Genomic DNA, 56,449 nt, shown 5'->3' with positions numbered 1-56,449 from the left:
CGCCGACGCGGCCAGGAAGACCTCCTCGGCGTTGTCGCGGCCCTGCCGCGCGCGCAGCTCGTCGGGGTCGCTGGCCGAGGCCACCAGAACCGTGTGGCGCTCGCACAGGCGGGCCAAGGAATCGGTGAAGTCCGTGTCCATGCCCGCGGGTGGAATCTTCGTGATGACCACGACGAAGGCCGAGTGGTGAACCGTTTGCTCGATGGCGCCAACCGCCTGCGACCAGTCGGTAACGTCCAGGCGTGGGGAGATGTCCATGAAAGCGCGGGCGAGCGTCTCGATGACCTTCGCGCCGCGCACGCCCGAGACGCGCGCCCGCACCTGCGAGTCGAGCGCGAGCACGTGCACCTTGTCGCCCGCACGGTCGGCCAGAGCGGCCAGGAGGAGGGCGGTTTCGATGGAGGAATCCAAACGAGGGGCACGTCCCAGGGCGATGGAGTCAACCTCCTCGTGCTCGGGGGCGCCCAGGAGCGCTGAGGAGGCGCGTCCGCAATCGACGACGATGAGGACGTGACGGTCGCGTTCGGGGCGCCACTGGCGCACCATGAGCTCGGTTGAGCGAGCGGAGGCCCGCCAGTCGATGTCGCGGGGGTCGTCACCGATGACGTAGGCGCGCAGCGAGTCGAACTCGGTTCCCGCGCCTCGCAACGTGGTGGGAGTGGTCCCCTCGAGCTCGTGTAGGCGCGCGAGGCGCGAGGGCAGGAGGACCCTGGCCTTGAACTCCGGGAGCGCTGAGAGGCTCACCGGGGCCTCGAAGGATACCTGACGGGCTCCCAGGTGCAGTGGCCCCCATGAGCGGATGGTGATCATGTCGGCGTGGCGGGTTCCTCGCCTCGTGGGGGACAACGTCGTCGAGACCCGCTCGGAGTGCCCGGGGCGCAGCCGGATCCTGTGGCGGGAAGGGGCCGGGCGCAGCGACGGCGGCCAAGCGTCACGCACATCAAGGAGCATGTGGCGCTTGGTCGTGTTGGTCAGGCGCACGGTGGCCTCGGTGCTCTGGTCGGCGCGGATCGGCCCCGACACTTCGCGGCTGAGGCGCAGGGACCGCGGGGAGGGCGCTCCGAGTACGTCGAGGAGGCACACGGCGACGACGACGCCAAACCACGCCCACGCGAAGGCGCGCGAGGGGGCGAAGGCCAGGGGGACAAGCCCGAGCAAGACGAGGAGCGCGCTGCGCGCCGAGATAGCCACGGGTGCCTCAGCGAGGAACGGGGGTTGCGGCGAGCACCCCTGTGATGACGTCGACCGCCGTGACCCCTTCGAGGTTGGCCTCCGCGCGCAGGCCCAGGCGGTGCGCGAGCGTGACGGGAGCCATCGTCTTGACGTCGTCGGGGGTGACGAAGCCTCGTCCCTGGAGGAATGCCCATACGCGCGACGTGCGCAGCAGCGCGGTCGCGCCTCGGGGAGAAACGCCCAGGCGGACCGCGGGCGACATGCGAGTTGCTCGGCACAGGTCAACGAGGTACCCCACGACCGCGGGGGACACCTCGACGCGGGAGGCGGCCCGGTGGGCGGCGTGAATGTCGGCGGCCCCCGCCACGGCCTCGATTCCGGCCTCGGACAGCGACATGGGATTGAAACCGGCCTGGTGCCGGGCAATGATGTTGATCTCGGCGTCGCGATCGGGAAGGGGCAGCTCAAGCTTGACCAGGAAGCGGTCGAGCTGTGCCTCGGGCAGGGGATAGGTGCCTTCGTACTCAATGGGGTTCTGCGTGGCGATGACCATGAACGGATCGGGCAGCGGGCGCGTCAGGCCGCCGATGGATACCGTGTGTTCCTCCATGGACTCAAGCAGGGCGGACTGGGTTTTGGGGGGCGTGCGGTTGATTTCGTCGGCGAGCAGCAGGTTGGTGAACACGGGGCCCTCGCGGAAGACGAACTCCGAGCGTCCCGCGTCCCACACCATGGAGCCGGTGATGTCGGCGGGCATGAGGTCCGGAGTGAACTGGATGCGCGCCATGTCGACGTTGAGGGCGCGGGCCAGGGTGCGCACCAGCAGGGTCTTGGCGACGCCGGGAACACCCTCGAGGAGGGCGTGCCCCTGGGCGACGAGCGCGACGATCAATCCCGAGATCGCCGCCTCCTGGCCGACCACAGCCTTGCCGATCTCAGCCTTCAGTGCGAGGAGCGCCTCCTGCGTGCGCATCTCGTCCTGGTCCAGTGAACGCCCTGTCCATCCTTCGCCCGTGGGGGCCGCGAACGAGGCAGGAGAGGCCTGGGGAGCGCCCCCGGCTTGGAGGGGAGCGGCCTGGGGCGCGTAGGAGTTGGGAGGCGCCATCGGCGCCGGGCCGGGTTGGGGGAGGCCTTCGGGCGCCGGGCCGGGCTGGGGGAGGCCTTCGGGCGCCGGGCCGGGAATCGGGTTAGTCATGACGGATCTCCTTCTCGAGAGAGTCGAGGTCGTTGGCGAGGCGGACGAGTTCAGCTTCGGAGGTGGGGGGCGGCCCCCATAGGAGCGCGGTCGAGCGGGAGGCGGGCAAGCCTTGCCGCTCGATTGCGCCGATGAGAGTCTCACGATCGCTCGTGTGCGCAACCCCCAGCGAGGTGGCGATTCGCGAGGCCGCGGCGCTGCGCAACGCTCTGGCGGCATGATCGTAGGCGCGCCGGGAACGCATCAGGCGAGCCTTGCCGATGAGGGTCTCGGATGCGGGAACCTCTACGGGAAGGCGCTCCGGAGTCAACGGTCCCAAGCGCCTGCCCCGTGCCGCGGCTGCCAGGAGGCCCGCGCCAATAACGATGAGGAAAGCGGGCGCGATGTAGGGGGACTGGGCGATGTTCTGATCCACGTCGGTCAGCTTGTCGGACTCCGTGGGCGAATACCACGCAACCTTTGGGGTCCGTCCGATCGCGTTGATGGCCAGGGCCGCGTTTCCCTCGTTCGTGATGCCACGGTTGCGCAGGCGTACGGAGTCGGGAATGAGTGCGCGGAAGCGTCCCGGCTCAAAGCGTTCGGCGTAGGCGTAGGAGCTGTCGTCGACGGGGAAACAGAGCTCCCACTGCGAGGACGTTCCGGAGACGACATAGTCCGAGGTTGTCAGGGAGTGCGCCTTCTGGGCAGCCTGTGAGGAACAATTGGCGCCGGTGGTGCGGGAGCTCTTCCACGTCCTGGTCGCTCGCAGACCGTCCATGTACGGGGCGAAGGAACCGTACGCCTCCTCCAAGCCGACATAGACGACGTTGGCGCGTGTTTCGAGCGCGGTGGCCACCTCGTTGCTCATGCGGGACGGAAAGATGACGACCAGCGTCGTGTTGTCGTCCACCGATGCGGCCTGGGAAACCGACACCTCGCGAACGGACACCCCGTGGTCGCGCAGGACCTGGGCCAGTGCTCGGGCACCGTCCGCGCCCTTGTTGCGGATCCCCACGGGCGCATCGTCGTATCCCCCTCGGGGAAACAGGGCGATGGCGACGAGGATGATCATCGTAAACGCGACGAGGAGAAGGCCGGGGCGTGCTGCCGACAAGCGCTCCCTGCTCGTCGGAGTGACGACGGCAACCTGTGTGGCTTTCATGACCGCTCCTTCGCCCGGGCGCAGGCTGGCAGTAGCTGGCGCGTGAAGGAACGCAATGCCTCGACCTGGTCCCGCGTCATCGAGGAGTGGCCGTAACGCACGGCGTCGAACTCTCGCGCGTGCTGTGCGAGCTCGGCCCCCATATCGGGGACGACTCGGGTCGCCGCGCGGGCAGCCTCATGGGCGGTCAGGCCGGGCGTGGATGAGACCACTTCGTGTTCGTCCAGGCCCAGGACCATGAGGCGATACGCCCACACGTACGCAAGGCTCCAATCCTGTGAGGCAACGGCTTGGTCGAATGCCTCCGTGGCCTCCGGAAGGCTTGCCTCCTCCTCAAACACCGTGCGCGAGGCCTTCCTCGCGAGGCGAATCGGGTTGAGAATGAGAGCGATGATGACTCCCGCGATTGCGATGATTGCGATGATCATCAGAATCAGCGAGATAGGCGGGGCGCCCTGCCCCTTCCAGCTCAGAGCCTCCGTGAACCAGCGAATGATCGCTTCGACGAAGCGCACGACGGGGCTGGGAGCCTCCGAGTACTCGACGCGGGAGAGCTCTTTGAGCAGCCAGTCGCGCGCCTCTTCCTCGTCAGGGGTGAGCGGGGCTTCGCAGGTAAGCACGGCGATCACTGTCGGTTACTTGCCTGGGCCAATACGCTCGCGAAGTTCTCCTTACGGATCCGCAGGTCGGAGTAGATGAGCGTCTCGTAGGTGGAGGTGATGGGGGTGGCCATGCCGGCGGCGAGGATCGTCAGCGCCGAGGAGATCGCGAGGACGAGCGGCGAGGATCCCACGCCTCCGCCCGTGGTGGTAAAGGCCAGGACCACGGTGATAGCACCGATGACCAAGCCGATGAGGCCGCCTATCGCGCCCGTCACCATCGAGATGAGGAGCATTCGTCCGAGCGTGGACCAGAAGGCTCCGTCGGTCAGAGCCCACGAACGCTTCAGAGACGTCACGGGACCCGCCTCCTCGAGAACGGCGCAGATCGGCGCGAACTGGAGTTTGATGTTCAGGAACACGATGAGGGCGAACACCGGCAGGAACAGGAGGGCCATTCCGCCCAACGCGGGAGCGAGGGAATCGGAGGCCGACAGCGAGTAGATGATCCCGATTGTCGCAATCAACCACAGCAGGATCGGCGCGGTCACGATCAAGCCGGTCAGGAAGAGCGTCCCGAGCAGGGAGCCGAGCCGAGGCATCGTCATCGACCACGCCTGTCCGACCGTGAGCTTGTTTCCGATCATCAGCTGCGAGACGGCCGCGGCCAGGACCCCCACGAGGATCGTCGTGCCCACGAATGTGGCCAGCATGCGCACGCCGCTGCCCCCGAGCATCGTCAGGAGCTGCAGGGCTTCGGCTCCGCTCCTGCTGGTTGCTGCCTGGGGATCGGAGAAGCCGGTCGTTGACTGAAGACCGAGGAAGGGCAGGTACGTCGTGACGGCACTAATCAGCGAGACGATGCTCATCACCGCGAAGGTAAAGCCGAAGAGCACGGTCGGGTTTGTGCGCAGCGCCTGGAAGGAGCCGCTCAAGAGGTCGGCGAGGCCGAGAGGACGCAGCGGGATAATGCCGGGTTTGGCAGCCCAACCCCACTGGTTGGTGGCGCTATAGCCCGAGGCGCCGGGCTGGGTGCCGTAACCGGGCTGACCGCCGTAACCGGGCTGGGCACCGTAACCGGGCTGACCGCCGTAACCGGGCTGGGCGCCATATCCTGGCTGAGCGCCCCCGGGAGCCCCCTGTGCTCCGGGTCCGCTCGCTCCGCCCGCCTGAGGAGTCCACCCCTGGTAGGGGTTGGATGGGTCGGGAGAAGTCCACGGGGAACTCATTGATGCCTCCGATAGGTGATATTGCTACTGCGTTAATCCTGCCATACGAGGCCAGCGCGCGAAACTTCGTTCCGGTGAGGAAAATCGCCGCGACCGCGCGAGTCGCCTGCGTCCGTGACGAATTCGTGACACTATCGTGACATGAGTTCGCGCATTCTCGTCGTCGACGATGACCTCGCCCTGGCTGAGATGATCGGCATCGTTCTCCAGAACGAGGGGTTCCGAGTCGTCTTCTGCGGCGACGGATCCCAGGCGTTGGCTCAGTTTCAGGAGCACCATCCCGACCTGGTCCTGTTGGACGTCATGCTTCCCGGAATGGACGGCTTCGACGTGTGCCGGGCCATCCGGCACGTCTCGGATGTGCCGATCGTTATGTTGACCGCTCGTTCCGATACCTCCGACGTCGTCACCGGTCTTGAGGCGGGAGCCGATGACTACGTCCCCAAGCCCTTCAAACCCAAGGAACTGGTTGCCCGCGTCCGTGCGCGGCTGCGCGGCAGAGACGACAACCAGGCCGACGAGGGCATCACCCTGCAGGACCTGTCGATCGACGTCGCAGGGCACGTCGTCCAGCGTGACGGCCACGTCATCGCGCTCACCCCCCTGGAGTTCGATCTCCTCGCCACCCTCGCGCGCGCGCCGTGGAAGGTCTTTTCCCGCGAGGAGCTTCTCGAGCAGGTGTGGGGCTACCGGCACGCCGCCGACACGAGGCTCGTCAACGTTCACGTCCAGCGCCTGCGCTCGAAGATCGAACGTGACCCCGAAAAGCCCGAGCTGGTCGTGACCGTTCGCGGGGTTGGGTACCGTGCCGGCGCCGGAGCGTAGCCGCTCTGTGTGGCGCCTCGCGCGCACGGTGACCGAGTCGCGGGTGTGGAGGCTGCTCTCCTCCTCGCACCTCGCCCATCGCGTGCGCCATTCCCTCTCCGCCAGGCTCGCCCTGGCGATCACCCTCGCCGCGCTCGCCATTCTCCTCATCTTCGGTGTCATCGTCGCCTCCCAGCTGCGCTCCTCGATGTTCGACACGCGCAAGGACGCGATCCTCGCGGACGCCTCCCTGCGTTTCTCCTCCGCGCAGTCTGCCTTCTCCTCCTCGACCGCCACCTCCCCGGACCAGGTCCAGGAGTCCGCGCGCAGCGCGCTGGCGTCGATCAAATCCTCGGCTGCGGGAGCCGGAGCGACCAACGTCGCCCTCCTGCGCTCGGATGGATCCGCGGCCTCGCTGCGCATCAACCAGATCGAGGACGAGCAGATGCGCGCCCTCGTGTCCCCGCAGATGCGGGCCGCCGTGGCGGGGGGAGACGCCCAGTGGCAGTCGGTTGCCATCCGCTCCGCCTCCGGCAAGCAAGACCCGGGGATCCTGGTGGGAACGCAGGTGCAGCTGCCCCGCGCGGGAACACATGAGCTCTACATCCTCTACTCGCTCTCCGCCGACCAGGCCCAGGTCGATGTCGTCCTGCGGGTCCTGGCCTTCTCTGCGCTTCCGATTGTCGTCGCCCTGCCCATCGGCGTGTTCGCGCTCCTCCACAGGCTTCTCCTCCCCGTGCGTCTGACCGCGCAGGCGGCGACGAAAGCCTCGGAAGGAGACCTCGATGTGCGCGTGGAGGTTCGCGGCGACGACGAGATGGCGGGCCTGGGCAGAGCCTTCAACGCCATGACCTCATCCCTTCAGGACACGATCGCCAGGTACGACGAACTCGCCAAGCTGCAGCAGCGATTCGTCTCCGATGTCTCCCACGAGCTGCGCACGCCCCTGACGACGATCCGCATGGCCGAGGATGTCGTGTGGGACAACCGCGATGACCTGCCGGCTCACGCGCGTCGTTCAGCCGAACTCCTCCACGACCAAACCGAGCGCATGGAGCAGATGCTCGCTGACCTGCTGGAGATCTCTCGCTACGATGCCGCCAGCGCCCTGCTGGACGCGGAAGAACGAGATCTTCGGCCCATCGTCGCGCGCGTCGTCGCGGGCTGCGCCGACCTCGCCCGCCGTCAGGGCGTGAGAGTGGAGACCTTGGCACCCACCCGCGCCTCTGCCGAGATTGACGAGCGCCGCATCGAGCGAGTCATTCGAAACCTCGTCGTCAACGCCATCGAGCACGCCGACGGCTCAACGGTGACGATCACCGTGGCGGCAAGCGCCACCGACGTCGCCTGTCGCGTGCGCGACCGCGGCGTGGGGATGACCCCGCAGGTTGTCGCACACGTCTTCGACCGCTTCTACCGGGCTGACACTGCCAGGGCGCGAACCACCGGCGGAACGGGCCTCGGTCTCGCGATCGCCACCGAGGACGTCGAGATACACGGCGGACGCCTCCAGGCGTGGGGAGAACCGGGACGCGGGGCCTCCTTCCTGATGACTCTTCCCAGGCACGCCGGAGACGAGATCGCCAGCCGACCCCTTGCCCTGTGGGAGGAAGAATGAGAAGAAGACCCGCCCTCCTTCTTGCCGTGTGCCTGGTGCTCGCGGGCTGTGCGTCGCTTCCCACCTCCTCAGCCCCCGCGCCCTTCGATGTGCCCGCCCGCGATGGTGCTGGCGTCCAATTCTCCGCAGAAGGACCGGCTGACGGCTCCGATGCCGAGACCCTCGTCGGTGATTTTCTCCTGGCGTGCGCGGCCGGCCCCCAGGACGATTACGCCACGGCCAGGCTCTTTCTCACCTCCGCCTCGGCGCGTGCGTGGCAGCCCGACACAGAGATCCTCGTCTACGACACGGATACCGCCCCTGCTATCAGCGTGGGAGCGGAGGCCAACTCCTCGGTTGACGTGACCGTGTCCGTCCTGGGGGTGGCGAGCATCGACGCCTCGGGGGTTCTCACGCGGGTCGAAGTAGGAGCCGTGTCCCGTTCCTTCTCCCTCGTTCGAGAAAACGGCCAGTGGCGCATCAACGCCCCCGACAACCTCGTCCTCATGAGCAGGGCGGCCTTCACGGCCCTCTATTCGCTCGTCAACCTCTACTTCCCGACCACCGAGGGCACCGACCTGGTGGCGGACCCGCGCTGGTTTCCCTCGCGGCGCCTGGCATCGCACCTGTTGGCGGGCCTGGTGGCCGGACCCCGGCAGTCCCTCACCGCGGTTGCCTCCAATGCGATCCCCGCCGGGACGACCCTGCCATCCCACGGGGTTGAGGTCGCCGACGGCGTGGCTCGCGTTGAGCTGAACGCCGTCATGCCCGCGAGCGAGGGCGCGAAGGCTCGCCTGTCGTGGGAGCTGACGCGCACGCTGACTCAGGCGGGGGATGTCTCTCAGGTCGGTGTGACGCTCTCGGGGGAAACCCTCGAGGCGCACGGGGTCCCGCCCGCACCCCCCTACTCCCTCGACACGCTCGTTGGCGCGGGTCCGCAGGGCGTGGGAATCGTCTCGGATTCGGGGGTCAGGAGCCTGAGCGGTGCAACGGATGCAACGAATCCGACGGCCTCGCCCGTGGACTCCGCGCTCGTCGCGTGGAGCGGTACGGACGGCGTCTACGCCCAGCGCGGTGACAACACCGTCGCCTTCCTGCCCGGGCAGGCCCCACTCGGCCCCTCCGTCGACCGCTACGGGTGGGTGTGGGGCCCGGCCTCGGCATCCTCGGTGAGCGTCGGCGGAGACTCCGAGGGCGCTTTCGGCGTCGGCGTCGAAGCGGAGAGCGCGGGAGACATACACGCGGTGCGGATCTCGCCGGACGGCGTACGCGCCCTGATCATCCGTGGAAGTGACGCCAGCGCGTGGGTGGGGGTCGTTGAACGAGGAGCAGGCGGGCGCCCCCAGGCGGTGCATTCCCTCGAGAGGATCACCGTTGAGCGCGCAGCGGTCATCGACGCCTCATGGACGACGTCGACGGGGGTGGCGCTGGTGCTGCGCGAGTCCGGGAGCGAGGAGGATCACCTGGTGACGATGCCGCTGGGAGGGCTTCCCTCCTCCGTGTCCCTGCCGATTCGCGTCTCCTCCATGAGCGCGGGATCGTCCTCCGCCTCCGTCGTCATCACGGGAGTGGATTCGGGGGGTGAGCGCCAGGTCCTGGTTCGGTCGGGCGCCCTGTGGCAGAGCGCCCCGCAGGGCCTGACATCCGCCCGGTTCGCGGGGTGAGGCATGCGTGCCCCGCGTGCTGCCCGCGACCTCGTTCGGGAACTCGTGGGCGCGCTCCTGCCCGTGCAATGCGCCGGGTGTCTCGCGTGGGATCAGGTGCTGTGCCCGTCGTGCCGCGCGCTTGCGCGTCGCCCCCCGATGAACGCCGACGTCGAGGGGCACCGTGGCCCCCTCCCCGGGGTGTTCCTCGGCGACTACGGTGGGGCGCTGCGGCGGATCGTTCTGAGCGCGAAGCACTCAGCGAGAACGGACCTGGGGGAGTTCCTGGACGATGCGGGAGAAAACCTGGGGGTGCGCGCGTGCGAGGTGCTGGGCATCGGCAAGGCACGCGAGTGGGATGCCGCGCGTGAGTCGCGGCCCTTGAGCCGCGTTCCCCGCACCGAGGTGTGGGTCGTGCCCGCACCCTCGTCGTGGAAGCGCCGCATGCGCGGTCGACAGGTTGCCCTGCCGATCGCCATCGCCGTTGCTCGCGGTATCGCGTCGAGTGCGCGTCCGGGCACACGCGTCGCGGTCGTCAATGCCGTTCGTCTGCGCCTCGGGGCAGGCTCTCAATCTGGAAAGGCCGGGGCGCAGCGCGTCGTGGGGCGCATGGGCGCGATGAGGGCACTCGCCGTTCCGCGCGCATCCATTCGCGTGGTCGCCGTCGACGACGTGGTGACCACGGGCGCCACGATCCGTGAGATGGAGCGAGTCTTGGGCGCGCTCGACGTCGTCGCCGCCCTGTGTCGCGCGGGCGCTTCCTCATGACGCAGGTCACGGCATGAGGTATAGTGTGGATACAGACTTTCGATAGCGTGGGCTGCGCGGACGCCGTTCACGCCATGTGCGGGAGGTGATAGCTCAGAGCACGGTTCGGGCAGTGAGCACCGAGCAATCCCCACCTGCGGGCAAGGGAGCCCGCCGCACACCATGGAGGAAACACATGGATATCACCGTCGTTGCACGTAACGCCGAGATTCACCCGAATTTCCGGGCATACGTGGAGGAGAAGGTTTCGAAGATCACTCAGTTCTACCCCCGCGCCCAGCGCGTGGATGTCGAGCTGACTCACGAACGCAACCCTCGCCAGGCCGACACCGCCGAGCGCATCGAGCTGACCGTTTTCGGCAAAGGTCCGATCATTCGCGCCGAAGCGAAGTCCGCGGACCGCTACGCCGCGGTCGACATCGCCGCCGGCAAGCTCTACGAGCGCCTGCGTCGCCTACGTGACCGCGTGAAGGACCACCGGCGCCGCTACCCGCGTGACCTGGCCGAAACCGAGATCCTCGATGCAGCGCCGACCGCCGTCCCGGAGGCCGCACCCGAACCCGAGGCTCCCAAGCCGCTGCGCAGCGCGGAGGACCTCAAAGTCGGCGAGGCGCGTGAGGAGCAGTGGGGCGACACCCCGATCATCGTCCGCCAGAAGGTACACGAGGCCCCGCCGATGAGCGTGGACGAGGCCCTCGACCAGATGATGATGGTCGGCCACCCCTTCTTCCTCTTCGTCGATAGGGACACGAATCAGCCCTGCGTCGTCTACCACCGCCACGGGTGGACGTATGGCGTGCTTCGTTTGAACACGACGATCTGACGGTTCATGAGTGCGCGCGGCGCCCCGGGCGGCAGGCCCGGGGCGCCGCGCGTGCGCTCTGAGCGTTAAATGCGTCCATGTTTGCGCGGGCGTTTTCACTTTGGGCGGTTAGTTCGTAAACTGATGGGTGGATTTGACTGTCCGCTCACAAGGGGGCGGGCGCACGACGTCAGGAGCTTTTCGTGTCGATTATTGACAAGATCCTTCGCGCGGGCGAAGGCCGGATGCTGCGCAAGCTGGATCGGCTGGCCTCGCAGGTGGACGCCATGCAGGAGGACTTCGAGGCACTGACGGACGAGGAGCTGCAGGCCAAAACACAGGAGTTCAAGGATCGCCTGGAGGAGGGGGAAACCCTGGACGACCTCCTGGTCGAGGCCTTCGCGACCGTGCGCGAGGCGTCGTGGCGCATTCTGCGCATGCGCCCCTTCCACGTCCAGGTGATGGGCGGCATCGCCCTGCATCAGGGCAAGATCGCGGAGATGAAGACCGGCGAGGGGAAGACGCTGGTGGCCACGATGCCCTCCTACCTGCGTGCGCTCACCGGCAAGGGCGTCCACGTGGTGACGGTGAACGACTACCTGGCCAAGTACCAGTCCGACCTGATGAGTCGTGTCTACAACTTCCTTGGCCTGACCTGCGGGTGTGTCCTCGTGGGGCAGACCCCGGCGCAGCGCCGCGAGATGTACGCGTGCGACATCACCTACGGCACCAACAACGAGTTTGGCTTCGACTACCTGCGCGACAACATGGCTCAGGTCCCCGAGGACATGGTGCAGCGCGGCCACGCCTTCGTGATCGTCGATGAGGTCGACTCCATCCTCATCGACGAGGCCCGTACCCCCCTCATTATTTCCGGCCCCGCGGACGGGGACCTGAACCGCTGGTACGTCGAGTTTGCCCGCATCGCGCGCCTTCTCACGCGCGACGAGGACTACGAGGTCGACGAGAAGAAGAAGACCGTCGGCATCTTGGAGCCGGGCATCGACAAGGTCGAGGACCAGCTGGGCGTGGAAAACCTGTACGAGGCGGCGAACACCCCGCTGATCGGCTTCCTCAACAACGCGATCCGCGCCAAGGAGCTCTTCTTCAAGGACCGCGACTACATCGTGGACGGCGGCGAGGTCCTCATCGTCGATGAGCACACGGGGCGTGTCCTGCCGGGCCGACGCTACAACGACGGCATGCACCAGGCGATCGAAGCGAAGGAAGGCGTCGAGATCAAGGCGGAGAACCAGACCCTGGCCACGATTACGCTGCAGAACTACTTCCGTCTGTACCCGGAGGGGTCCCGTGCGGGCATGACGGGTACCGCCGAGACCGAGGCGGCCGAATTCGCCTCGACCTACAAGATCGACGTCATCCCGATCCCCACGAACAAGCCGATGATCCGCAAGGACCAGCCCGACCTTGTCTACCCGACGGAGGCCGGCAAACTGAACGCGATCATCGAGGACGTCGCCAAGCGCCACGAGGCCGGCCAGCCGGTCCTGATCGGTACCGCGTCGGTGGAGAAGTCCGAACTTCTGTCCCAGATGCTGAAGAAGAAGCATATTCCCCACCAGGTCCTCAACGCCAAGCAGCATGCCCGAGAGGCGGCCGTGGTCGCCATGGCCGGGCGCAAGGGAGCGGTCACGGTCGCCACCAACATGGCGGGCCGAGGAACCGACATCATGCTGGGAGGAAACTCCGAGTTCCTCGCTCAGGCAAACCTCGAGGCGGAGGGACTCGACCCGAAGGAGAACGCCGAGGAGTACCGGGAGGCGTGGCCCAAGGCGCTCCAGGCCGCGGAGGAAGCGGTTGAGGCGGAGCGCGAGGAGGTCCGCGAGCTCGGCGGACTGTACGTGCTGGGATCCGAGAGGCACGAGTCGAGGCGCATCGACAACCAGCTGCGCGGTCGTAGCGGACGTCAGGGTGACCCCGGCGAGTCCCGCTTCTACCTGTCCATGGAGGACGACCTGATGCGCCTGTTCAACTCGGGCATGGCTCAGCGCATCATGGCCTCGGGCGCCTACCCGGAGGACATGCCCCTGGAGAACCGCATGGTGTCGCGGTCGATCGCGTCGGCGCAGCACCAGGTCGAAGCACGCAACTTCGAGATCCGCAAGAACGTCCTGAAGTACGACGATGTGATGACGGGTCAGCGCGAGACGATCTACGGGGAGCGCCGCAAGGTCCTGGAGGGCGAGGACATGGCCCCCCAGCTGCGCTCGTTCATGGAGTCGCTTGTCACCGGTCTGGTCGACGAGGCCATTGCGGACAAGCCGGTTGACGAGTGGGATCTGCCGGCCCTGTGGGAGAATCTGCGCGGCTATTACCCGCCGTCGGTGTCGATCGAGGAAGTCCAGGAAGAGCACGGCGGAGCGTCCTCGCTGGTTCGCGATGACCTGGTCAACGAGCTGATCGGAGACATTCACGCGGTGTACGCCGACACCGAGGATCGCCTGAATGCCAATCCCTTGGCGCAGGCCCAGCTGGGGGATGAACCCATGCGCGCCCTCGAGCGCCGCGTCGTCATCTCCGTGGTGGACCGTCTCTGGCGTGAGCACCTGTACGAGATGGACTACCTGAAGGAAGGCATCGGCCTGCGTGCGATGGGCCAGCGCGACCCGCTCGTCGAGTACAAGGACGAGGGTGCGCAGATGTTCCAGGCGATGGTGGAGCGCATCCGTGAGGAATCGGTCCAGCAGGTCTTCAGCTTCGCCAAGCAATTCGAACGCGCGCTGGCCTCCGCCGAGGAGCAGGCTGGCGGGTCGATCGCCCATGCGACACTCGCCCCCTCTGAGGCCGCGGCCAGCGAGCCCAGCGGCGAAGAGGTCGCCGCACTCGATTCTGCCGCCGCCGAGGCGGCGCGCGAGGCCGTCGCTCACGCCCGCTCCGTCATGGGCAACGTGGGCCGGGAGAAGGCGCCGACTCGCGTGACCTACTCGTCCGCCGAGGGGAGCGACTCCTCCGCTGGCGCGCCGAAGGGTAATCGCGCCGAGCGTCGGGCCGCCAAGAAGCGTCGCCGCCGCTAAACGTTGTCACGGGAGTGAGGGGATCTGACGCGATCCCCTCACTCCCGTCAGTGCACCCATTCCTGTCCGGTGAGGTGGTCGGATGGGGTCCTATGCGAGCTCGAGAGCGGTCGTCATCCAGCGGCCCCGGTATTCTTCGAGTCGCAGAGCCAGCGCGTAGGTGCGGGAGGCGGTGGCCACGATCACGGCCACCTCCGTTCGCCTGTCGTCAATGGGACAGGTGCGAACGTGGACGGGGTTGGTGCCGCGCGCGCACGGGCTCAGGCGAACGGCGACGAGGGCGGCGTAGATCTCGGGCAGGAGCCAGCGGCGAAGCTGCTGCGCCTGCCTCGCGCCCGTGACGACCTCGACGATGGCGCGCGCGAGGGTGGCCGCCCAGGCGCCCGGATCCGGCAGCTCGGCGCGGAGGCCAAGGGGATCGCGGACCTGCTCCGATACGTCTCGCACGGTGGCGGGCAGGCACGAGTCGCGCCCAAAACGGAAGGGCGAGACGGGAGTGGGACGGGAGGGGGATGGGCCGGTGACGGGGCGACGCGACGGTTGCCGGGTCGTCCGTGGCCGGGGAGCGATCTGCGTGCTCATGGCAAGTCCTGGGGGATGGTGAGGCGTTGGCCGGGGTAAATGAGTGAGGGGTCTGCTATGCTCGCCGCGTTCTCGGCGTGGATCGCGTGCCATGCCTCGGTGATGCGAGCATCGTCTGCGCCCGGGCTCAACGCGGAGGCAATCGACCAGAGGGAGTCTCCCGGCGCGACCGTGACCTGAGTCGCAGCGTTGGGGGAGGGGGCGGCGGGTGCCCCGTGGTCGCCGCCCGTGGACTCCGCTGGCGAGGGCGTGGCGCCGTCGGCGGCGCCCGGCGCGTCGGCCCACGTCAGCGAGACGCCGGTCGCTGTCTCAAGCGGCGTCGCGAGGGCGGCGAAGGGAGCGACGGCCACGAGGGAGGATCCGATGAGTGCGCTGGCCCCCGCCCTGGCCAGCAGCGAACGCGACAGTCCCGTGCCGAAGCGTCGAACGAGCGAATGCGCCGCCCGGCGCAGGGCGGGCGGGGCGATACGCAGGAGTGCGAGGTGGGCGCACGCCGAACACGCCAGGCTCCACGCCAGGAGGGCGAGCGCTCCGAGCCCGAGGACCCAGATCGCGAGCGCCTCGGGTTGCGCCCGGGAGAGTGGGGGAGCGAGGTGAATCAGGTAGAGGGCGTCGAGAATGGCAAGCGGCGCACCGACGAGCCACAGGAACGCGTCGCTGAGCTGCGGCTGGCTGAATCGATGGGGTGAATCGTGTGTCATGGTGAACTCTTCATCGAGTGGACGGATTCGATAGGACAACTATGACCGATGCAACTGTCAATGTCAATCCATTACAGTTTGTATCTCTTAATGTGATATGGCCCGGTCGCGGTGGTGAGTGTGGCATCGTAGGAACATGGACATGTCAGGATTCCTTGCCGAACTCGAAGCGCGATTCGACGAGGCTCGCGAGCGCGAACTCGAGGACCTTATCGACGAGCTCACCGATGCTGAACGAGCCTCGGTCACCCTGTCGGCGAGGCTTGCCGGATCCGATGGTTCCGTCACCCTCATGCTGCGCGGAGGCGGCGTCGTTACCGGAACGATCCTCGACTCGACGCGGACGTGGATTCTGGTCCGCGGTGGCGAGGGGGACAGCCTCGTGATGCATGCGGCCATCGTCGGTGCGTGGCCGCTCGGGCGCAGCGCGGTCCGCGAAGGGGGCGTGCGCGCGGGCGTGGGCGTCGGGCACGTCCTGCGCGAACTTGGGGCGTGCGGAGTCGGCGTCGTCATCGAGTCCGACGCCGGGGACCATCGGGGGGTGATTGACGCGGTCTTTGCCGACCACGTTGATCTGATCCTCGATGGGGGGTCGCTCAGCGATGACGGGCGCGACGACCATCGCGAGGTGGTCATCTCGCTGGCGCTCGCGGGGCTTCGTCGACTCCGTGTTCTTGGCCAGCGCTGGTCGTGCGACTAGTGGGCGCGTTCGGCCTTCTGGCGCTCGCGCGTGGCCACGTACTGGTCCTGGATGAACTGCTCCAGGACGGACTCTTCGATCCTCCATACGTGCTTGCCGCCCACCTGGATTGCGGGCAGTTCGCCGGAGGAAACGAGGGCGCGGGTGGCTGACATGGTGAGATTCAGGGTCTCGGCGACGTCAGCGAGAGTGAGGAATCGTGTTGCCATGACAACATGATATCAGTTGGCCTCGTTCTGTTTGTTTGGTTTGAGTCGACAATTTTTGGCGTGTGATTCAATCGATACGGGCGGTTGATTACAATGGATATTCAACAACCTTCCGTTTTTTCGATCGAGCGTGCATCATAGAAGAGTGAAACGCGTCTCCGCATCAGTGTCGATTCCGACGCGCATCCCCGGGAAGATCGACCGCCGATTCGTCGTCGGAGTGGTCCTCGTCGTCGCGTCCGTCATCGCCTTTAGTGCCCTCAGCGGCCTCCTTCGGGGAGGGAGCCGCGTCTACTCGGTGACGACCACCATCGCTCCCGGCGAGGCCATCACCGCAGACAACGTCAAAGAGGTCGTCCTGCGCGTCAACCCCTCCGTCTACGCTCCCAGCTCCGAGGTCCCCGCGGGAAGCCGAGCGGCGCGCGTGCTGACTCCCGGTCAGCTCATCATGCGTGAGGACCTCGCCGACGCGGACGGGAATGGGACCGAGGCCTCCGTGCTCCGAGTCGCCGTCACGGTCAGCGCGGGCCTCCCCGACGGCGTCGCCGATGGGACGCGGCTGCGGCTGTGGGCGACCCCCACCCGTAGCCCGAACCAAGCCGACAACCAAGCGCGGGAGATCGAGGGAACCTTCACCTTCGTGCGCGTCATGGATGCCTCGTCCTCCCAGGCGCGCCGGGGACAACGCATCGAGATCCTGGCCGACGCTGGCTCGGTTCCGGCCCTCCTCGCTGCTCAGACCTCCGCCGACTCCCTGGCGGCCGTCCCGGTTGGGTCGCCGTGAGCACCATCCACGGGGTCGCGCTCCTGGTCGACCAGCGATACGAAGCCCCCATCATCCAGGCGATCCAAGCCCGCTCGGACACGCTCGCCATCGTCCGGCGCTGCGCCGACCTCGCGGAGGTGATCGCGGCGGCGCGCGCCGGAGTCGCCGACCTCGCCGTCGTCGACGGCGCCGATCCGGACCTGACCGCCGAGGCCATTCAGTCCCTACGCGAATCCGGCATGTCGGTGATAGCCCTGGCCCCACACGGCGACCGAGCCAGGCTGAGCGCGCTGGGGGTCGCCTCGGTTGCGGCTCCCGGAAGCCCCGAGCAGGTCGTCAACTCCCTCATCGCGGCGACGAAGACCCCGCGCGTGTCCGCTGCGCCGACCTGCCCGCCGGCTCCGGCGCGCCCTCCCTCGCCCCCGGGATCGGTGCTGGCCGTGTGGGGCACGTCGGGAGCACCCGGACGCACGACGCTCGCGGCCGGAATCGCCACGATTCTCGCCCGCACTGCTCCCACCCTCCTCGTGGATGCCGACACGGGCAATCCCACCGTCGCGCACCTGCTCGGACTTCCCGTCCACGCCTCTGGCCTCTCCGTGCTCGCTCGCGCGGCGTCGCGCGGGACGATCACCCCGCAGGACGTGGCCGCCGCGAGCCTGGAGCGTGCCCGCAACCTCTCCATCATCACAGGCCTCGCAACCCCGCACCGCTGGCGAGAGGTCAGCCGCAGCGGTATCGCGGCGATCGTCGCGGCGGCGCGCCGTGGCGCGCGATACAGCGTCATCGACGTCGCCGCCACCTCCCTGGACAAGCCCGGGCGCGGAGCCAACCGGGACGACGCGAGCACGGGCGTCCTCGCGGCAGCAGACCGGATCATCGTCGTCGCCCGCGGGGACATCGTCGGCATCAACCGCCTGTCCCACGTGGCGCGCTGGTGGGAGCAGCAGGACAGTGACACGCCCGTCGAGATCATCGTCAATCGAGTCAGCACCGACGCGATTGGTCCGCGCCCGCTGGCCTCCCTCCAGACGGCGATCGGCGCCTTCATGCCCGAGTGCATCTTCCACGTCGTCCCGGAAGACCCCGGGGTTGCGCGAGCCTGCCTGCGGGGCAAGGCACTGGGAGAAAACGGAACCCGTTGCGCCGCCACCGATGCGTTGGAGACGATTGTGGGGCAGTGGTTGCCTACACTGTGACCATGCGCGTCTACGTTCCTGCCCTCCTGTCCGAGCTGTCCGTCCCGCTGCCCCCCGTTCGCGGCTGCGTGCTGTGCCTGCCCGATGGTGCGATGAGCGCCGACGACGTTGAGGTGCTCGAAGACGACGCTGTCACTGAGGCCGCCCTCATGTCCCTTGAGCTCGCCCGGGAGGCCAACGCGCGGGCGGCCAGGGTCGTGCTCGCGGTCGATACGCCCGCCGGTGAGGTCCTCGAACCCGGGCGGGAACTGAGCAGCCGGATCCATGCCGCCCCGGCCTTTGAGTACACCTGGTCGGACGTGGCGGCTATCCTCGCGGACCTGCCCGACGCGGCCCCGGCCGCACGCGCGGTGCTGGCCGCGAGCACCCAGGAAGAGGCCGACCGCGCCGTGGCCGACCTGTGGGACTCGTCGCTGGCGTGGTTCGACACTTCCGAGCGGCCATCCCTCCTGGACCTGCACCGCGGATAACCCCGCCCGGGGCGCTCGCGCCTGCGAGCTAGGCGCGCACGCGAAGCGTCGAACCGTGTTCGCCCAGCGGACGCACCTGGATCTGATCCGCGATCTGGGTGGCCATTTCCTCCACGTGAGAGATCACCCCGACCGTCCGGCCCGCGCAGCGCAATGCTTGCAGCTGCGCCATCACCAGCGAGAGCGTGTGCGAGTCGAGGGACCCGAAGCCCTCGTCGATGAACATTGTGCGCAGTTCAACGCCTCCGGCCTCGGCCGACACGACGTCCGCGAGGCCGAGGGCCAGGGCGAGGGAGGTGTAGAAGGTCTCCCCACCCGACAGGGTCCGGGGGCTGCGTACCGAGTCCGTGTCGTGGTCGATGACCGCCAGCCCCAGGCCGGATTTGCGTGAGGTCGTGCCGTCATCGGGCACGGCGACCAACTCGTAGCGTCCCGAGGAGATGGCCGCCAGGCGCGGATTGGCGGACGCGAGAACCTCCTCCAGACGCGCGATGAGAACCCACGCGGACAGGGGCGTGGACACCAGGTTTTCTGGCCCCGACGCCGACGCGATATCCGCGAGGCGCCGAATCGGACCGGCCTGCTCGCGTGCGTCGGCGAGCGCGGCGAGCGAGGCGCCAAGGCTCTCGCGGGCGGCGTCAAGCTGCGCGCAATGCTGCTCGAGTCTGCCGGCCCGCCGGGTGGCCTCGGCGCTGGCGTCTCCGGCGCGCTGCGAGGCATCGGCGAGGGCCGCGATGTCGGGTTCGGGGCAGGCCGCCGCCCGGACGAGCCTGTCGGAGGTGAGCGCGTCGCGGGTCGCGTACAGCTCCTTCTCATGCTCGTTGATGCGTGTCTCGAGCGCGTCAACCTCGTCGCGCGTCAGGAGGAGGCGCTCCCACGTGTCGGAGGCGAGCTCCTGGGACTCCAGGGCGCGTGCGAGGGAACGGAGAGCCTCGTCGTGTGCTCTCCGGGCGCCATCCCAGTCGGAGCACGCGCCGATCGTGGATGCGGCCCGCTGGGCGCGCTGATCGAGGTGCGCGGCGCGCGCCTCCAGGGAGGGGAAGCCCTGCCGTTCGCCCTCCACGTGGCGCTGGGTGTGGGCGAGGGCGGATCGGCGCTCTGCCAGCTGGGAAGCCAGGGAGGCCGCCCTTTCGCGTGCACGCGTCAGCTCGTCCGTGATTCCGTCGAGCTGTTCGCGCACCTGCGCCAGGTCCTCTTCGAGGCTCGCGATTCGGGGCTTGAGCGCGTCGAGCGCGGCAACCTCAAGGGCCGCCTGGTCGCGCTGGGTCTCCAGCAGAGCTGTCGGCCCCGCGGCCGCCTCGTTGAGCTGCGCGATGCGGCGCACCATGTCCTGATGGGTGGAACGAGCGTCACGCAGAGCGTCCTCGGCCCGATCACGCGCACGGTCCAGGTCGGCGACCTGCTCGCGCGTGATCTCCCCGTCAAGCGGAGGAGCAGGGCAGGGGTGGTCGGGAGAGCCGCACACGGGGCAGGGAACCTCGTCCTCCAGTTCGCGCGCGATCGCCGAGGCGCTCTGCGCAATCCACAGGTCGTGAGCGTCGGCTGCGGCGGCGTTGGCGAGCTTGGCCCCCGCCGTGGCCTCGCGCAGCTCCTCGGAAGCCCCCGGCAGGGCGGCGCGCAGCAGATCGGCCTGCCGCGAAGCCTCGAGGCGCCGGTCCAGCGCATGCAGCGCGGCTCGCTTGTCGGGCAGGGCGTCGGCGTCCGAACGCATGAGCGTGAGCGAGGCCTGCGCCCGCTCAATCACCGCGGGCAGGGTATCGCGCTGCGACTCGAGGGTAGCGACTGCTGCGAGCGCTCCTCGGTGACTCTCCTCCAGCGCGGAAATCTCCTCGGCGAGGCCCGGCAGGGAACGCTCCTGGACGAGGGTGGCCTCAAGGGCGCCGAGAGTGCGCGTTGCCTCGTCTCTCAACGCGTGAGCGCGTGCGAGAAGATCGGCCACGACCTCCAGCGTGAGATCCTGCGAGCTGAGGGGGATGTCCTCCTCGGCGGCGAGGCCTCGGGCGCAGGACGCAACCCGGTCGGCGGCCTCCTCCAGGCGGCGTGCGGCGGAGGCCGCGGAGGAGGCGTAGGGCGCGACGGCGAGCGCCCGGCGGGCGTTGGCGGTTCGCGAGCGCAGGGCGTCGATCTCCGGCTCGGCTCCGCGCAGCTCTTCCAGCCTCGCCGTCGTGCGCGCGTGCTCGGCCTGGTCGGCGGCCAATGCCCGGCCCCGATCCAGTGCTTGGGCGGCCTCGCGGGCCAGGTTCGCGGCGTCCAGGGCGTCGGCCTGCGCCCGTTCGTGCGCTGCGCGGGCGTCGCGGCACGCGCGGTCCGCCCAGCGCCGCACGGGGGTGGGGTCCTGCGCGCTCGCGTCGAGCGTGTCGGCTTGCCCGTGCAACGAGGGCGTCTCGGAGGCGGCGCCCGCGGCTTCCTCGCCGCTTCGCTCGCCGTCGTGCTCCGCGAGCGAAGCGGCGAGCGAGCGCATCTGCTCAAGGGCGCCGACCGCCGCGACGCGACGTTCCTCGATGCCGCGCTTGGACGCCGCCGCCGCCTCGGTGAGGGCCTTGGAGAAGTCGACGTAGATCTGCGTGTCGAAGATGTCGCGCAGGATCTGCTCGCGAGCATCCGACGTGGAGGTCAGGAACTGGGAGAACTTCCCCTGCGGGAGCACAATCGTCTGTAGGAACTGGTCCTTGTCCAGCCCGACGACTCGGGGAATCTCGTAGCCGACGTCGCGCGGTCCCGACGCGATCGCCTCGACGGTGCGCCACCCGTCGGGCGCACTCGGATCCTCCACGACGCGCGTGAGGGAGGCGCGGGAATTGCGCTGTGACTTCTTGCCGATCGGCGTGTAGGCGGGGGTGCGGCTCACCCGGTAAATTCCGGAGCCGACCTCGAACACGAGGTCCGCCTCCGAGGGGTCCTCATCTCCGATGTGGTTCGAGCGCAGGCGATCCTTCGACGCGTCCTTCGTGCGCGCCACGTCCCCGTACAGGGCGAAGGTGATCGCGTCGATCAGCGTGGACTTGCCCGACCCCGTGGGACCATCCAGCAGGAAGAGCCCCGAGTCCTCGAAGGCCGAGAAATCGACCCTGTGAGTGCCCGCGAAGGGGCCGATTCCCGTGATACGCAGCCAGCGGATCTTCACGACGCATCCTTTCGGCGAAGAGCAGCCCACACGTCCTGGGCGAGCGCGCGCTCCTGGGCATCCAGCGGGCGACCCCCCACGGCCTCGTAGAACTCCTCCGTGACCTCGCGAGGGTCACGGGAGGCCGCTAAGGCCCGCGCCGGATCGAGGGAAGGAGCCTGCGAGGGACGGTGAACGACGACGAGCGCGAAGGGGTAGACCTCGCGGATGCGCGCCACCATGCGCTCGGGGCGCGCGTCGTCCGTGACCGTGACCGACACGTACGAGGCCGTGGTCTCCTTGTCGGGGGCCGCGAGCAGCTCGTCCATGGTCCCCTCAAGCACGGTGATGCCGCGCAGCGTCGGGATCGGCACCACGTCGATGCCCGCGACGTCCGTGTCGTCGGTCCTCACGAGGGTCACGGACTTGGGAGAGCCTGCCTCGGAGAAGGAATACGCGATGGGGGAACCCGAGTAGCGGATCGGGACGTGGGCGCCGGCGACGTCCTGCGGGCGGTGCAGGTGCCCGGCCGCAACGTAGTCCAAGCCGTGGGCAAGGGGGGCCTCGCCCCCGAGCGTGTCGAAAAGGTCGGCGGACACCGAGGGAACACCACCAACCTGTATGTCGCGCTCCGAATCTGAGGGATGCGCGCCCGTCACAAACGCGTGCGGCATGGCAATCGCGGGGCGTTGATCGCCCGCCTCGCGCCGGGCCGATAGGTCCCGGCGGATGCGACGCAGAGCCGCAGCCAGCACCGCCTGGTGCGAGCGTGGAAGAGGGCGTGCGGCGCCCGACTCTCCGTCGGGCTCCAGGTCGGAGAGCACCTGGCGGACCAGGTCCGGCTCCAGGTAGGGCATCGGATACACGAGCGCGCCCCCGGCCTCGACGGCGCTGCCGATGGCCTCGGGGTCGGTGACCACGTGCAGCGACGGGGAGAGCATGTCCGCGAAGAGTCCCAGGCGCGCCGCCCCGTCGTGGTTGCCCGACGTCAGGATCACAGTGGTGATGGCCGTCAGCTCGCGCAGCGCCCGACGCATCCGCGCCAGCGCGTCGACGGGCGGCACCGCCCGATCGAAGACGTCGCCCGAGATCAAGACGGCGTCGACGCCGCGCTCTCGGACGAGGGCCACCAGCCAGTCGATGAACGCGTCCGCGCTGTCCCCCAGGGGCGCGCCGTGCAGGGTGCGCCCCAGGTGCCAGTCGGAGGTGTGCAGAATCAACATGACCCCAGTGTGGCAGAGAGCGCCCACATCTGCGTCCCGCGCGTGGGAGCGGGGGAACTCCGGCGGCCTCGCGCGTCCGGAGGCCCGGTGGTGTCACGCAGGCTTGGAACGTGGACACCCGGTGCGAGCCCGGTGCCAGCCGATAGCATGGGGAGCATGACGAAGCCCTTCCTGATGCTGACCTCGCGCGATGACGGCCCCGTCCTGAGTTCGGAGAGCGCCGACCTTCCGCGATTCTGTGGCCTGTCGGAGGAAGGCGTGCGCCGGGTGCGCATCGAGCGGGACCTGCCGGAGCTGGACCTATCGGACTACTCCGGTGCCTTCGTGTGCGGATCCCCGTGGGACGCGGGCGCCGATGATCGCCTCAAGGAAGCGCGGCAGGTGCGCGCCGAGGCATGGCTGCGTTCCTTCTACGACCGAGCCCTGGCCGAATCCTTCCCGATCCTGGGCCTGTGCTACGGCCTGGGGACCCTCACCCTGCACCTGGGCGGTGTCCTCGACACCCACCACGGCGAGGAGATCAGCGGCATCGCGCTGACGAAGACCGACGCGGGGCGCGAGGACCCCCTCCTGGAGGGCACCCCCGACCGCTTCCACGCCTACGTGGGTCACCACGAGGCCGTACGCGAGCTCGCGCCCGGCATGCAGGTGCTCCTGGCGGGGGAGGCCACCCCCATCCAGATGGTGCGCGTCGGCGAGGCCGCCTGGGCGACCCAGTTCCACCCCGAGATGGACCTGGAGGGCGTGACCATCCGCATCGATCAGTACGCCGACCGCTACTATCCGGCCGAGAAGGCCGAGGCGATCCGCGCCCAGGTCGCCACCGTGGACACGGACCCCTCGCGCCTGATCCTGCGAAACTTCGTGCGCCGCTTCCAGCGCTGAGCGCGGCCCGGCGGACGGGGCTGCGCTCCGCGGTGCGGTTACGGTGCGTGGGGGAGTCTTCGGGATTCGACATGGGCCCCGACTCTAGCGGGGCGCGCCGCGACGCGGCCACGTCTCAAACAGGGGTGAGACGTGGCCGCTGTCGGCGACGATGTGAAGGTGTGAGGCTATCCGGCTGGGTGGATCGGTCCGCGCCTGCGAGCGCGGTCTTTTGCGATGAAGAGCACCACGAAGAAACAGAGGGCAACGAACATGGCGCCCACCGCGACGTTCCACGGCATGTTGTAGGGTTCGGGGTCGATGCCCCTGTCCGTGATATCACCGACGATGACAGCGGCGGTGCATACGAGGGAACAGCCCATCACCGCCCACTCGCAGGCCCGAAGCGCCCGGCGTGCACCCGGAATCTGACGCGAATAGCCAGGGGCGGAGACAGCGAGGAGGGCCGCGGCGCAGGCGACCCCGTAGTCACTCAGGCGGTTGTCCCTCCCGAAGAAGGTTCCGCCGATCGAGTAGACGGCTGTGCCGATCAACAGTGCGAAGAAGAAGTAGCGGAGGACCTTGTCGACCCGCGAAAGCCCTGCAGCGTTGCCGATAAGGCTCTGCTCAATGGTGGACACAGCGATCACGACCTTGTGAACCAGAGATAGCGACCGTCGCTACATTTCTATTATTGACTGGCCTGGTGACCTGTCAAGCATTCCTATTGGTGAAATATGTTACATTACATTCTTATCGTTTGTAACAGTCTTGCGAAGCTGATAATGGGTTATCGCGCTGCCCTGCTCGCCGCCTCGGCGGTCGCCACCGCCTCCAGGAGCCTGCGCACCGACGCCACCCGGGAGGCGCGCCCTTGCCGCACCTGATCCGCGTCCCCGCCCCCGGCCTCGTCGAGTGCGAAAGGCCCGGTGGCGCGCGCGTAGGTGTCAAGCGCGCACGAGGGCTCGGAGGTGGCGTGCGAGCACAGGGGCAGACACCAGGCGGCGGCGCCGGCGACGTCCGGGAAGACCCCCAGCACGTCGGCGACGCTCACGTGCCCCAGGCCGAAGGAACGCACGCCGGGCGTATCCACGATCCAGCCGCCCCCGTCCAACTCGAAGGCCTCGGACGAGGTCGACGTGTGGCGTCCGCGCCCCGTCACCTCGTTCACGTGCCCCGTCGCGCGGTCGGCTCCCGGAACCAGCAGGTTGATGAGCGTCGACTTGCCGACCCCGGAGTGTCCCACCAGCACCGACCAGTGGCCGGCCAGGAGGATCCGCAGCTCGGCGACGCCCGGGTCGGCCTCCCCGGCCTCGGCGCTCGTGAGCACCACGCGCACGTCGAAGTCCTCGTAGGCGGCGATCAGCTCGTCGGCGCTGGCCAGGTCCGCCTTCGTCAGCACGAGGACGGGGGAGAGGCCCGCCTCGTAGGCGGCGACCAGGCAGCGGTCGATCATGCCGGTGCGCGGCGGCGGATCCGCCAGCGCCACGACGATGCACATCATGTCCGCGTTCGCCACGATCGCCTTCTCCCCGCGCTGATCGGGTGCGTCCTCGAGGGAACGGCGCAGCACCGAGGAACGTTCCTCGACCGCGACGATGCGCGCGAGCGTGTCCGCGCGCCCGCTCAGGTCTCCCGTGAGGCGAACCCGGTCACCCATGATGACCGCGCCTCGCCCCAGTTCCCGGGCGCGCACCGCGACCACCCGGGTGCCGTCCGCTTCCAGGCTCACCTGGTAGCGCCCCCGGTCGATCCCGACGACGCGGCCCAGAGGCTTGGAGGACCAGTCGGGCCGGTCCTTGGAGCGCGGGCGCGACCCCTTGCCCGCGCGCACCCGCACGCGCGGGTCGTCGGTACCCGTGTCTCGGCGCGCCATCACTTCTCCTCCAGGGGCGACGAGGCCCGCGTGTCCCGGGCGGTCCCGGTTCCGTCGGCGCTCAGGAGGGAGTCCCACATGGCCGCGAAGCCGGGCAGCGTCTTGGAGGTACACGTGATGTCGTCAACCGTGATGCCGGGGGTGATGAGGCCCAGGATTGCGCCGAACGTCGCCATGCGATGGTCCGCGTAGGAACGAATCTGCGCGGCGTGGAGCGGGCGCGGCGTGATGACGAGGCCGTCCTCGGTCTCTTCGGCCTGCCCGCCCGCACGGTTGATCTCAGCAACCAGCGCCGCCAGGCGGTCGGTCTCGTGGCCGCGCAGGTGCGCGATGCCGCTCAGGTGCGAGGGCGTGGAGGCGTAGGCGCAGATCGCGGCCAGGGTGGGGGTGAGCTCTCCGACCTCGGCCATGGTCGCCTTGATGCCCGGGTAGTTTCCGGCGCCCGGACCCGTGAGGGTCAGGCCCTCCTCGTCCAGGGTGATGGTCGCGCCCATGTGGCCCAGCAGCGCCCGCCAGGCGTCGCCCGCCTGGGTGGTCGCCCCCGGCCACGCCGGGATCCGCACGCGACCGCCCGTGATCATCGCGGCGGCCAGGAAGGGCCCGGCGTTGGACAGGTCCGGTTCCACCACGATCTCGCCGCCTCGGGGCCGAGACGGGAACACGTGCCAGGTCGACAGGTCCGCTTGTGCCTCGTCCACGACCTCCAGGTCGATGCCCGCGCCCGCCAGGGAAGCCAGCGTCATCTCCACGTGCGGCATCGAGGGCACAGGACCCGGAGCCGACACGAAGAGAGGGTCTCCGACGAGGGGAGAGACGAGCAGGAGTGCCGAGAGGAACTGCGAGGAGGAAGACGCATCCACCCAGGCCTGTGCGCCCAGAGGCGTGCGCAGCGGCCCCCGGATAGAGAAGGGCAGGTGCCCGCGCTCCCCATGGTAGGTGACCGACGCGCCCATCCGGACGAGCGCATCCAGGAGGGGACCCAGGGGGCGCGCATACGCCTGCTTGTCCCCGTCGAAGAGAGTCTCCTCCGCTGACAGGGCGGCCAGGGGAGGCAGGAACCGCATGACGGTCCCCGCCAGGCCGCACTCGATGCGCCCGCCGCGAGGAGGAAGCGACATCGGCGTGACGCGCAGCGCCCCGTCGCCCGCGTCTTCGATGCGCGCGCCCATCACCTCAAGCGCGTCCGCGAACAGGCGCGTGTCGCGCGCTTCCAGCGCCCCCGTCACCAGGGAGGGGGCCTCGCCGACGGCGGCCAGGTAGAGGGCGCGCGCGGTGATGGACTTCGAACCGGGAATCGCGACCGTTGCATCCACGGGCGAGTCGGCGACCGGCGCCCGCCACGGGGAGGCGGTCACGAAGCGGTGCCGCTCAGGCGCGCGGTGACAGCCGCCTCGGCGGCGGCAACCGCCCGGCGCTGGTCGCGGCGAAGCGCCCGAGCGACCGACGCGGAGGGCTGACCCACCCGGTCGGTCGACGCGATCAGGACGCCGCCGGTGACGCCCAGCTTGTACAGGGTGCGGTAGCGGCGGCGCTTGATCTGCTCCTTCGTCAGGTGACCCGTGCCGCCCCAGATGGGGGCACCCACGAGCGCCATCGGTGCGCCAATGGCGGCCAGGGTCAGCGCGCTGCGCCTCGGGTGACGTCCGATCGCGAAACGCAGTCCGGCAAACAGCGTCACCGCGCCCGCCACGCGGGTCGCCACGGCCAACTGGTCATCCGTCAGGGGCTCCAGGCCCGCAGCGTCGGTCGCCTTGTCGAGCAGCGGGCGGACGCCCGCGGCGCGCTCCACGTGATGGCGGGGATGCGTGAGAGCATCGACCCCGTCTGCGATGAACGGGGCGGCGAGCAGGGGACGGGCGATGACACGCAGCATATTCATACCCCTATTGTTCGTCACCGCGCCGCCTTCCGGAAGCCGAATGGCCACACTCGCCCCATCCAACGAGCATAAAGTGTTGCAACGCACACTCATGGTGGTTGTGGAATAAAGTGCCTCGTGAGGCGTTCCCCTCAGTATGATCGCCTCGTCATCCTCCCAATACCCACCGCATGCCCACGAGGCTACGCTGGGAGGCGATGGACACGACGACCCACGCTCCGACGCCAGCGGCGACCACCCAGGCTCCTGCCTCGTCAACCGAGGACGACGCCCAGCTCCAGGCACGCTTCATGGACGAGGCCATGCCCCTCATGAACCAGCTCTTCGGGGCGGCGCTCGGCATGACGCGCAACCGAGCCGACGCCGAGGACCTGGTCCAGGAGACCTACCTGAAGGCCTACCAGAAGTTCCACCAGTACAAGCCGGGAACAAACATCAAGGCATGGCTCTATCGGATCCTTACGAACACCTACATCACCGGCTACCGCAAAGCCCAGCGCTCCCCCAAGCGGGCCTCCACCGACACGGTCGAAGACTGGCAGCTGGCCGAGGCCGCCTCCCACGCTGAGTCGGGCTTGAAGTCGGCGGAAGTCGAAGCCCTCGAGGCGCTGCCCTCCACGCAGCTGCGCGAGGCACTCGATTCGCTGTCCGAGGAACACCGGATGGTTGTCCTCATGGCCGACGTTGAAGGGATGAGCTACAAGGAAATCGCCGAAGAACTAGGAGTTCCCATGGGGACCGTCATGAGCCGCCTCAACAGGGCACGCAAGAACCTGCGCGCCTCCCTGGCTGACGTCGCCGCGGAATACGGAATCGGAGGGGCGAAGTGAACGCGACCGTGACCTGCCAGCAGGTCCTTGACGCCCTGTATACCCTCATCGACTGCGAAGAGTGCGACCAGCGCACCACCCTCATTGACCAGGGGGCGGTCCCCGGCCCCGATGCCCGCGCCCGCGCCCTCATGCGCGCACACGTGGCATCCTGCCCGCACTGCGCCGACGCCCTCGACGCCGAACGCCACCTGAGGGTCGTGCTGCGCGACTGCTTCGAGGCAGAGGAAGCCCCGCCCCAGCTGCGCGCCCGCATCGTCGCCTCCCTCACCACCGTGTCCGTGGCCTGGCACTGACGCCCAGAGGCCCGGACGCCGCACGCATTGCCGGATCGTTTAGGCTGCGCACCCAGGAGGCGGGGGCATGCGCCGTGGCGTCCTGCGCCTCCCGCACCCCGGGAGGGGCAGCGCCGCGTGCCCGCGTTTTTCTCCGGGAGCTTTCGGGGCCGAGGCGGTGCCACGGGTCCTTCTCGCGGTGAACTTCGTCGCCGAGGAGGCGGTGTGCCTTGGTGCTTTGGGAAAATGTGTGCAAAAATGCTTCAGTCTAGACAACAACCCAAGGAGTATGACATGTCGAAGCGGGGTCGTAAGCGTCGCGATCGTCGTAAGAACGGCGCGAACCACGGCAAGCGTCCTAACGCCTGAGCCGATTGCGTTGCGCGCCCGGACCGGTCGGTCCGGGCGCGCTGTGTATACCCCGCTCAGGGACGGACAATGCGAGGGCGGAGCCCCCACCTCGCGTGTCACTGCCGCGCGGTGTCGGCTGCGTGCGGCTGAGTCAACGGTGGTCCCGACCGATCAATCGCGCGGATGCTGGCGGGGCGGCGGCTGTGTGGGCTGCGTGCCCGGTGGGGCGGGTGACTGGTGCAGGTGCTGTCCATGTGACCGTTGCGATCAATCGCGCGGATGCTGGCGGGGTGGCGACTGTGTCGGCTGCGTGCCCGGTGGGGTGGGTAATCGGTGTGCATGTGCTCCGCGTGTGATCCGGTTTGGGTGGTGCCCTCGTTCGCGGATAGGTTGTGCGTTCATGGATAGGTTATTTGCTTGCGGATAGGTTAATAGGCTATCCACGTGCTCATTACCTATCCGCATGCCCATTACCTATCCGTGTGGGTCCCCCTCGCCGCGGGGTCCCTCTCGGCGCGGCGCCCACGTGTGCTCATTACCTATCCGTGTGCTCGTTACCTATCCGTGTGGGTCCCTCTCGGCGTGGCGCCCCCCGCGTGCCGGTGGCAATCGTTGGGAAAGCCCAAGCCGAACCCGTCCTCGCCGCGGCGCCCACGCGTGCCCATTACCTATCCGTGTGGGTCCTCCTCGGCGCGGCGCCCACGTGTGCTCGTTACCTATCCGCCTGCCTATTTCCTATCCGCGAACCGTGGGTGTAGAAGCGACGCGAAGGCCCATCGCACCGTGTCGAGGGGAGCTTCCATAGTGACCGGAACTCGGGAGCGGGTTTCATTGGTCCCAAGGCCCGAATGAGTCTGATGCGGAGTCTCTCCCAGTCATCGTAGTCCGTCCAACTCACTCGGATGACCTGCCAACCGGCATCTCGAAGGTCCTGATCGCGCAACACCCACTCACGCTTAGCCCGTTCGATTTCTGCACGTGTCGTACCAAGTTTCGTGATCCCATCGAATTCGATGATGATATGCAGCTGTTCAATCAGGATATCAACGTAGTAGTGACGTCCTCGCACGTCGATGCGAGCCTGTGTCGCGACCGCGAAAGGGCAGATCGAACGGACGATCCACAGGAGCGCGGCTTCAGCTGGATTGGCGCATCCGGGATCGATCGCGTGCACGATGGAACGTGCGCGTCGGTATCCGCGCACTTTCCCTGCTTGCGTGAGCCTCATGAGGAGCTCGTTTCGTATCTGCTCAGCACGTCGGCGTCGGTCATCTTGTTGAAACATCGAGAAATGACTCCATGACTGCAACGCCATACTCCCCAACACGAATGCCTCGAGTGGCTCGTCATGAAGAGCGCATCGAAGGAGCGCATCGTATGGGTGCTCCGTGGTCAAGCCATCGATAGTGGCGCGTTCCCTCGACAGCGGTGGAAACGGGGAACACGAGACCGATGTCGCCGGTACTGTCGTCGAGCACAAGGTGCAGGATGGTAGCAGGGTGGTGCTTCGACGACTGGCACGAAAAATGGTGATGGGCGGGTTTTGAGACCAACCGTGTATCCCCGCCAGGCGCAGGCAGCTTTGTCCCACGAAGAGGGGATGTTGTTTGTGCGAGACATTCACAGCATGCATACGTGCGTGGGTGATTGCCTCCCAGATCTCCCACGGGTCAGCGTTTGTCGGATCCATGCCGAGGACGGCGCTGACTCCACGCATGATTCGTATCGGAGAGTGTGGCTGCTGGTGACTGGCTAAATCGCGAGGAGGGGCGACAAGAAACGAGTGCTGCGTCATAACCTGCAGTGTTGCTCCGCTGAGAGCGCTGCGACAACGCTGAAGGGAGGGGCTGTGGATACCGGAGACCCGGCGTGAATCCCTGTCGATAACGCGCGGCTAGTCGGGCGGATAAAGGGCGCGAGCCGGAGACCTGATACGGAAGCCCTGTCGACGGTGCGACGAGGGGCATCCGCGGAAGGCTTTCGACGTGTTCGAGGGCGTGGTCCAGCTCGTGGCCGTTCGTGTGCTCGGCACGCGCTCGCGGACAGGTTGGGTTTGAGCGAACCGTGCGATCTCGTTGCGAGATTTGCGGCCCTCACGGTCATCCGCGTGTCGGCCGACGGGGCGGGTAACCTCGGCAGACGATTGTTGTCCATGTGACCGTTGCGATCAATCGCGCGGAGGCTGGCGGGGCGGCGGCTGTGTCGGCTGCGTGCCCGGTGGGGCGGGTGGCTGGTGCAGGTGCTGTCCATGTGACCGTTGCGATCAATCGCGCGGATGCTGGCAGGGTGGCGACTGTGTCGGCTGCGTGCCTGGCGGGGTGGGTAATCGGCGTGCACGTGCTCCGCGTGCGATTCGGTTCGGGTGGTGCCCTCGTTCGCGGATAGGTTGTGCGTTCATGGATAGGTTATTTGCTTACGGATAGGTTAATAGGCTATCCGCGTGCTCATAACCTATCCGCATGCCCATTACCTATCCACATGTCCATAACCTATCCGTGTGGGTCCCCCTCGCCGCGGCGCCCCCCGCGTGCCGGTGGCAATCGTTGGGAAAGCCCAAGCCGAACCCGTCCACGCCGCGGCGCCCACGCGTGCTCATTACCTATCCACATGTCCATAACCTATCCGTGTGGGTCCCCCTCGCCGCGGGGTCACCCTCGCCACGGCGCCCACGCGTGCCGGTGGCAATCGTTGGGAAAGCCCAAGCCGAACCCGTCCTCGCCGCGGCCCCCACGCGCCGACGACAACCGGAAGCGCCGCGCCCCCGTGGGGAGAGAAGAAAACGCGGCACGGGCGGAATCGCAGCGTATCCTTGAGCGTGTTGCCGCGCGGGTACATCCCCACGGGCACGCGCACTGATGTATCGATACGAAAGAGGCCTGATGTCCCTCCGCATGCGTCTTGCCCATGCCGTCATGGGGCTGATGCCCCCGGTACTGCACAGCGAGGAAGCGACGCGTGCCGTGGCCGAGTCCGCGCCGCTGCACACAGCGATGCCCACTTTGATGCGCGCCCGCTTCACGGAAAGCCGCCAGGGAGGCGTCGCGCGCGTGGCGCCCATACGCGGCCTGCGTTCGGGCGGCGCCCTCATCTATCTGCACGGCGGAGCCTACGTCTACCCCATGGTCGCGGCGCAGTGGCCGCTCGTGGAGGGACTGATCGACCGCACGGGGCTCCCCGTCATCATCCCCGACTACCCGCTCGCCCCCGCGCACACCGCGAGCGACGCGTTCTCCTTCGTCCAGACCATCATTGACGAGGCCCAGGCCGAGTTCGGCCGCGTCATCGTCTGTGGCGACTCGGCGGGAGGCGGCCTCGCGCTGTCCCTTGCCATGCAGCGCCGCGACGCGGGCGCGCGCCAGGTCGATGGCCTCCTCCTGTACGCGCCGTGGGTCGACGTGGCAATGACGAACCCCGCGATTAAGGACGTGCAGGGCCGCGACAAGATCCTGCGCGTGCCCGGCTTGCAGTGGGCGGGGCGAGCATGGGCCGGTGACCTAGACCCGGGAGACCCCCGCGTGAGTCCGTTGCACGGTGACCCGGCGGGGCTCCCTCCGATGCGGATCTTCCAGGGCAACGCCGACATCGTGTGCCCCGACACGATCGAGTTCGCGCGCTCGGCTGCCCGCGCCGGGGTGGATGTGCGCCTGCGCGTGGAACCCGACGGCTTCCACGTCTACGTGCTCGCGGTCCCCGTGATCCCCGAGGCGCAGGCTGCCCTCGATCGCAGCGCGCGCTTCGTCTCCGGGATCATGCACGACTCCGGAGACTCCTGACGGGCCCGGGCGGGCCTGCCGGCCCTAGCTGCGATCTACGCGGGCGGTGACGGTCCACGTCCCAGCCTGGACGTCCGTGTCCACGCGTCCGCCCAGGACATCAACCAGCGCGCGGATCTCACCCAAGCGGCGCTTGCCGAGCACGTCGGCGCTGCTCGTCAGGACGCTGATCGTCAGCGTGACCTCCTCCTGCGTCGCCCCGCCGGTCACCGTGATCGGCGCATTCTTGTCGACCTCGGCGACGTGGGAGAACACCATGTAGAGGATCTCCGCGCCCACGGCGTCGAGGCGCCTAGGAAGGGGTGCGCCCGCGTCGAAGAAGCTGATGACGATGAAGCCCGAGCGTTGTGCGTGGCTGATGGCGCCGTCAATGGTCGCGTAGTTGTCGGGCGGAGTGGGATGGGCCGCAGCGGGCCGATCGGTTCCCTGGCCGGGCGAGGACACTGCTGCGCCCCTCGCCGAGAGAGGGGACGCCTCGGTGCCACGCGTCGCGCTCGCGGCGGAATCGGAGCGAGGCGACGAACGACCCGAAGGCGCGGAGTGGGAATCCTTGATGTAGGAAGGCTTCTCGGCCGAAGGATAGCCGACACCGTGCCGAGGCGGAGTCAGCAGGTCGATAGAGCGGCGCACCCTGTTAGCCACGATGACGATCAGGATGACAACGAGCAGCAGGAGTAGGAACGAGAGGGGCCTGTGGAAGGAGACATGACGCCAGAGGGCCACCACCATGACGATGACGATGACGAGGCCGCAGGTGGCCGTCCAACCCGCCAGCTTCTCCCGGATCCACGCGTCCATGTTCTCTCCCTTTGTCGGCGAGCGGCGTCGCGGCGCGCCGCTGTCCGCGACTGACAGCAGCGTTCGCACCGTTCTAGGAATCCGTCGGGGTTGCACCCGTCCACTCGTACCATCCCTGGTGCTGCACGATCCAGGCCATCAACGCGTAGCCGGCCTGGCCGGGCAGGGTCTGACCATCCTGTCCGCGGGCCAGGGATGCCGCCATGTCCTCAAACCACTGGTCGTGGGCGACCAGCGGCGTGTAGCAGTCAACGAAAGGTATCCCACGGCGCGCGCACACTTCGGAGCACGAGGAGGACAGGGCCTTGAGGGAGGCGGCATCCACCCCCGCGAGCGGCGGGGGGCCCACGACGAAGCTGGGGATGCCCAGCGCCGTCGCGCGGTCGGTGATGTTGGCCAGGTTCAGGCGAGAACGCGCGGTGGACACGCCGGCGGGGATGTCCCCCGGACCCACGCCGATCACGAGGCCGTGAGGCTCTCCCTCCGCCAGGCGAGGCAGGACCTCGGACTCCCAGCGAGATGCCATCTGCCTCGTCGTCTCGGAGGGGACCGCGAGCGTCAGGAAGGTCGCGGGTAGGTCGAAGGTCGAGTGGGCGTTAACCCGGCCGACCCAGCCCAGCCCCCGAGGGTCGCCGACCCCCGCGACGAGCTCGTCGCCGATGAAACAGATGCGCATGGTGTTCCTTTCTGGGTGTGTCCCGCGCGTTCCCCGGGCGGCCGGGACTCCTCGTCAGCCTTCGAAGGCCTGCGCAATAAGGGTAGCTGCCTGCTGCTTGTGGAGCGACGCGCGTCCAGCTGCCGTCGTGGCCGACTCCGGCCTGGACACCAGGCGCACGCCCCGCTCCAGCGACGGGAACAGGTTGAGGGCCAGGTGCGGCCACGCCCCCTGGTTGCGAGGCTCGTCCTGGACCCAGGTGAGCGACGCCCCCGGGTAGCAGGCCAGGGCGGAGGCGACCTCCTCCTCGGGCAGGGGGTAGAGCTGCTCCAGGCGGATGATCGCCGTCGAGGAGTCGGCGCGCTTGTCCCTCTCCTTGACGAGGTCGTAGTACAGGCGGCCCGAGCACAGCAGAACCCGCGTCACGGAGGCGGCATCGAGGCCCGCCGCGTCGTCGATGACCGGCTGGAACGCGCCCGAGGTGAACTCCTCGATGTGCGAGGAGGCGGCCGACAGGCGCAGGAGCTGCTTGGGGGTGAAGGCGATGAGCGGCTTGCGCGGCCGCTTGTAGGCCTGGGTGCGCAGCAAGTGGAAGTAGTTCGCTGGCGTGGAGGGCTGGACGATCCACATGTTGTCCTGTGCAGCCAGCTGCAGGTAGCGCTCGATGCGGGCGCTCGAGTGATCGGGCCCCTGCCCCTCGTAGCCGTGAGGAAGCAGCATGACCAACGAGGAGCGCTGGCCCCACTTCTGCTCGGCCGAGCACACGAACTCGTCGATGACGGTCTGCGCTCCGTTCGCGAAGTCACCGAATTGAGCCTCCCAGATCGTGAGCGTTTCGGGGCTTTCGAGGGAGTAACCGTAGTCGAACGCGAGGACGCCGTACTCGCTGAGCGGGGAGTTCCACACGTCGAAGCGCGCCTGGGACTGGGTGAGGAAACGCAGGGGAGTGAACTCGCGCCCGTCTGTGGCGTCGTGCAGGATCGCGTGGCGTTGGACGAAGGTTGCGCGCGCCACGTCCTCGCCCGACAGGCGAACTCCCGTGCCCTCCATGAGGAGAGTACCGAAGGCGAGGAGCTCGGCAAAACCCCAGTCGATGGGCCTGCGTCCCAACGCCATGTCGTGGCGGCGCTCGCACAGCTGCCGGAGCTTGGGATGGGGGTGGAAGCCGTCGGGGAAGCGCGTGTGGGCACGCCCGATGCGCTCCAGCTGCTCCTGGGCGGCGGCCGAGGTCCAGCCGATCATCATGCCGGTGCCGGGCAGCTGGGACTCGGGCATGGTCCACTGGGCGGAGGCCGACTCTCCGGCCTCGCCCACGCCCGCGGTCAGCGCGGGGTCGTGCGTGCGGCTGCCCGGATTCGTTTGGCTGGCCGCGCCCGCCCCGCCCGCGCGTGTCTCATCGAGGATGCGTCCCAGTTCCGCCTCGTACTGCGCGATCGACTGGCGGGCCTCGTCCTCGGTGAGCTGCCCGCGGCCCACCAGGCCACGAATGTACACGGCGCGCGTGGAGGGGATGCGGTCGATGAGCGAGTACATGACGGGCTGGGTCATCGACGGGTCGTCGCCCTCGTTGTGTCCGCGCCTGCGGTAGCACAGCATGTCGATGATGACGTCCTTGTGGAAGGCATTGCGGTACTCAAACGCCAGGTGCGCGCAACGGATAACGGCCTCGGGGTCGTCGGCGTTGACGTGCAGGATGGGGACCTGCAGGCCCTTGGCCAGGTCCGTCGCGTAGCCGGTGGAACGGCCCTGCGTGGGTCCCGTCGTGAAGCCGATCTGGTTGTTGACCACGATGTGGATCGTGCCGCCGGTCTTGTAGCCCTCCAGCTGGGACAGGTTGAAGGTCTCCTGGACGACCCCCTGGCCGATGAACGCCGCGTCGCCGTGGATGAGGATCGGGATGATCGGCAGATCGGGGTCTCCCAGGTGCTCCTGCTTGGCGCGCACGATGCCCTCCAGGACGCCGTCCGCCGCCTCCAGGTGCGAGGGGTTGGCGGCCATGTAGACCTTGGTGGCCAGGCCGTCGTCGAGGGAGTAGACGCCCCACGTTCCCAGGTGGTACTTGACGTCTCCCGAGCCCTGCACCGAGTTGGGCATGTAGTTGCCCTCGAACTCGTCGAAGATCTGCGCGTAGGACTTGCCCGCAATGTTGGCCAGGACGTTGAGGCGCCCGCGGTGGGCCATGCCGATCGCGACCTCGTGAATGCCCGCGCGCGCGGAGTCCGCCAGGATGTGGTCCAGCAGCGGGATCAGGGATTCCCCGCCCTCGAGGGAGAAGCGCTTTTGGCCCATGAACTTGGTCTGCAGGAACTCCTCGAATGCCTCGGCGCGAATGAGCGTGCCCAGGATGTGGCGTTGGGCGGCGGGGGAGAGAGACTCGTACGGTCCCTCAATGCGCTGTTGGACCCAGGCGCGCTGGTGGGGATCCTGGATGTGCATGTATTCGATGCCGACGGTTCGCGTGTAGGTGTCGTGCAGCCGGGTCAGGATGTCGCGCAGCAGCATCTGGTCCGCCCCGCCGAAGCCGCCCGTGGGGAAAGGACGGTCCAGGTCCCACACGCTGAGCCCGTAGGAGGAGATGTCCAGGTCGGGGTGGCGGCGGACGCGGTAGGCCAGCGGGTCGGTGTCGGCCGCCAGGTGGCCGCGCGAACGGTAGGCGTGGATGATCTCCGCGATGCGCGCGGGCTTGCCCTTCTCCCGGTTCGGGTCGTACTCGTAGTCCGCCTCCCACGAGTAGGGGCGGGTGGGCACGTGCAGGGAGGTGAAGACGCGCTCGTAGAAGCCGTCGCGCCCCGAGAGCTTGGCGTCCACGAGGCCGAGCAGGCGCCCGGAGGCCGCTCCCTGGATGATGCGGTGGTCGTAGGTGGAGGAGAAGTACATCGTCTTGCCGATGCCCAGGGAGGCCAGGCGCTTGGGGGAGACGCCGCGGAACTCGGCCGGGTAGTCGGTGGCTCCGACGCCGATGATGAGTCCCTGCCCGACCATGAGGCGGGGCACGGAGGTCGTCGTGCCCAGTGTACCCGGGTTGGTCAGCGTGACCGACGCCCCCTGGAAGTCGGCGGTCGTCAGCGTGGCGGTGCGCGCCCGCGACACGAGGTCCTGGTAGGCGTCGACGAACTCGGAGAAGGTCAGGGTGTCAGCGTCGTGAATGACGGGGACCTTCAACGAGTGGTTCCCCGACGCGTCCGCCACGTCGATGGCCAGCCCGAGGCCGATGTGCGCGAGATGTTCGAGCGCGGGCTTGCCGTCTTGCAGCGTGTACCGGACGTTCAGGTCGGGCATCTCGCACAGAGCCTCGACGAGGGCGTAGCCGATGAGGTGCGTGAAGGAGACCTTGCCGCCGACCGTGCGTGCGAGGTGGGCGTTGATGAGGGTGCGGTTCTCAATGAGGAGCTTGGCGGGAATCTGGCGCTGGGACGTGGCGGTGGGGATCGACAGGGAGGCGTCCATGTGCTTGGCGGTGGCGCGTGCGGCGGACTTTAGGACGTGGGTTTCGTCCTGGGCGGGAGCGGCGTGGGAGCGCGTGAAGGCGGCGCGCCCGTGCTGCTGCCGGGTGTAGGGGCTGGTTGCCTCGGCGAGGGCGACCGGCGGCGCGGGAGGCAGGTCCGAGCGCGTGACGGAGACGACGGGGGCCGCGTCTGTCGGCGCCGTGTTTTCCTCGTCCTCTTCGATGTCGAGGGTGGGGGGCGTGACCGAGACCGGCTGGGCGTCATCGGAGGGGGCGCCGCTCCCGGTGGGGCTCGCCTGCCTGGGAGCCGAGGCCTCGTCGGGGGAACTCGGATCAGCGTCGGGAATCGGGGGACGCGCCGCGCGCAGCTGAGGGGGAGCCGACTCGGTGGAAAAGTAGGCGCGCCACGAGGGATCAAGCATCTGGGGGTCGCGCTCGTAGAGGTCACGCATCTTCGCGAGATACCACTGCGGATCGGGTTGGGAAGCTGTGTGGGTGGGCACGTATTCCTCCGTTTGCGTCACGCCGAGCGTCGGAATCTCCCCGCGCGGCAGGTGGCTCCGATTCTACCGCCGAGTGACAACCTTCACGACACCTTGTCGAGACTTGGCGAGGACTTCACGGGCCTTTGGTCTCATTGAGAATGAGTATTGGCATAGCTGGTGGTGTGTGGAAGAGCGCGCGGGGATCGACGCCGAGGGCGGCTAGACTGGCACCATCATGGACTGCGACACTGTCGGCTTTGATGCCACCTCCACCGGGCTTCCTTGCGCGACCTCTTCGGCGACCCGCCCCGGCCTCGTGAGCGGGGGACGCCGATGACGACCGCGGCGATGCTGCTGCTCGGCATCCTCCTGACGGCGGGGACCTTCGTGTTCGTGTCCGCCGAGTTCTCCCTCGTTGCCGTCGATCAGGCGGTGCTCGACAGTCGCGCCGAGGAGGGGGACCGTGGCGCCGCCTCGGTCTTGCGAGCGACCCGCTCCTTGTCCACCCAGCTTTCCGGCGCCCAGGTGGGCATCACGCTGACGACGATCCTGCTGGGGTACACGACGCAGAGCGCCCTAGCTGACCTGCTCGCGGGCCTGCTGGGGAGCGCGGGCCTGGCGTGGGGGCTGGCGACCGGTGTCGCAGCCTTCGTGGCGGCCGCTTTCGTCAACGTCTTCTCCATGCTCTTTGGCGAGCTCGTCCCCAAGAACCTCGCGTTGGCCCATCCGATGAGCACGGCCGCCCGCGTCGTTCCCTTCCAGATGGCTTTCACCGTGGTGGCTCGCCCCATTATCTGGGTGCTCGGCGGGACCGCGAACTGGGTGCTGGCGCGCATGGGTATCGAGCCGCAGGAGGAGATTTCCTCGGCGCGCTCCGCGTCCGAACTGGCTGCCCTCGTCGAGCACTCCGCCGAGGAGGGGACCCTCGACACATCCACCGCCGACCTCTTCACGAATACGATCCGCATGACGACCCTCAGCGCCGCCGACGTCATGACGGACCGCGGACGCCTCTACACCCTGGGGGAGGGAGCCAGCGCGCAGGACGTGTTGGATCTGGCCCGGCAGACGGGGCACTCGCGCTTCCCCGTCATCGGTGACGACTCCGACGACATCCTCGGCCTGGTCTCCCTGCGGCGCGCGGTCGCGGTGCCCGTCGAACGCCGCGCCGAGGTGCCCGTCGTCTCCTCCTCCCTCATGAGCGAGGCTCCCTCCGTCCCCGAGACGGCGCCGATCGGCCCCCTTATGGTTCAGCTACGCGACGAGGGACTGCAGATGGCCGTCGTCGTCGACGAGTACGGCGGGGTTTCCGGGATCGTCACCCTTGAGGACGTCGTCGAGGAGATCGTCGGGGAAGTCTCGGACGAGCACGACCAGCGGCGCCTGGGCATCCGCCCGCGTCCCGACGGAACCTTCCTCGTGCCCGCCACGCTGCGCCCCGACGAGCTCGCCCGGCGCACGGGCATTGCCCTGCCCGAGGACGGCCCCTACGACACGATTGGGGGCCTGGTCATGAACGAGCTGGGGGAGATACCCTCCGTCGGCTCGCGCGTGAGCGTCGACGGGGTCGGCATTGAGGTCAGTCAGATGCAGGGCAGGAGGGTCGCCCAGGTTGCGATCACTCCCGCACCCGGGGGCGAGGAGGAGCCCCAATGAGCGCCGGATGGAGCCTGGCCGTCACCGTCGTGCTGCTGGCCATCAACGCCTTCTTCGTGGCCGGCGAGTTCGCCGTCACCTCCACGCGACGCTCCCAGATCGAGCCGTTGGCCGATGCGGGGGAGCGCCGCGCGGGGGACGCCCTGTACGCGCTGCGCCACGTGTCCCTCATGCTGGCGATATGCCAGCTGGGCGTCACCGTCGCATCCACGACCCTGGGCGTCGTCGCCGAGCCTGCGATCGCCCACCTCGTGGAGTCCCCGCTGGGGCGCCTGGGTGCCCCCGAAGCATCCAGTCACGTCGTCGGCTTCGCGGTCGCCCTCGTCATCGTTCTCTTCTGCCACGTGGTCTTCGGGGAGATGGTGCCAAAGAACATCTCGATTGCGGCTCCCGTGCGCATGCTCCTCTTCCTGGCGCCCGTCCTCGTGCGCCTGGGACGGGTGCTGCGCCCGATCATTATGGCCATGGATCGTTTCGCGAATTGGTTCGTGCGCCTCGCCGGCTACGAGCCGCGCTCGGAGATCGCCTCCACGTACACGGTGCAGGAGGTCGCCTCGATCGTCGAGGCATCCCAGGCCGAAGGCAAGATCACCGACGAGCTCGGTCTGCTCAGCGGCGCGCTGGAGTTCTCCGAGGAGACGGCCGGGTCGGCCATGGTGCCCCTGGGAGACCTCGTCTCGCTGCCCGCGGGAGCCACCCCCGCGGACGTGGAGGACCTGGTTGCCCACACCGGCTACTCGCGATTCCCCGTGGCCGACGAGGATGGGGCTATCGTCGGCTACGTGCACCTCAAAGACGTGCTCTACGCCAGCGGGGAGGAACGAGACCAGCCGATCACCCCGTGGCGCATCCGTCGCCTCGAGTCCGTCGCCCGGGAGGACCAGGTCGAGGACGCGCTGCGCCACATGCAGCGCACCGGCGTGCACTGTGCTCTCGTGCGCGAGGGGGGAGAGGTTCTCGGCATCCTCTTCCTGGAGGACATCCTGGAGCTCCTCGTCGGCGAAGTACGTGACGTCTTGCAGCGACCGTGACGAGGTAACGGTCAGCGGGGTACATTAGGGCGAGGCAACAGCGAGACCATGAAGGAGAGGGAACGCGTGGGCGACATCGAGTGTCCGCTGCCGAAGCGATCGCAGCTGCGCGCTGCGCGCTCCCAGGAGACGCGCGGCGAAGAGGAGGCGGAGACCTCCGCGCTGCCGCTTGACCGGGCGGCCAGCGGCGTCGGCGAGGGAGAGTCCGTGGAGGCGGCCGCGTCGGGAAGTGAGCGTGGCGAGGAAGCCACCCCCGCGCTCGGCCAGGCACGCGAGTCCGTGGATCGCGCGGCTGATCGCGTCGAGGACTCCGCTCCGTCCTGTGGCGAGGACGACCCGGGTGCCGCCGAGGACGGGGACGCCTCGTCGCCGCCGCGTCGGCGCGGCAACGTCCACCCCGTTGGCTACCTGCTGCGCGCCCTCCTCGTCGCCGGACTGGCCGGCGCCACCATCGCCGTACCCATGACGGGGCGCGTCGGATCCGACTCCTCGCTGACCGTGCCCGCACGAGCCTTCGGCGCGTCGGTGGGGGGAAGCAGCTGGGCGACCTCCTCGGCGCTGCCCCAGGCCACCCAGCTGGACGCGACCCTCACCGCGAACTCGCGCGCGAGGGCGAAGGCGCCCGTGTCCATCACCGGCTGCGGGATCGGCAACGGCGCGGACGGCAACCGGAAGGTCAAGGTCGTGGCGGACACGATCTACTGGCCCCTCGCCGAGGGCTCCTTCGTCATCACCTCGCCGTTCACGACCCGCATTTCGCCCGTGTCCGGGCAGCTGCTCGCCCACGAGGGCATCGACATGGCCGCGCCCTTGGACACGCCGATCACTGCTGTCTACGGGGGCGTCGTCGAGGAGCTTGCCGAGAACTCCCGTTCGGGCGCGTACGTGCAGATCAAGCACACCAAGTCCGATGGCACGGTCTTCCACTCGGCCTACCTGCACCAGTACATGAACAAAATTACCGTCAAGCTCGGGGACACGGTCACCGCCGGTCAGGTCATCGGAGCGGTCGGCAACAACGGCTGGTCGACGGGCCCTCACCTGCACTTTGAAATCCACGATTCCTCCGACACTCCCATCGACCCGGAGGCGTGGATGAAAGAAAACAAAGCGGTTTACCTCGGACAGGAGTCCTGCTCATGATGCCCGTAACGACGAGACGCGGCCCCATTGTCTTCGCGCACAGGGGAGGAGGGGAGGAAGCCCCCGAGAACACGGTGAGCGCCTTCACCCGCGTCTACGAGGCCGGGATCCGCCACGTCGAGACCGACGCGCATCTGACCGCCGACGGGCACGTCGTTGTCTCCCACGACGACACGGTGGACCGCTGCTACGACGGGACCGGTCGCATCTCGCAGATGACCTGGCGGGACCTGTCCCGGCTGCGCCACCGCGACAGCGGCGAGCAGATGCCGCTGCTTGCCCAGGTTCTCGAGGTGTTCCCCGACATGTACCTCAACATTGACGCCAAGGAACCCGGCGTCGAGGGGCCGCTCCTGGACGTGATCGCCGCCCACGGGGCAGCGAATCGGGTCCTGGTGGCTTCCTTCTCCGAGCCACGCCTGCGCGCCGTGCGTGACCGCGCCGCGTCCGATCCGGCGCGCGCGGTGGCGACATCGCTGGGCACCGAGGCTGTCGTGCGCCTGGTAGGGGCGGCGAAGAGCGCGACTAATCCCGCGTGGTGGCACGTGCCGGGGCCTCGCCAGGGCGCGATCGCCGCCCAGGTTCCCATGCGTCAGGGGCCGGTGCGCGTCGTGGATGAGCGTTTCGTGGCGACGGCCCACACGCTCGGCCTTGCCGTACACGTGTGGACCATCAACACGGTGGCCGACGTGCTGCGCCTCCTTGAGGTTGGCGTCGACGGCATTATCACCGACCGCCCCGTGTTCCTGCGCGACTTCCTGGACGCGCGCGGCCTGTGGACCCAACCCCCGGCGCCCGGTTCTGTCTCGGGGCCCAGGGACTGAGGTTATTGCGGGACTGACTGAGCTTATTGCTTGAAGTGGCGGGCGCGCACCGGCATTTGCCTCGTGTAAAGCGAGTATTTCAGGATTGCGCTAACCGCCAATAAGCCCCATCATCATTGCCCAGATTGCTGCGCGAGGCGGTGCGTCCAGCACCGGGTGAGACGGCATTCGTGCGAGAGCCTTGTCGTCGAGTGGCGCGTGGATTTGCGCGTGCATGTGGCCGGTGACAAAGCAGTCGACGTGCTGTCCCGTCCGCCACTGTCGACGCCGTATCTGTTCGCGTACGCAAGTCACCACGCTCCACCGTCCCGAGATGCAGTCTTGGGAAAAGAGCGACTCAGCCGGCCCATAGGTCACGAGGTTGTTGAGTGCTTCCTGCGCGCCTTGTACATCCAGGGCACGAATCGCAGCAACGAAATCCGTGGGAATGTAAGGAGGCCCATCGTGAATAGTGGGGCCCGCGTGCAGCAGGGAGACAAAGGCCAAGATATGGGGGACTTCGCAGTAATCCACCTGGCTGAAGTGCACGCCATCCACGTCGGAACGCATCACGATGGAACGCGGAGCTACCGGCCAGATTCGCCAGTCGCGCACGGCGCCCGATATGGACGGGGAAACGACGTGAATGACGATGCGGGCGCGTGCGGCGCGCACAGGTTCGAGGATGCGTGCGGCATCGCCGGACAAACCGTTGGCACCGGCCAGTCCGAGCGACACCAGTCCGCTGGAGAGAGCGGCGCTTGAGATACGACTAGCCTTCTCGTTGCTCGCGATCATCTCGAGCAGGGCATCGGCCTGCTCAACGGTGACGATAATCTGATCCGAGGAGTCGCTTTCGATTGGATGGTCGCTCACGGCGCCACCTCCAGGGTTTGGGCCATCGTGATGAAATCATCGATGATCATTGGGAATAGGACGCTGGGGCACGTACACGTCGCGGTCCACAGGAAACGCTGCGGCGGTTGCTGCGTCGTGGGCGCAGTGCGTGTGATCCACGTGAGCTGGCTGAGTGTCAGAGAGACATTTTCGAGAATGTACACGCCAGTGCGCCAGCGGGCGCCCTCGGGGAGCACTGGCCACGCGAAGTCGTCAATAAGGTGGAATCCAGGCAACGCTTCCTCCACCTGCCTGACGCTGTCCGCGTAGACTTCGTCGTCGCTCGCGTCGGTGCTGAGCGCTCCGCCGGTGACCACGAAGGTCGGAACGTTTCCCTCATCTTTCGTCTTAGCGATGGCGACGAGACGGACGCTGGGATCATCTGCCAGGGGGCTGAGCTGTGCGTATTCCTCTGGGATGAGGAACCGCCATCCGGAGGAAAGGGTCATTGTTACCTGTTCGTGCACCAGAATTCCTTCCTGCCAGCATGTTTCTCGTACGCCTCCCGATCGATGTTGCAATCGTCGTCTAAGAGCCCATGGCGCTTGGCGTACTGCCAATCGGCGTAGACCCACCGGGGAAACTTGATGGGCAGAAGGCCAATGAGGAAGAAAGATAGAAATACTAGGATTGAAATGGCGGCAATGCGCGACAAAATCCCCGGTAGTTGAAAATAATTGATCAATCCTAGGATGCCGCCGAGAAGAAAAATGCATGCAAATGCGGGTGCTCCGATAGCAGCATAATTTCTACTGATTCTTCCTTTGCCGTTCATTCGGCGCCACAGGTTCGCAGCCTTTGAGTCTGTGAACATCTCGGCGTACCACACCGCCGCTCCGAAGAATCCCATTCCGATTCCGATAATAGCCAGTGTAATGTTCTCGTTCATGCAATTGTCCATTGTTAATTGAGTGTCGCGTTATTGATCGCGTCACCTGTCATTTCGCCAAAGTAATGGCCGGCCACCCCGCCGATGACGCCGCCGACTAGGCCGCCAACGACGGCACCAATGGGGGCGAAAGGCCCCGAGATAGCGGGTACAACCCCGCGTTCATTCACCAGAATCCCTTGCCGTTTGTGTGTTTCTCGTAAGCCTCCTGATCGATGTTGCCGTTCTCGTCCAGGAGGCCGTGCCGCTTGGCGTACTGCCAATCGGCGTACAGCCAGCGAGGAAACCTAATTGGAAGAAGAGCAATGAGTGTGCAAGCAGCAGCGAATAAAGCTACTGCTGCGATGCTTGTAAGCCAAAGTCTAGGAAGGCTGTAATATCTGACAATTCCAGATATACCGCCAACAAAGAAAATGATAACCATCGCAGGTGCGCCAATGGCAGCGTAGTTTCTGCTAATCTGCCCTTTTCCATTCATTCGACGCCACAGGTTCGCAGCCTTTGAGTCTGTGAACATCTCGGCGTACCACACCGCTGCTCCAATCAGCCCTAATCCGATACCGATAATAGCGATATTCAAATTTTCTTTCATGTGCTCAAGCTCCATTTAAGGGGTCAACGATGCCCTCATTGGCTGCATCTCCAACAGTTTCTCCTAAGTAGTGGCCAGCCACTCCTCCGATGACGCCGCCGACAACGCCGCCAACGACGGCACCAATGGGGGCGAAAGGCCCCGAGACTGCAGCGCCAATCGCGGCACCGCCTTTGGCTCCTAACCAGGCACCTCCCCATGTGCCAAGACCTGTGAAGGTCCCCTTCACGCCTGCCCGCGCAACCTTGTGGCCCTCGCTCCATTCGGGGTGCTGCTCGGTATCGGTTTGGTAAGTGTCATAGGCAGTGATACCTCCGTCGACGACCGCCCCCGCCACGCCGGCAACCTTTCCGGCCTTTCCCAAGACCGGGGCTATCGTTCGTGTTCCAACGGGTTCCGTTACCTGTGTTCCTGTCGGTATGAACTTCCAGTTCGATAGGTCGCCCTTGGCGAAAAATTCTGCAGGCGGCTGGTAGACTCCCTTGTTGAACTGAATCGTGGCCGCGGATGCAGTCTGACCGAGAAGATCGGTGGCTCCCATTGTGTAGGGAAGTAAATTGGCGCATGGGTGCTCATCGTCCAAAACGAACTGGCTTTTGAGTCCGTTGAAAACGGGTTCAATCCATTGCTCATAGGTGTCCACTTTGAGACTGTCTAACGCAAGTGAAAACACGTGCTCGGCACGTTCATAATTCAACCGCTGGACCTCAGCTTGCGCTTGCAGCTCATTAAAACTATGGACAAGGTCATCGTCCGACTCATCGAATAGGGTCACTGTGTCGCCTTCGACGATCAGACCACAGTCTTGGGCTTTCTGCGCGATTCCCTTGTACTCCTCACGTACTGACTTCATCGACCAGGCGAGTTCGGATACAGCGTTCGTGAGTGCTTTCAGATCGTTGGAGATTTCTTCACACACGGCCGATGCGATTTGTAAATCGTGCTGACATGGGTCGACAAGAAGTGCCTCCTGCTGGCCGACAATGGAGGAAGCGCGCACTGTATCTCCGTCTGCGGTATGCAATGCGCCGGAAGCTTGTTCGCATTGATCCTTGAACGTGAAGAGATTGTCGACGTTAATCGGGAAAGGCATGGAAAACCATGCTCCGTGTTGGCGTGTATCTTCATCGGTACTCATCGTGGCCCCCTGGCGCGCAGATACTCTCCTGTTGACTGAAGACTGGCAGCTTCCTGATTATCGGTGGTTGCAAAATTCTCGGATGCTGCGGTCAGTCCGCGAGCGATAGAAAAAGAACAAAAAGATGCCTTCTGTATAATACGATTGATCCTCTCGATCTTCGCTGTCAGATCCGCCTCATTACTCCCAGCGCCACTAGGTGCTTCGAGAGTCTCAGAGGCGACGCTCTCGCTCGAGTACTCCAGGATGTTGATGGCACGTGACACCGCGGTCGCGTCCCATACGATTCCACCGGACAACTGTCTCCCCTTACGACTCGGTCAGCAGTAACAGATCAGGATAGCCCTCCGTCAAAGTGATCGTCAAGTCCTCATTGAAGAGATTAGGTTCCTCTAGAACCTTAAAAGTTCAGCAAAAAACGGGGGCGGAGCCGCCTGGCTCCGCCCCCTCGATGCAGTTGTCAGGACCGCTGACTCACTCGTCTACTCACGGTGTCACCTCCAGTGTCTGGGCCATGGTGATGAAATCGTCGATGAACGCCGGGAAGTTAGTGCTGGGGCACGTACACGGTTCTGTCCACAGGGGACGGCGCGGCGAGCCTGGTCCGGCGTGCGGGGCGCGCGTGATCCACGTGAGTTGAGTGAGCGTCAGCGACGCATTGTCGAGGATGTAGACGCCGGTCCGCCATCGGGCGCCTTTCGGGGTGAGCGGCCAGGCGAAGTCATCAATGAGGTGGAATCCGGGCAGTGCATCCTGTACTTGCTGGATGCTGTCCGCGTAGATCTCATCCTCGCTCGCGTTGGTTCTCAGTTCGCCTCCGGTGATGACAAAGGTTGGAATGGAGCCGCATAAGAAATCCTTATCCTAGTTCTTACGCAACGCGGTTGACACTTTGATCATTGATCACATCACCAACATGTTCACCAGCATAGTGGCCGCTAAGCCCGCCCAAGAACCGAGAGTGTTCGCAACGATTCCGAAAGACAAGGAAGGATGGGCGGTATGAGGGTCCTCATCGTCGCCTAATCCCTGGCGACCACATCAGTTCCCTCCTGGCCAACACGGGGCCGCGCAATCGCACGCAGGTGGCGGTCCGGTACTGCCGTGCCGGAAGGTGAGGAAACCCGGTCGGCGGTCATTCTGGCCAGTCGGACTCCAAGTAGGCGCCCACCGCCCTGTTGCGGAACGTGTAGTGGGGGCGGCCCCTGCGGATGACGCGCCGGATGAGGTCGAGGCGTTGGGCGGTCGGCCCCGCGTCGGAGGCTCGATGGTAGTCGAGTGCGCGTGCGATGTTCGTCAGGGTCCGCTCCGAGGGCGGCAGCTGCGCCATCGCTTCGAGAAATTCCCGCTCCCGGGCGGGTAGGCGCTCCAGGATGCGCTGCACGTGGGTCTCGGCCTCGTGGACGGCACCGCGCCACCCCGATGCGACCTGCTCGGCGGTGATGAGGTCGTCGGTTCCCGCGTACCAGGCGCGTTCACCCGCTAGCTGGAAGAGGAACGGCTCACCGCGCGAGAGCTCGACAATGGTTCGCTGCGCCGATGCCTCCATGTAGACGCGCTCGCCGCCGGGCACCTGCCACCCCTCGGTCACGAACGGGTGGAGCGCGGCCAGCAGGTCGTTGTCGCTGATCGGTTCAAGGATTGTCGTGCGGAAACGCCGTGCGAAGGTTGCGCCCGTCCTGGCCCCCGCCATGTCGGCGAATTCTGGAAGGCCGGTGAGGTACACGGCGATCGGGAGGGCGCGCGAGGCGCGCGGGCCACCTGGCAGGACGATCTCCTCCTCGTGGGCCAGCGCGTCGCCCAGGGCGATGAGCAGTTGCGAGCGGGCCGCTTCGTCGGTGATGTTCTGCACCTCGTCGATGTGGATGAGGATCACCGCGTCGGCGCGAATCGCGGCACGGCCGATCTCGACGAGGAGCTCGGTAAGCGCCGTGTACGGCTCGGGTCCTGCGTGCGGCCGCACCGTGAGCCCGAATCCTGAGGCGGCGATCGATTCGACCCGGCCGAGCAGGTCGGTGATGCGGCGCTCGCGGGCGCTCGGCAGGCCCGCATCGGACGCCAGGCGCAGGAGCGCCGATGCCACCCGTTTCACGGGGTCGCTGCCGGAGGGGATCCTGAGCTGGGGTGTTGTCCAGTCGCCTTCGGCGGCAGCTGAGTGCGCGATCTTGCGCACCAGTGCGGACTTGCCCGACCCGGCTTCGCCGAGGATGGTGCGCCCGCGCTCGTGGATGCCCGCGCGCCGACGCGGGCGCACGACATCACGCCAGTCGCTGAGTTGCTCGACTCGCCCCGCCCACACGTGGGGGACGGTGTCGGATCCAGGGCTGAAGGGAGAGTCCAGTGGAGTCCTCATGGTGATAAGTTTATCAACGCTTCGTGCGTTTGATAAGTTTATCAGCGCTCTTGCCGCGATAAGCGGGAGGGTGGAAGTCGCGCGCCGCTGGTTGGGCGCGGCGGGCAGTGCGACTAGCGCTCTGGGGGCGCGAACGAGGGCCCGGCACGCGGATGGGGAAACCGGCGCACGGACGAGCGCCCGGGGGCTGGGGCACTCACAGGCGGGAGCGCCCGGAGGCTGGGGCACTCACAGGCGGGAGCGCCCGGAGGCTGGGGCACTCACAGGCGGGCGGCCTTCTCCAGTCCCTCCTGGATCGCCGGCAGGTTCGAGTGCTTCCTGCGGATGCGCCACTTGCCGAAGGTGGGCGAGTAGTCAGGCAGCCACGCCAGTCCTCCGTCGCGCACGCCGCCCAGGAACATCGCAGTCCATTTGGGGTGGCCCTGCTGGGCGAGTTCGAACTGCCAGGCGGCCAGCACTTTGCCCAGCTCGTCCCACGCTGATGGGGTCAGCCAGTCGTCGAAATGCTCGGAGCCGCGCTCGAGGGCGGCGTAGGTGGAGACCTTCTGGCTGTCGGGGGCCTTGTTGACCAGCAGCGCCACCTCGGTCCACCCCTCCGCAGCCGCCTCGGCGTTCGCGTGCAGGATCTTCGCGACCGCCGCGATGTACTTGACGTTGGTGTCACGCGAATCAGCGGTGTTCGGACGTGTCATAGAGTGTTCCTCCTCGAGTCGTTCGCCGACGGCGATGCTTCGTTGCCTCGCCCGCCGGTTATCTGATCCTTCCCCCTCATTTTAACAGCGTATGGGGTGCGAGCGGACCCCTCTTTACCCTCTCTTGTCAGTGTGTCCGCACCCCGCGGCCCCGGGCGGCGTAGGATCGGGCCGCGCGCAGCGGTCGTGCCCCTGTCGGAGGTTCTGGTGGTGGTTGCAACGCCTCGAACCTGCTGCTCGGGGTATGAAACGTGTTGCAACCATCCCTAGAATCTGCCCTTGACAGCCACCTTCGGGGGGGGGGGGTAGGCTTCGTTCCTGTCAATCGGTAAGGAGCGTGGCGTGTCGGGTCAGGTCGTGTGGGATAGCGATGAAGTGTCGCGAGCATCTTCCATTCTCGAAGCATCGGGTGAAAACGTTGCAGCGTACGTGCTGGATACTCCTTCCGGGGTCGGCAGTAACGAGGGGAGGCTTTCTGAGCGGATCGCGAAAATCAATGAGGTAATTGCGATGAGCTCCTTCTGTTCGCTCGCCGTAGCGCAGGGGCTGGACGCGGCCTCCAGTGCCTTTGCTCAGGCCGATGATCAGGCCGCCGCGGAAATTGCGGCGGTCCGCGAGTACCTCGACAGTCTGGACGCACGATGACAAACGCAAGTGCTGTCTCTGAGGGTTCCTCGTTTTCGATGGAATTCCTCATCGACGTCGATGCTCTGTTTGCCTTTGAAACGATCTGTGAGGAATCGATCGGCGCGCTCACTCGGGCCGATGGTGATGTGGCGCGCGCCTCGGCTATCGTCTCCCAGCAGGAGTCCTTGCTCGTGCATCGGTGCAACGAGGATCTGCTGACGACATCGCAAACATACGAGGAGATGGCGGCGGATTTGAAGGCGTTGAAGCTGGCCGTCTCGGACCTGGCGTGGTCGATGCGGTCGGTGCGGGGCGAGTATCAGGGGATTGCTCAGGCTGCGGCCGCGGGTGGTCTGATCGTCGAGGGGGACACGGTGATCCTGCCGGACGAGCAGGATGCGGCGCTGAGCAAAGTATTCGGCGAGCTCAGCGTCAGGGCGCGGGAGCAACGGCTGAACTACGAGCGCGCGGAGTATGTGTTCTCTCTGGCGCTCGATGATCTCAAAATTGGCACGTATGAGCAGTGGATTAAGCCGGTGTTCGACGGGCTGAAAGAACACTTTGTTCTGAGCGAGAAGCATCGACTGGCCATCGCTGTCCCCTATGCATTGGGGCTGTTAGATTTTCTCGGGCAGTCGACAGTCGCGCTCACGATGCAGCACTTCAGTGGGTTATACGAGGCTCCAGAGGGATTCCTCGCCAGGGGTGATCTGTCGAAGTGGAAGTTTCGGCCGCCGGGAGCGCACGGGCTGGAACCAACCGGGACACGTGTTGTGGCTCCGATTGCCGGAAAAATCGGGAAGGTTGCTGGCGTGGCGGGTGCTGTTGTCGATGGTGGTATCACCGCCTACGATACGTATCAAACCGATACGGTTCAGCACCCCGAGTGGAGCGAGGGGCACAAGGTCGCGCGTGCTGGTGTGAAAGGAGTGACAACTGGTGGCGCAACCTTCATTATGGGTGTTGGTGGGGCAAAAATTGGTGCGGCTGTTGGTGCCGCATGCTCAGGACCGTTTGCCCCTGTGGGCGCTGTAGTTGGCGGTCTCATCGGAGGGGTCATCGGTGGATTGGCAGGACACTATGGGGGTGAGTACTTTGGTGATCTCATCAATGAGCAGGGAACCGATCGTATCGCTGAGTCAGTTGGGTAAGGCCTGAACTATGCGAGAGAATCCGGCTGGTTATCTATGCTGTCTCGCCATTGCGCTTACTGGATCTGTCACCTGGTATGTCGAGATGTTTCTTGATGGGAAAGTAGCAAGATTGTGGCGACGAATGAATGGGAGGGGGCGGATTGGTCAGAATATTGCTGCAGTCGGGGCTCCAGCCATAACGTGTATAAGTTACATTGCGCTGTGTGTTGGACTACTAAAGGAAATAGCTGCCCCTGGATGGCTACTGTTCACACTCGCATGCTTGATGATGTTGCTCGTATTTGTATTTCTCCTCAGTCTCCTACCAATCAGGTTCCCAAACGTCCTTTACGCCGATTGGCAGTACGCCAAGCGGCACGGGCTGTTGGATGAGAGCGGAAACATTGATCAGGAGGCGTGGGTGCTTCATCATGCTCAGAGGCGGGGGGATACGTGGTGGTGAGTCTTGCGTCGGGGTGGCGGCTCGTCACCCCAGAGGAGCGCGCAGAACTGGGGGCGCTCGCCGCTGTATTGATCGGCCACTACCTAGGAGAAAGTGTAGGCGATCTAGCCAACGATACTATTGTCGATCCAATCAGTGAAGGGTAATCATATGAACGAGGATCTTAAGCTAGCTATTGCTGGGTTCGGCATGGGTATTCTTGGAGTTGGGGTGTGGTATGCGGAAATGTTTTTAGACTCAAGAACCGCGAACCTGTGGCGTCGGATGAATGGGAAGGGGAGAATCGGTAGGAACTTTGCTGCTATCGGCGCGCCTTCAATCGCTTGTATCTTCTTACTAGCTGGAATATCTGGATTTATCAAGTATTTTAACCTGCCCACAATTTGGCTAACAGGTGTTGCTGCGACAATTCTGATCTTTCTTGTCCTCTTTCTAATTGGGCTATTACCGATCAGATTCCCTAATTTCGTGTATGCCGATTGGCAGTATGCCAAACGGCACGGGCTGTTGGATGAGAGCGGAAACATTGATCAGGAGGCGTGGGTGCTTCATCATGCACAGAGGCGGGGGGATACGTGGTGGTGAGCCTTGCATCGGGATGGCGGCTCGTCACCCCAGAGGAACGCACAGAACTGGGGGCGCTCGCCGGTGATGCCAGCGTGCGTCTTATTGCTGTCGGAAAGGCGAAAGATGAGGGGAATGTCCCGACTCTGGTGATCGCCGGTGGGGAACTGAGAACCGATGCGAGCGATGAAGCGGTCTACGCGGACAGTGTCCAGCAGCTGGAAAAACCGTTCCCTGGGTTTCATCTCATTGATGACTTCGCCTGGCCGCTCACCCCGACAGATGCCCGATGGCGGACAGGCGTCTACATCCTCAACGATGTCTCGCTGACGCTCACTCAACTCACATGGATCACGCGCGCCCCGCACGCCGGGCCAGGCTCGCCGCAGCGTTCCCTGTGGACAGCGACGTGTACGTGTCCCAGCATTGTCTTCCCGGCGGTCATCGACGATTTCATCACCATGGCCCAGACTGCGGAGGTGCCATCGTGAGTGCTGATGCCACCGATTCGCGTTCTGCGGATCAGCTGATCGTCACCATCGAGCAGGCGAATGTTCTCCTCGACATGATGTCTACCAGCAAGGGGACGACGCGCGTCTCGAGCGATGCCCTCACCAGCGGACTTGTCAGCGGTGGACTTGTGGGAGTGAATGGCCTCGTTGGTGACGCACAGCGAATCCTGGGGCCCGCGAGCGATGCTCGAACGAAGGCCGCTATCCGCGTTGTGTCCCCCACCATGCCGGATGTCGTGCGCGACTGGAGGATCTGGCCAACCGTTCCGCGCTCCGTCATCATGCGTTCCGATGTGGACGGTGTGCACTTCAGTCAGGTTGATTTCTGCGAAGTCCCGCATATCCTGGCCTTCGCCTCCCTGCTGCACGCCGGACCCACCATCCACGACGGGCCGCCATACATCCCCACCGACTTCGTGCGGGCGGTTCGTACCCTCGATGTCCGCGGTGCCCAGGATGTTCTCAATGACCTGGTGACGTATGGTCCCGCCGAGTCGCACTTTGCGCGTGACTGTGTGGCTGGGCGCTGGAGTGTCGTCACCTGCGTGCGTGAGGAGAAGCGTCGTGGAAAGTGGCACCCGGGCGCGCACTTTGAGTGCTTTGTGACCGACCACCTCCACGCCCTCATTCATGCACCCCTCGACGTACAGGCTCTCTCCCGGTTGTCAGCCGATCCGACGCTGGACGCCCCGCCTCGCGCGGCGGTCTGGGCCATGGCGATGGGGCTCCTGGCCGCGTAGATGACGAAAGCCAGTTGGTCGCGGCTGCCGCGAGCAAGTGAGCGGCGCGACTGTGGTACCACGGCCGAGTAACGCCGAGCGGCAGCTGGCCGCGTGGCGTCGTGACCACGGCAAGTTCGCGGGTACACACCCATACGAAGGGACGCGCGGAAACGTGCGAAACCGGCACCGCCCCTGCGTGCCCTGTGGTTCGAGCAGGTGTAACCGCAGCCGCCCCTGCGTGCCGAAATTGGCTTGAATCGTAGTGTTGTGGGCGCGCAGGGGTGGCCTGAGTTTCACGTGGTGGGGGGATGGCGCGCGCAGGGGTGGCCTGAGTTTCACCCGGCGGCAGGATGCGCCCGCGCCGCAGCGCGGCAGGGTACGCTCACCCTGCAGCACAGCGCCCGCGCCACTCCACACGGAAAACACCCCGCGAGCAACACGGTAAGGCGCGACGCAACACGGCAAGAAACCGCGCAACACGCGGGGGGCGGAGCCGCCTGGCTCCGCCCCCCGTCGCATGCGTCAAAACCGCTGACTCACTCGTTCCCCGTGAAGTCGGCGACGGCCTCGTCCAGGCCCGCGCGGCGGATGCGCACGAACGACAGGAACACCAGGCCGGCGGCCAAAGCGATGCCCAGGCCTCGAACCAGCCACGACTCGCCCACGAAGATCATCGCCATGGCGGCCAGGGTCGGCACCAGGAGCGTGAAGGCGTAGCCGACGTAGCGGCCGAACGACGGCATGGGCACGCCGTCGGCCTCGGCGACCGACTTGACCATGAAGTTCGGGCCGTTGCCGATGTACGTGATCGCGCCACAGAACACGGCGCCCAGCGAAATCGGGATCAGGTAGTACTCGGGCACGCCCGCGACCAGGGTGCCCTCGCCACCGGAGGCCTTCGCCATCTCGAAGAACGTCATGTACGTCGGGGCGTTATCCAGGACCGAGGACAGACCGCCCGTGAACACGAAGTACGTCATGCGGGTCAGCGGCAGCGACGGGGCGATCTGCTCCAAGTAGCGCAGTGCCGGCGCCATCGTCGAGAAGATGCCGATGAACAGGGTCGCGACCTCCATGATCGGCGCCCACGTGAAGGCGTTCTCCTCGAATCGGACCTTCTTGTCCGAGAGCTTGTAGGACAGCCCCGCCACCGCAAACATGATGAGCTCGCGCCAGGGAACCAGCTCCGTCCACGAGTGAACGTGCCCCTCGGCCAGCGCCTCGCCCTCCCAGGAGGGGGCGAAGGCGACGGAGAGGATGATGATCGCGAAGAACAGGAGGTTGATGGCCCCGTGCAGGCGCAGTGGCTTGACCTCGCGGTCGTCGGCCTCGATGGAAGCGGTGTCCTCGGAGGCGTAGCGGACCCGGTCGATCGAGTAGTAGGACAGGAGTAGCAGCACCAGGACGAAGAGCCACTCCTTCCACAGCGCGAACGTCCACGTGAAGGGCACGCCGTGCAGGTAACCGAGGAAGAGTGGCGGGTCGCCCAGGGGGGTGAGTATGCCGCCGCAGTTTGCCACGATGAAGATCGTGAAGAGGACCGTGTGCACGCGGTGCTGACGTTCCTTGTTCGTCTCCAGGAGCGGGCGGATGAGCAGCATCGCGGCGCCCGTCGTTCCGATGAACGAGGCGAGCAAGCCGCCGATCGCGAGGAAAATCGTGTTGTTGCGCGGGGTTGCCTTGATGTCGCCTGCGAGGTGAATGCCTCCGGAGACGACGAACAGCGCGAACAGCAGGGCGATGAACTGGACGTATTCCACGCCCGTGGCGATGAGCGGGCTTGTGCCCGCCTTCACGAACATCCAGATCGTGGTGGGCACGCCCAGGGCCAGCGCGACGGTCAGCTGGGAGGATTCCTTTTCCCACCAGTGCGAGGTCTTCGGGATGATGGGCAGGAGCGCGATGCAGGCGAGCATCGCGACGAAGGGGAGAAGGCTCCACCAGGGGTAGGTCATCGGCCGCTCCTTGGTTCACGGTTGGGACGAGGCCCATTTTATTGGGGCGGCTGCGCCCAGGCGCGGGGTGTTCCGCGAGGTGAAAGGGGCTTGGGTCACGAGGCGTGGGCGCGGCGGATCCGCGAGCGCGGCGCGGGCATGGGTGGCGCCCCGAACAGGACTCGAACCTGCGACCTCTTGCACCGGAGGCAAGCGCTCTATCCGCTGAGCTATCGGGGCAGCTCGGCCAGTTTAGCAGGCTTCATACGCCCGCGCGTAACGGTGAAGTGTGCCATACTGATCCGTGTTTCGTGTCTGATAACTTTTCGGGAGGATTCTATGCGCGTTCACGTCGGCACCGATCACGCCGGCTTTGAGCTGAAGGAAAAGGTCGTCGCCCACCTGCGCGAGGCCGGTCACGACGTCGTGGACCATGGCGCGCACACCTACGATGCCCTCGATGACTACCCGCCGTTCTGTATCGAAGCAGCACAGGCGGTCGTGGACGAGCCGGGAAGCCTCGGCATCGTCATCGGCGGCTCGGGCAACGGCGAGCAGATGGCCGCTAACTGTGTGGAGGGGGTGCGCGCAGCCCTCGTGTGGTCGGACGCGACCGCGCGCCTGGCTCGCGAGCACAACGATGCCAACGTCGTGGCGGTCGGCGCCCGCCAGCACAGCGAGGAGGAGGCCATCGCCCTCATTGACGCGTTCCTGGAGACGCCCTTCAGCGGGGACGAGCGTCACCAGCGCCGCATCGACCTGATGAAGGACTACGAGCGTTCCGTGCGCGCCTGAGAGACGCTGACAGTAGGGGAACGGGGCCGGTGGCGAACACCGGCCCCGTTCCCCGTGCCCTGCCCGGTGTGCTGCTGCCTTGTCGGTGTCTGCGGCGGAGCAGCCGATGTCCTACGACGTGCCCTGCCCGGTGAGCGGCGGCCTTGTCGGCGTCTCGTCGGTCCGCCTCGCCACCGTTCGCGGGTAGTCCTTTCGGCCAACTGTTCTGCCAGGCCGAATCGGCTACTCGTCGTGGGTGGTCCGTCGGCCTACGTGCCTCGCGGATAGGATTGGGCGTTACCGATGATGGCGACCCCGCGGTCCTGGGGGCTACGCGCCTCGCGGATAGGTTATGA

Annotated in this window: 51 protein-coding genes and 1 tRNA gene (1 of these 52 cut by a window edge); 26 read left to right on the top strand and 26 right to left on the bottom strand. The window is 66.6% G+C overall.

Features of this window, described 5'->3' with window-relative positions:
• The 5 genes in view from HMPREF9006_RS03805 to HMPREF9006_RS03785 are tightly spaced (at most 7 nt apart) and all read right to left on the bottom strand, a layout consistent with a single transcriptional unit that may run on beyond the window.
• On the bottom strand, window positions 1-1,191 hold the 5' portion of the coding sequence (locus HMPREF9006_RS03805; protein ID WP_009212222.1) for a DUF58 domain-containing protein. The gene continues 141 nt to the left of window position 1, outside the view; only the first 1,191 of its 1,332 coding nucleotides appear in the window; its start codon is at window positions 1,189-1,191; its stop codon lies off the left edge, out of view.
• A 7-nt stretch (window positions 1,192-1,198) separates the two neighbouring features.
• Window positions 1,199-2,368, bottom strand: a complete 1,170-nt coding sequence (locus HMPREF9006_RS03800) for an AAA family ATPase (protein WP_083806940.1) — start codon at window positions 2,366-2,368, stop codon at window positions 1,199-1,201.
• Window positions 2,361-3,509, bottom strand: a complete 1,149-nt coding sequence (locus HMPREF9006_RS03795) for a DUF4350 domain-containing protein (RefSeq protein ID WP_009212220.1) — start codon at window positions 3,507-3,509, stop codon at window positions 2,361-2,363. The genes HMPREF9006_RS03800 and HMPREF9006_RS03795 overlap by 8 nt, the downstream gene beginning before the upstream one ends.
• Window positions 3,506-4,138 carry a DUF4129 domain-containing protein gene (locus HMPREF9006_RS03790; protein WP_009212219.1) on the bottom strand — a complete coding sequence of 211 codons (633 nt, stop codon included), beginning with the start codon at window positions 4,136-4,138 and terminating at the stop codon, window positions 3,506-3,508. The genes HMPREF9006_RS03795 and HMPREF9006_RS03790 overlap by 4 nt, the downstream gene beginning before the upstream one ends.
• Window positions 4,135-5,337, bottom strand: coding sequence for a membrane protein (locus HMPREF9006_RS03785; protein WP_009212218.1), 1,203 nt, complete (start codon window positions 5,335-5,337; stop codon window positions 4,135-4,137). Before HMPREF9006_RS03785 ends, HMPREF9006_RS03790 begins: the two co-directional genes overlap by 4 nt.
• Window positions 5,338-5,478: 141 nt before the next feature.
• On the opposite strand from HMPREF9006_RS03785, the gene mtrA reads away from it, so the two are divergent.
• The 6 genes from mtrA to secA all read left to right on the top strand — a co-directional run bounded on the left by mtrA (window position 5,479) and on the right by secA (window position 13,986).
• Window positions 5,479-6,162 (top strand): MtrAB system response regulator MtrA, encoded by a 684-nt coding sequence (mtrA, locus tag HMPREF9006_RS03780; RefSeq protein ID WP_009212217.1) that lies wholly within the window; start codon window positions 5,479-5,481, stop codon window positions 6,160-6,162.
• Between the two features lie 7 nt (window positions 6,163-6,169).
• Window positions 6,170-7,759, top strand: a complete 1,590-nt coding sequence (gene mtrB / locus HMPREF9006_RS03775) for an MtrAB system histidine kinase MtrB (RefSeq protein WP_232209820.1) — start codon at window positions 6,170-6,172, stop codon at window positions 7,757-7,759.
• Window positions 7,756-9,402: an LpqB family beta-propeller domain-containing protein gene (locus HMPREF9006_RS03770; protein ID WP_009212215.1), complete on the top strand. Its 1,647-nt coding sequence runs from the start codon at window positions 7,756-7,758 to the stop codon at window positions 9,400-9,402. Before mtrB ends, HMPREF9006_RS03770 begins: the two co-directional genes overlap by 4 nt.
• Window positions 9,403-9,405: 3 nt before the next feature.
• Complete coding sequence (locus HMPREF9006_RS03765; protein ID WP_009212214.1) at window positions 9,406-10,149, top strand: ComF family protein; 744 nt, start codon at window positions 9,406-9,408, stop codon at window positions 10,147-10,149.
• Between the two features lie 175 nt (window positions 10,150-10,324).
• The gene (gene hpf / locus HMPREF9006_RS03760) at window positions 10,325-10,972 is read left to right on the top strand and encodes a ribosome hibernation-promoting factor, HPF/YfiA family (protein WP_009212213.1); all 648 of its coding nucleotides are present in this window, start codon (window positions 10,325-10,327) and stop codon (window positions 10,970-10,972) included.
• 182 nt (window positions 10,973-11,154) lie between these two features.
• The gene (secA, locus tag HMPREF9006_RS03755) at window positions 11,155-13,986 is read left to right on the top strand and encodes a preprotein translocase subunit SecA (RefSeq protein ID WP_009212212.1); all 2,832 of its coding nucleotides are present in this window, start codon (window positions 11,155-11,157) and stop codon (window positions 13,984-13,986) included.
• 90 nt (window positions 13,987-14,076) lie between these two features.
• On the opposite strand, the gene HMPREF9006_RS10705 is transcribed toward secA, so the two are convergent.
• Both HMPREF9006_RS10705 and HMPREF9006_RS03745 read right to left on the bottom strand, forming a co-directional pair.
• On the bottom strand, window positions 14,077-14,568 hold the full coding sequence (locus HMPREF9006_RS10705; RefSeq protein ID WP_193389670.1) for an Rv3235 family protein: 492 nt from the start codon (window positions 14,566-14,568) through the stop codon (window positions 14,077-14,079).
• On the bottom strand, window positions 14,565-15,269 hold the full coding sequence (locus tag HMPREF9006_RS03745) for a LysM peptidoglycan-binding domain-containing protein (protein ID WP_009212210.1): 705 nt from the start codon (window positions 15,267-15,269) through the stop codon (window positions 14,565-14,567). The genes HMPREF9006_RS10705 and HMPREF9006_RS03745 overlap by 4 nt, the downstream gene beginning before the upstream one ends.
• 136 nt (window positions 15,270-15,405) lie before the next feature.
• On the opposite strand from HMPREF9006_RS03745, the gene HMPREF9006_RS03740 reads away from it, so the two are divergent.
• Window positions 15,406-15,969: a hypothetical protein gene (locus HMPREF9006_RS03740; protein ID WP_009212209.1), complete on the top strand. Its 564-nt coding sequence runs from the start codon at window positions 15,406-15,408 to the stop codon at window positions 15,967-15,969.
• On the opposite strand, the gene HMPREF9006_RS03735 is transcribed toward HMPREF9006_RS03740, so the two are convergent.
• Window positions 15,966-16,178 carry a helix-turn-helix domain-containing protein gene (locus HMPREF9006_RS03735; protein WP_009212208.1) on the bottom strand — a complete coding sequence of 71 codons (213 nt, stop codon included), beginning with the start codon at window positions 16,176-16,178 and terminating at the stop codon, window positions 15,966-15,968. The genes HMPREF9006_RS03740 and HMPREF9006_RS03735 overlap by 4 nt on opposite strands.
• A 145-nt stretch (window positions 16,179-16,323) precedes the next feature.
• On the opposite strand from HMPREF9006_RS03735, the gene HMPREF9006_RS03730 reads away from it, so the two are divergent.
• The 3 genes from HMPREF9006_RS03730 to HMPREF9006_RS03720 are packed head-to-tail and all read left to right on the top strand — an operon-like array spanning window position 16,324 to window position 18,613.
• Complete coding sequence (locus tag HMPREF9006_RS03730) at window positions 16,324-16,962, top strand: SAF domain-containing protein (protein ID WP_232209819.1); 639 nt, start codon at window positions 16,324-16,326, stop codon at window positions 16,960-16,962.
• Window positions 16,959-18,143, top strand: coding sequence for an AAA family ATPase (locus tag HMPREF9006_RS03725; RefSeq protein ID WP_009212206.1), 1,185 nt, complete (start codon window positions 16,959-16,961; stop codon window positions 18,141-18,143). The genes HMPREF9006_RS03730 and HMPREF9006_RS03725 overlap by 4 nt, the downstream gene beginning before the upstream one ends.
• A 2-nt stretch (window positions 18,144-18,145) precedes the next feature.
• Complete coding sequence (locus HMPREF9006_RS03720) at window positions 18,146-18,613, top strand: DUF6912 family protein (RefSeq protein WP_009212205.1); 468 nt, start codon at window positions 18,146-18,148, stop codon at window positions 18,611-18,613.
• A gap of 28 nt (window positions 18,614-18,641) precedes the next feature.
• Here the strand turns inward: HMPREF9006_RS03720 and HMPREF9006_RS03715 are convergent, their stop codons facing one another.
• The gene (locus HMPREF9006_RS03715; protein ID WP_009212204.1) at window positions 18,642-21,737 is read right to left on the bottom strand and encodes an AAA family ATPase; all 3,096 of its coding nucleotides are present in this window, start codon (window positions 21,735-21,737) and stop codon (window positions 18,642-18,644) included.
• Window positions 21,734-22,939, bottom strand: coding sequence for an exonuclease SbcCD subunit D (locus HMPREF9006_RS03710; protein ID WP_009212203.1), 1,206 nt, complete (start codon window positions 22,937-22,939; stop codon window positions 21,734-21,736). Before HMPREF9006_RS03710 ends, HMPREF9006_RS03715 begins: the two co-directional genes overlap by 4 nt.
• A 156-nt stretch (window positions 22,940-23,095) precedes the next feature.
• On the opposite strand from HMPREF9006_RS03710, the gene HMPREF9006_RS03705 reads away from it, so the two are divergent.
• Window positions 23,096-23,824, top strand: coding sequence for a glutamine amidotransferase-related protein (locus HMPREF9006_RS03705; protein ID WP_034231037.1), 729 nt, complete (start codon window positions 23,096-23,098; stop codon window positions 23,822-23,824).
• A gap of 167 nt (window positions 23,825-23,991) precedes the next feature.
• Here the strand turns inward: HMPREF9006_RS03705 and HMPREF9006_RS03700 are convergent, their stop codons facing one another.
• The 4 genes from HMPREF9006_RS03700 to HMPREF9006_RS03685 all read right to left on the bottom strand — a co-directional run bounded on the left by HMPREF9006_RS03700 (window position 23,992) and on the right by HMPREF9006_RS03685 (window position 27,558).
• Window positions 23,992-24,444 carry a hypothetical protein gene (locus HMPREF9006_RS03700; protein WP_034232055.1) on the bottom strand — a complete coding sequence of 151 codons (453 nt, stop codon included), beginning with the start codon at window positions 24,442-24,444 and terminating at the stop codon, window positions 23,992-23,994.
• A gap of 149 nt (window positions 24,445-24,593) precedes the next feature.
• Complete coding sequence (gene rsgA / locus HMPREF9006_RS03695) at window positions 24,594-25,679, bottom strand: ribosome small subunit-dependent GTPase A (protein WP_009212200.1); 1,086 nt, start codon at window positions 25,677-25,679, stop codon at window positions 24,594-24,596.
• Window positions 25,679-26,992, bottom strand: a complete 1,314-nt coding sequence (gene aroA, locus HMPREF9006_RS03690) for a 3-phosphoshikimate 1-carboxyvinyltransferase (protein WP_050786725.1) — start codon at window positions 26,990-26,992, stop codon at window positions 25,679-25,681. Before aroA ends, rsgA begins: the two co-directional genes overlap by 1 nt.
• Before the next feature lie 38 nt (window positions 26,993-27,030).
• Window positions 27,031-27,558 carry a DoxX family membrane protein gene (locus tag HMPREF9006_RS03685; protein WP_009212198.1) on the bottom strand — a complete coding sequence of 176 codons (528 nt, stop codon included), beginning with the start codon at window positions 27,556-27,558 and terminating at the stop codon, window positions 27,031-27,033.
• Between the two features lie 197 nt (window positions 27,559-27,755).
• Here HMPREF9006_RS03685 and HMPREF9006_RS03680 point away from each other — a divergent pair, with 197 nt between their 5' ends.
• The 4 genes from HMPREF9006_RS03680 to HMPREF9006_RS03665 all read left to right on the top strand — a co-directional run bounded on the left by HMPREF9006_RS03680 (window position 27,756) and on the right by HMPREF9006_RS03665 (window position 32,787).
• On the top strand, window positions 27,756-28,388 hold the full coding sequence (locus HMPREF9006_RS03680) for a sigma-70 family RNA polymerase sigma factor (protein ID WP_034231035.1): 633 nt from the start codon (window positions 27,756-27,758) through the stop codon (window positions 28,386-28,388).
• Complete coding sequence (locus HMPREF9006_RS03675; RefSeq protein WP_009212196.1) at window positions 28,385-28,684, top strand: anti-sigma factor RshA; 300 nt, start codon at window positions 28,385-28,387, stop codon at window positions 28,682-28,684. The genes HMPREF9006_RS03680 and HMPREF9006_RS03675 overlap by 4 nt, the downstream gene beginning before the upstream one ends.
• Before the next feature lie 273 nt (window positions 28,685-28,957).
• The gene (locus HMPREF9006_RS11075; protein ID WP_370465157.1) at window positions 28,958-29,032 is read left to right on the top strand and encodes a 50S ribosomal protein bL37; all 75 of its coding nucleotides are present in this window, start codon (window positions 28,958-28,960) and stop codon (window positions 29,030-29,032) included.
• 2,861 nt (window positions 29,033-31,893) lie between these two features.
• A complete protein-coding gene (locus HMPREF9006_RS03665; protein ID WP_034231026.1) occupies window positions 31,894-32,787 on the top strand; it encodes an alpha/beta hydrolase in 894 nt (297 codons plus the stop codon).
• Window positions 32,788-32,811: 24 nt separating this feature from the next.
• On the opposite strand, the gene HMPREF9006_RS03660 is transcribed toward HMPREF9006_RS03665, so the two are convergent.
• The 3 genes from HMPREF9006_RS03660 to HMPREF9006_RS03650 form a co-directional block, all read right to left on the bottom strand.
• Complete coding sequence (locus HMPREF9006_RS03660) at window positions 32,812-33,585, bottom strand: hypothetical protein (RefSeq protein WP_009212191.1); 774 nt, start codon at window positions 33,583-33,585, stop codon at window positions 32,812-32,814.
• 73 nt (window positions 33,586-33,658) lie between these two features.
• Window positions 33,659-34,261 carry a GDSL-type esterase/lipase family protein gene (locus tag HMPREF9006_RS03655; protein ID WP_009212190.1) on the bottom strand — a complete coding sequence of 201 codons (603 nt, stop codon included), beginning with the start codon at window positions 34,259-34,261 and terminating at the stop codon, window positions 33,659-33,661.
• Between the two features lie 54 nt (window positions 34,262-34,315).
• Complete coding sequence (locus HMPREF9006_RS03650) at window positions 34,316-38,188, bottom strand: multifunctional oxoglutarate decarboxylase/oxoglutarate dehydrogenase thiamine pyrophosphate-binding subunit/dihydrolipoyllysine-residue succinyltransferase subunit (RefSeq protein WP_198002539.1); 3,873 nt, start codon at window positions 38,186-38,188, stop codon at window positions 34,316-34,318.
• A gap of 315 nt (window positions 38,189-38,503) precedes the next feature.
• Between HMPREF9006_RS03650 and HMPREF9006_RS03645 the strand changes: the two genes are divergently transcribed.
• From HMPREF9006_RS03645 to HMPREF9006_RS03630, 4 genes are read left to right on the top strand one after another with little or no spacing between them, the layout of a single operon-like run.
• Entirely contained in the window at window positions 38,504-39,826 is a 1,323-nt protein-coding gene (locus HMPREF9006_RS03645; RefSeq protein ID WP_009212188.1) for a hemolysin family protein, read from the top strand.
• Window positions 39,823-40,857: a hemolysin family protein gene (locus HMPREF9006_RS03640; protein ID WP_009212187.1), complete on the top strand. Its 1,035-nt coding sequence runs from the start codon at window positions 39,823-39,825 to the stop codon at window positions 40,855-40,857. Before HMPREF9006_RS03645 ends, HMPREF9006_RS03640 begins: the two co-directional genes overlap by 4 nt.
• 48 nt (window positions 40,858-40,905) lie before the next feature.
• Window positions 40,906-42,000 carry a M23 family metallopeptidase gene (locus HMPREF9006_RS03635; RefSeq protein WP_009212186.1) on the top strand — a complete coding sequence of 365 codons (1,095 nt, stop codon included), beginning with the start codon at window positions 40,906-40,908 and terminating at the stop codon, window positions 41,998-42,000.
• Window positions 41,997-42,824 carry a glycerophosphodiester phosphodiesterase gene (locus tag HMPREF9006_RS03630; RefSeq protein ID WP_009212185.1) on the top strand — a complete coding sequence of 276 codons (828 nt, stop codon included), beginning with the start codon at window positions 41,997-41,999 and terminating at the stop codon, window positions 42,822-42,824. The genes HMPREF9006_RS03635 and HMPREF9006_RS03630 overlap by 4 nt, the downstream gene beginning before the upstream one ends.
• A gap of 90 nt (window positions 42,825-42,914) precedes the next feature.
• Here HMPREF9006_RS03630 and HMPREF9006_RS03625 read toward each other — a convergent pair whose 3' ends face one another.
• The 7 genes from HMPREF9006_RS03625 to HMPREF9006_RS03595 all read right to left on the bottom strand — a co-directional run bounded on the left by HMPREF9006_RS03625 (window position 42,915) and on the right by HMPREF9006_RS03595 (window position 49,364).
• On the bottom strand, window positions 42,915-43,679 hold the full coding sequence (locus HMPREF9006_RS03625; RefSeq protein WP_009212184.1) for a hypothetical protein: 765 nt from the start codon (window positions 43,677-43,679) through the stop codon (window positions 42,915-42,917).
• On the bottom strand, window positions 43,676-44,167 hold the full coding sequence (locus HMPREF9006_RS03620) for a hypothetical protein (RefSeq protein ID WP_009212183.1): 492 nt from the start codon (window positions 44,165-44,167) through the stop codon (window positions 43,676-43,678). The genes HMPREF9006_RS03625 and HMPREF9006_RS03620 overlap by 4 nt, the downstream gene beginning before the upstream one ends.
• On the bottom strand, window positions 44,152-44,589 hold the full coding sequence (locus tag HMPREF9006_RS03615; protein ID WP_198002538.1) for a hypothetical protein: 438 nt from the start codon (window positions 44,587-44,589) through the stop codon (window positions 44,152-44,154). Before HMPREF9006_RS03615 ends, HMPREF9006_RS03620 begins: the two co-directional genes overlap by 16 nt.
• Window positions 44,590-44,755: 166 nt before the next feature.
• Window positions 44,756-45,181, bottom strand: a complete 426-nt coding sequence (locus HMPREF9006_RS03610; RefSeq protein ID WP_034232043.1) for a hypothetical protein — start codon at window positions 45,179-45,181, stop codon at window positions 44,756-44,758.
• A 4-nt stretch (window positions 45,182-45,185) separates the two neighbouring features.
• Entirely contained in the window at window positions 45,186-46,274 is a 1,089-nt protein-coding gene (locus tag HMPREF9006_RS03605; protein WP_009212179.1) for a hypothetical protein, read from the bottom strand.
• A gap of 1,180 nt (window positions 46,275-47,454) precedes the next feature.
• A complete protein-coding gene (locus tag HMPREF9006_RS03600; RefSeq protein ID WP_009212178.1) occupies window positions 47,455-48,672 on the bottom strand; it encodes an ATP-binding protein in 1,218 nt (405 codons plus the stop codon).
• A 260-nt stretch (window positions 48,673-48,932) separates the two neighbouring features.
• Window positions 48,933-49,364, bottom strand: coding sequence for a hypothetical protein (locus HMPREF9006_RS03595; RefSeq protein ID WP_009212177.1), 432 nt, complete (start codon window positions 49,362-49,364; stop codon window positions 48,933-48,935).
• Between the two features lie 342 nt (window positions 49,365-49,706).
• On the opposite strand from HMPREF9006_RS03595, the gene HMPREF9006_RS03590 reads away from it, so the two are divergent.
• The 6 genes from HMPREF9006_RS03590 (at window position 49,707) to HMPREF9006_RS03570 (ending at window position 53,403) form a co-directional block, all read left to right on the top strand.
• A complete protein-coding gene (locus HMPREF9006_RS03590; protein ID WP_034231006.1) occupies window positions 49,707-50,009 on the top strand; it encodes a hypothetical protein in 303 nt (100 codons plus the stop codon).
• Between the two features lie 38 nt (window positions 50,010-50,047).
• Window positions 50,048-51,142 carry a hypothetical protein gene (locus tag HMPREF9006_RS03585; protein ID WP_009212175.1) on the top strand — a complete coding sequence of 365 codons (1,095 nt, stop codon included), beginning with the start codon at window positions 50,048-50,050 and terminating at the stop codon, window positions 51,140-51,142.
• 10 nt (window positions 51,143-51,152) lie between these two features.
• Entirely contained in the window at window positions 51,153-51,587 is a 435-nt protein-coding gene (locus HMPREF9006_RS11070; RefSeq protein WP_034231003.1) for a hypothetical protein, read from the top strand.
• A gap of 150 nt (window positions 51,588-51,737) precedes the next feature.
• Window positions 51,738-52,172, top strand: a complete 435-nt coding sequence (locus HMPREF9006_RS10700; RefSeq protein WP_009212173.1) for a hypothetical protein — start codon at window positions 51,738-51,740, stop codon at window positions 52,170-52,172.
• Window positions 52,163-52,642 (top strand): hypothetical protein, encoded by a 480-nt coding sequence (locus HMPREF9006_RS03575; RefSeq protein ID WP_009212172.1) that lies wholly within the window; start codon window positions 52,163-52,165, stop codon window positions 52,640-52,642. Before HMPREF9006_RS10700 ends, HMPREF9006_RS03575 begins: the two co-directional genes overlap by 10 nt.
• Window positions 52,639-53,403, top strand: a complete 765-nt coding sequence (locus HMPREF9006_RS03570; protein ID WP_009212171.1) for a hypothetical protein — start codon at window positions 52,639-52,641, stop codon at window positions 53,401-53,403. The genes HMPREF9006_RS03575 and HMPREF9006_RS03570 overlap by 4 nt, the downstream gene beginning before the upstream one ends.
• A gap of 518 nt (window positions 53,404-53,921) precedes the next feature.
• Here HMPREF9006_RS03570 and HMPREF9006_RS03565 read toward each other — a convergent pair.
• Complete coding sequence (locus HMPREF9006_RS03565) at window positions 53,922-55,340, bottom strand: sodium:proton antiporter (protein ID WP_009212170.1); 1,419 nt, start codon at window positions 55,338-55,340, stop codon at window positions 53,922-53,924.
• 143 nt (window positions 55,341-55,483) lie between these two features.
• Window positions 55,484-55,559 (bottom strand) — tRNA-Arg (locus tag HMPREF9006_RS03560).
• Window positions 55,560-55,658: 99 nt separating this feature from the next.
• Here HMPREF9006_RS03560 and HMPREF9006_RS03555 point away from each other — a divergent pair.
• Window positions 55,659-56,114 (top strand): ribose-5-phosphate isomerase, encoded by a 456-nt coding sequence (locus HMPREF9006_RS03555; RefSeq protein WP_009212169.1) that lies wholly within the window; start codon window positions 55,659-55,661, stop codon window positions 56,112-56,114.
• Window positions 56,115-56,449 lie beyond the last annotated feature (335 nt).

Origin of the sequence: Actinomyces sp. oral taxon 180 str. F0310 (assembly GCF_000185285.1) — a bacterium.
Taxonomy (GTDB): Bacteria; Actinomycetota; Actinomycetes; order Actinomycetales; family Actinomycetaceae; genus Pauljensenia.
Note: the sequence above shows the minus strand (reverse complement) of the source record. Positions and strands in the feature narration are given on the sequence as shown.

Bases quoted from the DNA above. Each gene is read 5' to 3' on its own strand.
- HMPREF9006_RS03800 (WP_083806940.1), bottom strand. From the start codon at position 2,368: ATGACTAACCCGATTCCCGGCCCGGCGCCCGAAGGCCTCCCCCAGCCC.
- HMPREF9006_RS03795 (WP_009212220.1), bottom strand. From the start codon at position 3,509: ATGAAAGCCACACAGGTTGCCGTCGTCACTCCGACGAGCAGGGAGCGC.
- HMPREF9006_RS03785 (WP_009212218.1), bottom strand. From the start codon at position 5,337: ATGAGTTCCCCGTGGACTTCTCCCGACCCATCCAACCCCTACCAGGGG.
- mtrA (WP_009212217.1), top strand. From the start codon at position 5,479: ATGAGTTCGCGCATTCTCGTCGTCGACGATGACCTCGCCCTGGCTGAG.
- HMPREF9006_RS03770 (WP_009212215.1), top strand. From the start codon at position 7,756: ATGAGAAGAAGACCCGCCCTCCTTCTTGCCGTGTGCCTGGTGCTCGCG.
- HMPREF9006_RS03765 (WP_009212214.1), top strand. From the start codon at position 9,406: ATGCGTGCCCCGCGTGCTGCCCGCGACCTCGTTCGGGAACTCGTGGGC.
- hpf (WP_009212213.1), top strand. From the start codon at position 10,325: ATGGATATCACCGTCGTTGCACGTAACGCCGAGATTCACCCGAATTTC.
- HMPREF9006_RS10705 (WP_193389670.1), bottom strand. From the start codon at position 14,568: ATGAGCACGCAGATCGCTCCCCGGCCACGGACGACCCGGCAACCGTCG.
- HMPREF9006_RS03745 (WP_009212210.1), bottom strand. From the start codon at position 15,269: ATGACACACGATTCACCCCATCGATTCAGCCAGCCGCAGCTCAGCGAC.
- HMPREF9006_RS03740 (WP_009212209.1), top strand. From the start codon at position 15,406: ATGGACATGTCAGGATTCCTTGCCGAACTCGAAGCGCGATTCGACGAG.
- HMPREF9006_RS03735 (WP_009212208.1), bottom strand. From the start codon at position 16,178: ATGGCAACACGATTCCTCACTCTCGCTGACGTCGCCGAGACCCTGAAT.
- HMPREF9006_RS03720 (WP_009212205.1), top strand. From the start codon at position 18,146: ATGCGCGTCTACGTTCCTGCCCTCCTGTCCGAGCTGTCCGTCCCGCTG.
- HMPREF9006_RS03710 (WP_009212203.1), bottom strand. From the start codon at position 22,939: ATGTTGATTCTGCACACCTCCGACTGGCACCTGGGGCGCACCCTGCAC.
- HMPREF9006_RS03705 (WP_034231037.1), top strand. From the start codon at position 23,096: ATGACGAAGCCCTTCCTGATGCTGACCTCGCGCGATGACGGCCCCGTC.
- rsgA (WP_009212200.1), bottom strand. From the start codon at position 25,679: ATGGCGCGCCGAGACACGGGTACCGACGACCCGCGCGTGCGGGTGCGC.
- HMPREF9006_RS03685 (WP_009212198.1), bottom strand. From the start codon at position 27,558: ATGAATATGCTGCGTGTCATCGCCCGTCCCCTGCTCGCCGCCCCGTTC.
- HMPREF9006_RS03680 (WP_034231035.1), top strand. From the start codon at position 27,756: ATGGACACGACGACCCACGCTCCGACGCCAGCGGCGACCACCCAGGCT.
- HMPREF9006_RS03665 (WP_034231026.1), top strand. From the start codon at position 31,894: ATGTCCCTCCGCATGCGTCTTGCCCATGCCGTCATGGGGCTGATGCCC.
- HMPREF9006_RS03660 (WP_009212191.1), bottom strand. From the start codon at position 33,585: ATGGACGCGTGGATCCGGGAGAAGCTGGCGGGTTGGACGGCCACCTGC.
- HMPREF9006_RS03655 (WP_009212190.1), bottom strand. From the start codon at position 34,261: ATGCGCATCTGTTTCATCGGCGACGAGCTCGTCGCGGGGGTCGGCGAC.
- HMPREF9006_RS03645 (WP_009212188.1), top strand. From the start codon at position 38,504: ATGACGACCGCGGCGATGCTGCTGCTCGGCATCCTCCTGACGGCGGGG.
- HMPREF9006_RS03640 (WP_009212187.1), top strand. From the start codon at position 39,823: ATGAGCGCCGGATGGAGCCTGGCCGTCACCGTCGTGCTGCTGGCCATC.
- HMPREF9006_RS03635 (WP_009212186.1), top strand. From the start codon at position 40,906: ATGAAGGAGAGGGAACGCGTGGGCGACATCGAGTGTCCGCTGCCGAAG.
- HMPREF9006_RS03630 (WP_009212185.1), top strand. From the start codon at position 41,997: ATGATGCCCGTAACGACGAGACGCGGCCCCATTGTCTTCGCGCACAGG.
- HMPREF9006_RS03615 (WP_198002538.1), bottom strand. From the start codon at position 44,589: ATGAACGAGAACATTACACTGGCTATTATCGGAATCGGAATGGGATTC.
- HMPREF9006_RS03610 (WP_034232043.1), bottom strand. From the start codon at position 45,181: ATGAAAGAAAATTTGAATATCGCTATTATCGGTATCGGATTAGGGCTG.
- HMPREF9006_RS03605 (WP_009212179.1), bottom strand. From the start codon at position 46,274: ATGCCTTTCCCGATTAACGTCGACAATCTCTTCACGTTCAAGGATCAA.
- HMPREF9006_RS03600 (WP_009212178.1), bottom strand. From the start codon at position 48,672: ATGAGGACTCCACTGGACTCTCCCTTCAGCCCTGGATCCGACACCGTC.
- HMPREF9006_RS03595 (WP_009212177.1), bottom strand. From the start codon at position 49,364: ATGACACGTCCGAACACCGCTGATTCGCGTGACACCAACGTCAAGTAC.
- HMPREF9006_RS03585 (WP_009212175.1), top strand. From the start codon at position 50,048: ATGGAATTCCTCATCGACGTCGATGCTCTGTTTGCCTTTGAAACGATC.
- HMPREF9006_RS11070 (WP_034231003.1), top strand. From the start codon at position 51,153: ATGCGAGAGAATCCGGCTGGTTATCTATGCTGTCTCGCCATTGCGCTT.
- HMPREF9006_RS10700 (WP_009212173.1), top strand. From the start codon at position 51,738: ATGAACGAGGATCTTAAGCTAGCTATTGCTGGGTTCGGCATGGGTATT.
- HMPREF9006_RS03565 (WP_009212170.1), bottom strand. From the start codon at position 55,340: ATGACCTACCCCTGGTGGAGCCTTCTCCCCTTCGTCGCGATGCTCGCC.
- HMPREF9006_RS03555 (WP_009212169.1), top strand. From the start codon at position 55,659: ATGCGCGTTCACGTCGGCACCGATCACGCCGGCTTTGAGCTGAAGGAA.